This is a genomic window from Priestia sp. YIM B13551, assembly GCF_042787905.1.
GTDB lineage: Bacteria > Bacillota > Bacilli > Bacillales > Bacillaceae_H > Priestia.
Window position 1 is genome coordinate 173,015 of sequence record NZ_JBHZOX010000006.1, and the last position, 54,211, is coordinate 227,225.

A 54,211-nucleotide genomic window follows, 5' to 3' on the forward strand; every position below is an offset into this window, starting at 1 on the left:
AATTATGGAAGAGGAAAACTATATTGAAAATGATGTATCTTATCAGTCTGTATATGTTGATATTAATGAATGTTGGGCGAAAATCCAGTCTCACAAAGTAGCACAAATAAACAACTAAACCTAGTCAGCTTATAAGCGGCTTATTTTTTTTGCACAAAATCCGCACGATGTATTGACTTTTTCTTTTCATAAGGTTGTATTAACATAGGTAGCAAAACAATAAAAAATATTAAAAGAAATTTTCTCGGACTAAATATAATGTGTAATTTTTTCGTTAATTAATGCAAATTATTTTCTATTAATTTCTCTTAAGAAATCCCTACGGATGTAAAATCTTGTAGGGATTTTCTTATTTTTCTTGTTTTATTTTAAAAATTATCTATTATTAGTATATATAGGGAATTAAAGGAGACAAAAATGTGGATTAGGAATTTTATGATAACTGGATTAGCAACTATAGTATGGTTTGCTGTATCTTTTGTTTATATGTACTCTCTCTTACCTAGAAGAATTGAACCCGCAAAACGAGTATTATGGGGTCTAGGTGGAGGCGGTGCACTTGGAATTACATTGCTATTATTAGCAATCTATATAGAAACAAAAATTTAATTAATGAGGAGATTTGATCATGCAAACTATGCTCTCAACAGGCGAACCAAGTACTTTAGGTAATTGGTATAAGTTGTGTAAAGGTATATTTGGAGAGGAATCAAAGGCAACTCTATTTATTAAAGAAAAAATGGATGAAGAAGGCGAAGGTGCAAACGTGGTAGCTGAAGAAAGTCAACTATTGACGATACTAGGAAAAATGCATCTAAACGAGCAGGAATAAGATAAATATTGTCGAATACCCACTCTGATAATATAAAGGGGTGGATGTAAATGGCGCAATTAGGTTATGGTGGACGAGAAGAACAATTATATCTTCAGGCATATGATTTTGCAAAACAAGGAAAGCCTACTCTGATTTTTAGCTTTGAATCTTCTCTTATAAAGTTTACAAAAGGTTTAGCTTCTCATGTACTGAAAATCCCTGTTTCGGAATTAGACCTAGGGAATGTGGATTTACAAAAAGCACTACATGAACCATTGAAGGCACATTTTTCAGTAATAACTGAAGCCAGTATGTCTCTTTCAGAAATAGAAGAAGCAATTAATGAGAATAAAAAAACTCAAGGTATTACCCATGTGGTGTTAGATCGTGTTGAGGATAAGACTAGAATCAATGCAATTGCTAGAAGTGCCGGAGTACAAGTTTATTATTAATTATAGAAAATACCGCTACTTTATAACGCGCGATAAAGTAGCGGTATTTTTTTATTTTTTTTGCTAGAACTGTTGACAAATGCACTCCAACTGCTTACGTTATCTTCAGCTGATAGACATATCAATTAAACCAAGTGCTTTTACAACATAGAATCAACTTATTTTAATGGTATGTAGTACAATGCCTCAGCACCGAGGTAATAGAAGTGACTATGTTCATCGTGAATTAAATTCATTTCTTGCTTTTATCGATTAATTCAACATCGCGTGTTGAAGCCGGGTGAAGGGGCGCATAGACGTAAGAGGTCGGGCTGTTTATGCAAGTTAATGGGTTCGGGGACGTTAACATTCATTCCACAGTAGCTCAGTGGTAGAGCAATCGGCTGTTAACCGATAGGTCGTAGGTTCGAATCCTACCTGTGGAGCCAATATGACAGGGCTTCCTGTCGCCATACTAATTAATCATCCTTTTTATTTTATTTTATTTTATTTTATTTTATTTTATTCCTTTTTCATTATTTTCATTTTTCTATTTTCCTTTCTACGGTAGTGCGAATACCGTAGATCATGTGTCCCTGGTCTAATGGTTATGATTTCTGTTTTCCAAACAGACGATACGAGTTCGATTCTCGTGGGGTGCTTGGCATAGTTGCGTTCACGCACAACTGATTGACCTCTTGAATGGCGATTTAAGAGCACACATCCTTTCACTTACTATTGGTTGCATATGACGCTGTATAGCGAAATATGGCAGTTAAGCTTCTGTATAAAAAGCTGTCTCTATCTCGATTTAGCTCAGTTTGGTAGAGCACTTGGTTTGGGACCAAGGGGTCGTAGGTTCAAATCCTTCAGTCGAGACCATAAAACACAACACACTAACAAAACACAACACACTACATCATAGTCGGGGTGCTTACGCTTCAAGCGCCCCAACATGTTCTCTTAGTTTAATGGTAAAACAACGTAAACCTGAATGGTGCGGCAGCACATGATACAGTGGTAAACGGGGGTTCGATTCCTTCAGAGGACACCAATTTTTATCTAGCAAGGAGTAAGTTATGCCGATCTATAAATTCGATTGTACAAAATGCGGTACTTCATTTGAAACTATCGTAAAAATGGGTACAGAAGAAACTACATGTAAATGTGGTGAAGTTGCGAAGAAGGATTATGCAGGAAGTATGATGTTTTCATCTACAGGACTTCCAAACGGACATAATAGCATTCGTTCAAAGCTTAGAGGTAAGTAATATCATGGCCTGGAAGTTCAATGGGTGAACACATATCACTATGGATATGTAGGTGTAGGAGTTCGATTCTCCACGTAGGCCCAACTAATTGGCATCTCCTTTCTTGAATATGAGAACAGAGTCTTGGTAGGAATTGCGAGCTTCCTATCGAGCACTTGCCGGTGTAGCTCAATTGGTAGAGCAACTGACTTGTAATCAGTAGGTTGGGGGTTCAAGTCCTCTTGCCGGCATATAGCAGTTAGAGAGTCCTGCTATATTAAGCTCTCCCTGTGCGTCCCCCCTTAAAAGACGTATCCCTTCGGAGGCGTACAGGTAACAGGATATGCGGGCGGATAGCAAAGGGGTTATCTGGGAGATAAGCGCGTATAACGAAGGGGCGCCTCTCCATTTTTAGGGGTATAGTTTAATTGGTAGAACAACGGTCTCCAAAACCGTTGGTGTGGGTTCAAGTCCTGCTATCCCTGCCAATAAAGACAATAGGGGAAAGACATCATGAGAAAACTAGTAATAGCTATCATCCTGTCTGTACTACTAAGTCTTAATTTCTCTCTAATCAATGGACATGCTCAGGAATTAAGCAAGTACACAGTCAAAAGCGGAGATACGTTATGGAAGATTTCTTCTAATAGCGGTGTGACGTTAGCATCCTTAAAAAAGGTGAATAACAATCACAGCGACAGCATCCGTGTAGGTGAAGTTTTAAAACTTCCTTATAAAGTAACTGACGCAGACCAAACACTAATGGCAAAGTTAGTACAAGCTGAAGCCCAAGGCGAGCCATATGCCGGAAAAGTTGCGGTAGCTACAGTGGTTTTAAATCGTGTAGATTACCAAGCAGAATTTCCAAACAATGTACATGATGTGGTTTATGAAACGTATGATGGAAGTCATTACGCTTTCACACCTGTACAAAATGGAGAAATCAATAAAGCCTATGGTACTGACTCTATGAAAGCTGTAAAGGAAGCTCTCACATTTAGAGGTCAAGGTAGTGGCTCATTGTATTTCTACAATCCAAAGACTGTCACAAGTTCTTGGGTTGCATCAAGACCAGTAACAGTAGTTATTGGCAATCACACATTTGCTAAGTAAATTGTAGAGAGGTACCCAAGTGGCTGAAGTGGCTCCTTTGCTAAAGGAGTAGACCTGTAAAAAGGTACGAGGGTTCGAATCCCTTCCTCTCTGCCATCTATATTACTCTCCCTCAATCAAGTATATATATGGCTAGACGACGACACATATTGCTTTAAATCATTTTACTTTACCTTACATTGTGGAAGAGCCTTCTCTTGTAGAAAAAAACTATAGGAGAAGGCTTTTTTTGTCTTGATTTTTCATTTTTAAGTGCTTACGTTCTTTAAGTAGAATTTATTGTTTACTTTAAAAACGGCAAGAGGGAGAGAGTCGTATTGGCTAAATTGGTTTTTTATTATGGTAGCATGAACAGTTCAAAATCTGCTCAGCTTATCATGACTGCATTCAATTTTGAGCAACAAGGCAAAAACTTTTTGATTGTGAAGAGTACAAAAGACACTAGAGATAACAAAGTAAAGTCTCGTGCTCTTAATATCGAAATGGATTGTGAACCAGTTTCCCACTTTGTTGATTTACTACGTCTTGTTTACACAGTTAAGCCTGATTGGTTGTTTGTAGATGAAGTTCAATTTATGGACAAAGAATCAATTGATACATTAGCTCTTATAGCTGATGAAATAGGCATAGATGTTATTGCTTATGGCTTAATGACCGACTTTCAAGGTCAACTATTTGAAGGATCTAAAAGGTTAGTAGAGAGCGCTGATAGTATTCGAGAGATTAAAAATCAGTGTATTTATTGTGAAAACAAAGCAATTCGTAATATGCGCTTATTAGATGGTGTTCCTATCTTTGAAGGTGAAACTATCCAAACTGGTGGAAACGAATCGTATAAAAGTGTATGTCGTAGTTGTTATAGGCGTTTTCAAAAAGAATCTGCTTAAGGGAGATTGATTAGCAATGGCAATACACAAGAAATTACCTGTAGGTAGTATTCTTTTTACCTATCATGAACCGGGTTATAACTACAGCAATCACCGTTATGGACGTGGGAAATATCATATCGATTTCAAGGTGCTTTATGTACATAATCGACGTGAACGTACAACTGGTGCATCTGTACCTAGAACATTGATTCCTACACTAGAAAAGTTAGGAATTAGACATCAAGAGTATAGTTATGATCAACAACAAACTAGCGCTATCGGGTGTAGAACTTATAAATACTATTCTTTCTCTTCAAACAGTCCTTATCCAACCGCTGAAGCTATTCAAACAGCACAGCAGGAGCTGGAAAGTCTTTTTACTAGAGAAACGGTTAGTGTTGAAGGTATTCGTATCTCTTTAGTAGAGAACGATTTTATGAAAGATTTTAAAGAGAAGAAAATGAAGAATAAGGACGCAATTTTTTCTTTATCTAAACCGCTACATGATTATTTAGCGAATGAAACATACATCACAAATCAAAACACTTGGAGGTAATATTATATGTTTGCAAAAACAATTGCAGTAGGACGTTTAACAAGAGATCCGGAAACAAAAGAATTTGGTGAGAAATCAGTTTGTCGCTTTACAGTGGCCGTTGACGATGGTTTCGGTGAAAACAAAACAACTGACTTTTACCCTTGTGCTGCTTGGAATCAACAAGGTAAAAACGTACAAAACTTCACGAAAAAAGGCTCTTTAGTTTTAGTAGAAGGTCGTTTTAAATCTTCTAAAAAAGAAGACCGCACTTATTGGGAATTACGTTCTGATACTGTTAAGTTTCTTTCTTCTAACAACGCACAAGTTAGCGGAACACAAGAACAACAAGTTCAGCAGTTTAACCAGCAATACCAACAGCAACAACAAATGCAACAACAGTTCCAACAACAGCAACAATTCCAGCAACCACAGGGACAAGCTCAATTCCAACAGCAACCTCAGTTCGCACAACAAACTGCTCAATATCAGCATAATCCAAATGTTCAACAACCAGGAACAGGATTTGGTACTGAAATGAATTTCAATATAAGTGATGACAGCCTACCTTTCTAAGGTAGCTGTTTCATCCTTTTGAGGTGATTATATGTCAGATCAACGAAGAATGAGAGCTGAATTGAAGCAAGGACTTCATCAATTTTTAATGACACTCTACAAATCTTACCTACAAACTTTACCGCATGAAGTAGCGGTAGAACAAATCTCTTCATGTCTAGAAGAAGAGTATGAATACTTCTCAAAACAATCTATCCAAAAAGAAAATCCCCTTGATTTTACAACCCATATTCAACAGATCGAAACTCTTGCTAGAAAAGAAAAAGACTCCGTTAAGCAGCATGAACTTTATGAAGAACTTGAAGCATTAGTAAATGCTCAGGAGATTCTAGCAAAGTACAACATGACGGAGGTAACTACATGAGTATTGATAAATTGATGGCAACAATTAATAAGACATTAGGTAACAACACGATTAACTATTGTGCGGAAGGTGGACCAGTAGTTAAAACCTATTCAAGTGGTTCACTAACAATGGACTTAGCTTTAGGTGGCGGTGTCGCTAATGGACGTATTATTGAGTACTTCGGTAACTCTATGGCAGGGAAAACAACATTAGCATTTCTTCATATGGCACAAGTTCAACGAGCGAATGAAGGTTATGTTGCTTTCATCGATGCTGAACATGCGATGAATAAAGAATTAGCGGCTGAATATGGAGTAGACCTAGATAAATTAATCTATGTAAACCCTAAAACAGCGGAAAATGCTGTTGATATTGCCGATAGTTTAATCCGTTCTGGTGAAGTTCGCTTAATCGTAGTTGATTCAGTTTCTGCAATGGTTCCAACAAAAATTGTTGAATCATCAGCTGAACAACAAACAATGGGTTTACTTGCACGTTTCATGAGTACAACTATGCAAAAGTTAACAGGTATTGCATATGAACATGACTGTACAGTAGGTTTCATTAACCAAATTCGTGAAAAAATCGGTGGTTTTTCTCCAGCAGGTACCCCAACTACAACTTCAGGTGGACGAGCTCTTCCATTCTACGCTTCTCAACGTATCCAAGTTAAAATGGGCGAATATATCAAACAAGGTAATGATATCATTGGTCACATTGTGAAAATCAAAGTCGTTAAAAACAAACTTGCTATTCCTTTTAAAGAAGCATCATTCCCGCTTATCTATGGAAAAGGTGTAGATCGAATTGATGAAATTTCACAAGTTGCTGTATTAGGTGGCTTTGTTGTAAAAGCAGGTTCATGGTTCCGTATTATCGACTTAGAAACTGGAGAGATCCGTGTTCATAACGGAGAAGAACTAAAATTTCAGGGTCAAGCTAAGCTTGTTGATTACTTATATCAACATCCAGAAATCGCTGATGAGCTTGAAGCGTTAATTCGTGGTGTTGGTGTTGAATTGCCAGACGGTGAACGTGTAGATGAAGACGGTTATGGCGATTCAGAAGGCGAAGCTACCGCAGCAGCATAAGAAAAAGAAACAGAATTAGTCTCTACATGATCTATCTACTAGAAAAGACATTGTTCTGTGTTCTTCATCTTGGAGGATCTAAATATGACAAAAAAGACATCTAATCATCAAACTTATATGTTACGGTCAAGTTTTGGCGGTCATTTTGCAGGAACAGGTATTGTTCAAGAAGCAGATATGTTAGATGATTATGTAATCAAACGAAGCATTAAAAAAAGAAAAGGTTATATGTTCGAAACGGATAGGTTCGGCAATAGTACAGCAGGAAAAGAGCTGTTTGATGAATATTGCAAACAACAATCTGGTGAAGTTATTACCTATTCTTTAAATGATTTAGAAAGTGCTTCTAGTTTGTAAAGCATACCATTAGTTATAAAATTCAAATAAATGACAGAGTTTATGTGCTAAATGAATTGTGCATTACAACTCTGTCATTTTTAGTTTTCAGCGGTTTTTTAGCGATATAATAGCACTCGTGATTATAAAACAACAAGAATTTACGGGGGTTATTTTATTATGGTATATATCGAAAGAGTCTTTAAAGAAATAAAGTCTGAAATGATTAAAAGTTTAGAAGAGCTACAGTTAACTGATTTTGCAAAGCATTATGATTGGATGCAATCTCATTATAAAATCATCGAACAGCTTGCAGAATTAAAAGATTTAGAATACAGAACCAAAACTGAAACTGAGCATACAATAGAAAAAATTAATGTAGAAGAAACTAAAGCTCAACAAGAAACACAAGAAAAAGCAGAAGAGATTGAGGAAGAAGATAAAGAAGATGATCAGTATCCTGTTGGACATTGCGTTACTTTTGAAAAGAAAGCTTTTGGTGGAATTCTTAAAGAAATCGGTTATTTGATTCCAGAAGAATTCGTAAGAAAATATTCAATGGAAAACGGTAATAAGATCAAAATTACTAATATTAAAGGAACGTTTGCAGGTGGAAATCCTATTTATGATTTTGCTGTTGCTGACCGTGTAATTGATCCAAAGCCTAATTTAGCTGAAATTAAACATGGTATTGTCGATATGGTAGGTGGTCGCTTAGTAGTATCTGCAACAACAAGTGGTGATATCAAAATAGATGAATCACCAGTTACACTTTTTATTAGCGATAAAGATGCTAATCGTTTACGCGTACAAAAAAATGACATTATTGATGGTCGTTTCTATACAAACAACGTAACTAGTTTCCGTGTTACTTATAAATACAATACAGAGCAAGCTGAATCTACTGCTTCTGTTGAATCACGTAAGTTGCAACATCGTCAAAATACTCAAGCTGAAACAGAACCAGGTTTCTCAATGATTGAGCGTCTTGATAAAACAGCATTTGAAGGTAAGAAAATTGTGTTAGTAGGCTTAAAAAGCCGTATGAATGACTTCCGTGCTTCTTTAGACAAAGTAGAAGAGATTGATATGGTTCACCTTGATGGAGATGAGCATAAAACTCGTATCCGTTCACGTATCTTAAAAGCAGATATCGTTATTTTAAGTACGTATGAAAATAGCCATAGTACAACAAAATATGTGGCCGCTCTATGTAATGAATTTGATATTCCTTGCAAGTCAACATCCGCAGATGGATTGTTCGGTGTATTACGTGATGCAAAACAACTAATCGAACAATTAGCTGCTTAATATAGATCACAGCATATACAGGGGAAAAGGCTGCCGCCTTTTCTCTTTTTGAATGGAGAGAATGTTATGGATGCAATTACAGTTGAAGTAGATCACCACATTATTGATAAGCGATTAATTTGCGTTACTACTATATATAAAGATGGTGCTTTTCTTTATATCTCAACAACAGATGTAACAGATCAAATCGATACTATTCTTAGTGATTACATAAAAGATAAGTTAGCAGATAAACTAGCTAACCATTGACCCTTCTACATTGTAGGAGGGTTTTCTTATTGATAAAAGCGCAAATACATAAAGTCGTAATTGCGCTTTTACGTTATTTATAATTTATTTTGAAGAATCTCTACCTGTTGTGTTAAAAGTTATCTTTAAGTTCGTAGTGTATTTATCAACAGGTTTGCCTTTGATAATTTGAACATCAGTGTTGTATGTTTCCTTTTGTAGGTCCCAAGGAACTGCTACGAGGTTGTAGCCAACAATATGTTTAGAGTATCCCGATACGATTTGGCCAGTATATGGTTTGTACATTCCACCTTTTTGGGAAACTATATAAAACGGCCATGTTAAGCTAGAACTCGCATCCATCCTAATCAGTTCTACATTACCATCCGTTTTCACCCGGTAATAGACATCAGTGATAAGTGTGCCTCCACCAGTAGGAACAGTCCAATCAAAAAAATACTGATGGTTAACATGATTGACTGCACTATTTGATTTTTTCACTTTCAAGTTATAAGTGTAATTCTGTTTCGTAGTAAAAGCCGCCTCTGCTTTATGCGTAGATATATCTCCAAATACACCAAATGCTAAAGCGAAAGCCATTAAACTTCCTAAAACTTTCTTCATTCCTTCTCCCCCAATATAAGTATAATAATCAAACAAATATAATCTATGTAATAAAAGGACAAAAAAGCACCATTACCAAACAGGAATTTGTGCCCTTTGTCCTGAATTGTAGTCTTATAGACTTATATGTTATTCTACACTTTCTTCTGTTTGTCCTCTAAAAGTTATGCATCTTTAGTACTTATTATTTTAATTATTATGAGAGGAGGTGACGTAGGTGGAGCGTCAATATTTTTCAGATTGGATATCGCTAATGAATGAAGCTAAAGAATTAGGACTGAGTATTGAGCAGGTTAAAAATTTTATTTATGAGCAAATTGAAAAATAGTTTTAAATAAACTGAATAATTTTCTTAAAGGCATTGACTTTCATTAGACCAACTCCTTACGTTATACCGAGAAATTGGTATAACAGAGGAGGAAAAGTAAATGTCTTATTTTGATATGGTTACAAAACAAACTTTATCAGAAATTTTAAAACAAGAGTGGGAAGTAGATAATCGAGCTGTATGGAAAGATGGTTCTCCGATTATGACAAAACGTATTTTTGGTGTTGTGAACCGCTATAACTTAGCAAAAGAGTTTCCAGTGCCTACGTTACGTCCTCTTCCACTTAAAACAATCTTTGAAGAAATTGATTGGATTTATATTAAACAATCAAATAACGTAAATGATTTAAATTCTACGATTTGGGATGCTTGGGCTGATGAAACAGGATCAATCGGAGCCGCTTATGGCGCCCAAGTAGCTAAACCTGTTTTTGGTTATGAGAATCAAATGGATTACATCTTAGGAGAGATTCAGAAGAATCCTACTAGTCGCCGTTTAGTTATTGAACTATGGAATGTAAATGAGTTAGATGAAATGAATCTACCTCCATGTGCTCACCACCTTCAATTTGTAGTAAAAAACGGCAAAGTAAACTTGATTTTAAAACAACGTTCGCAGGATTTTTTAGTTGCCAACGCATTTAATGTTTGTGAATACTCGATATTTGTACACATGGTAGCTCGTCATTGTTGCTTGGAAGTAGGCGAACTGATTCATATTATTGGTGACTGTCACATTTACAACAAGCACATTGAGCAAGCAGAAGAATTAATGTCGAGAGAGCCGTATCCTGTAACTCCTACATTATGGATTAACCCCGAAAAAACCGACTTTTATAGTTTTACAGCTGATGATTTCAAATTGAAAAACTATTTCCGGCATCTTCAACTTAAATTTGATGTAGCTGTATAATCCTTAACCCAATCTTATAAAAGAAGAACTTAATATGGATTGACTTTCATTCAAAGAAATCCTTACGTTATATCAAACAGGTATAAGGAGAGGGTTTTGTATGCTAAAAAGTCGTACATGTCTATCTTGTGATAACACAGGAATTACACCAAGGGGTTTTTGTTATGACTGCAAGGGGAAAGGCTACGTAGAAGTTGTTCAGCACTCAGAAGCGTTGTCTCAACAAGGCAAGCCCGATATTATTATGCTCCTTATTGCTATCTCCAAAAACACCACTCATGAACAATATCACCAAATCATCCAAGATTACTTAGAAAAAACATGCTAGATCATAAGCTTCCTTATTTGTAGGGAGCTTTCCTTCACGAAGAAAGCTTTTCTAGTATCTACGATGTCAGGAGAGATGCGTCTATTCATGAGGAAAAACACTCAACTTATTAAAACAAATCAATACAAACATCAAATAATAAATGAGGAGGAATTGATGTGACTGTATCAACAATTGAAGAACTAAAAGAGATTAAAGAAGATGTAATTGAAACACCTGCTCCAATGGTTAACTATTTTGCGGAATTAGCGGACATAAATGTGAATGACCACCTTGATAAAAAGAATGGTTTTTCATACTTAAGCTGGGCTCATGCGGTGGATACTCTAAAACGAAAACATCCAGATGCTCAAATTATTGTTAAGCGTTTTCCGGAACCAGAATCTCCAGGAATCTTAGTGCCTTATTACAAAACAAAAGTTGGTTATTATGTAGAGGTTGAGGTTATTGTAAATGGTATTTCAGTATGTGAACCGTTTCCTGTAACCAATTATCAAAACAAACCAATTGCTTCACCAACTAACATGGATATTAATAATAGTATCCAGCGTGCAAAAGTAAAAATGATTGCCGGTCATGGACTAGGATTATATGTTTATGCTGGAGAAGATGTACCAAAAGAAGAATCGCAACAAATCAAGGGGCCTAATCAGGCTTCTTCTTCTGTTCAGGGGAAAACTCAACAACCACAACAGCAACAAAGAGTACCACAACCACCGCCGCCTACAGCGCAAATGACACAGGAGCAAGAGGCTCAATTACGTAATCTTGTTACTCAAATTGCAGCATTGAAAGCTGGACAAGGAGCTTCTCAAGAAGTGATTGTGGAGCAAATGAAGGCTATTTACGCTCAATATAAAGTGGTTGCAGGTATGAGCTATAATGACGCTAACACTAAAATTAACGGCTTAACAAATGAGTTAAATACTCTTCATATTAATCGTATGAAAGCAAATACTTCTCAAACAATGGGTATGTTCGCGAATGCGAGCAACCAACAAGGTGATGTACCACTGTGATCTAAGTTGGGAGAAGAAAAAGTAAGATGTGGTTCTAGTTTACATAATTAGCTTATGTTGAACCGGTACGATATCTTCTTTTTCAGGAGTGTTGCTTATGTTAAATGTATTTGGTTCAGGTAAAGGTGCTTTAGTTCGCGTTATTATTTTCTTACTTGCATGGCTTAATCAGTACCTAGTTGCTAAAAACCTACATCCGCTTCCAGTTTTTGACGAAGCGACGGTTGCTAGTGTTATTACATTTGTGGTATCTGCATGGACATTGTTAGCAGATAACAAAGTGAAAAAAGCACCAGAATCTAAGTAACATTTATCACCTCATTAAGACGGGCTTAAAATAGCTCGTCTTTTTTTTATTTGAGTTATTGACTAATTAACTTCAACTGCTTACGTTTCGGTAGGGAGTTGGCAAAATGAAAAAATTTACGTTCGCAGGTACATCTACAATCCAACGGAAATTTAAAATTGAAGTCTGGTCTAAAAGCTATGACCGTGCTGAAGAAGTAGCTCATGAACTTTTAGATGATGTAGATGACCAAGAATATTACGAGATTGGCAATGATCAAATCGACATTGAAATCGAAGAAGTTGAAGAAAATTAATGAATAGAAAGGGGAGAGATATTTGCTTTCTACAGCAATAGAGAACCCCATATTACAAGGGCTTAATCCAAATCAAATACAGGCTGTGCTATCAACAGAAGGCCGTAACCTTGTTTTAGCTGGAGCGGGTTCCGGTAAGACAAAGGTATTAACTACACGTATCGCTTATTTGTTACAGCAAGGAGTAGATCCTTGGCGTATATTAGCGATTACTTTTACAAATAAATCCGCTAAAGAAATGAAAGAACGTGTTCAGAGTATGAATACCCAAGCTTTCAAGTGTTGGGTTGGAACATTCCATGCTACTTGTCATCGGATTTTACTCTCTAATATTCATCACTTAGGTATCGAAATGTATTCGCCTATGGATGATTCAGACCAACGAGCAACGATAAAAACCGCTGCTACTGCACTTGGTCTAGAAGTAGATAAAAACATTATCAAAGATATGCTTTCACAAATATCGCTATGGAAAAGTGACGGGATTACTCCAGGTCAAGCTCAATCACTTAGCCACGGTAGAAGAGATAAGGCGGATATGGCAAACGTTTATCAGCGGTATGAAGATATAAAGGCTATCAATAATTACTTTGATTTTGATGATTTATTGCTAAAAACAGTTCTGTTGTTCCGAACAAATCCTGAAGTATTAGGAAGATACCAAAATCTTTTCCGTTATGTTCTTGTTGATGAATACCAAGATACAAATAAAATTCAGTTTGAACTAATTGAAATGTTAACAGCACAACATGGGAATTTATTTCTCGTAGGGGATGCGGATCAGTCTATTTATTCGTTCCGTTCCGCTAAAATAGAAAACATTTTAAGTTACCAAAAGCTTCATCCTGACACAAAAGTTATTTTGCTACAGGAGAATTATCGTTCCACTCATACTATTGTAAATGCTTCAAATGCTTTAGTTAGTAATAACAAGATGAGATTACCGCGTGAAGCTTTTTCAGTAGGTAATATGGGAGACGATATTCATGTATTCCGCTTCAATGATGCTTCAAGAGAAGCTGATTTTGTAGCAAGAATGATGGTAAACATGCGGAAGAAGATGAAATGTAGCTGGAAAGACTTTGCTGTACTTTTTCGCTTAAACTTTCAATCAAAACATTTAGAGTTAGCATTACGAGATGAAAACATCCCTTACAAGATAGTGGGTACCACTTCTTTCTATGACCGTAAGGAGATTAAAGACCTTGTTTATTACATTCGTGCTTCTCATAACTTAGCAGATGATTATGCAATTGAGAAAACGATTAATGTTCCTAAAAGAGCAATTGGAGAAACAACGGTTAATAAGGTACGAGAGTTCGCACAAGAGCGTAAGATTCCTATCTTCACAGCACTTTTAAATATCGATGAGGTAGCGGCTCAGAGCAAGATTAAGCCAGGAACTGTTAAAAGTATTAAGGGTTATGTAGCCATCATGCAAGAGCTTAATAAACAAGCTCTAGAAGGCGAATTTTCCGCCGCTAAGTTCATGGAAAGCTTAGTCCGAAAAACTGATTTCATGAAACAATTTGATCGAGAAAAAGAAGAAGATGAGGCTCGTATCGAAAATGTAACTCATTTGCGTAGTTATGCACGTCAATGGGATGTACAAGAAAAAGAAATCAATTCATTAGCTCAATTCGTTTCTGAAATTAGCTTAGATGGCGAAGTAGAAGAAGATGAAGATGATTTTGTTACTCTCACATCTGTACACTCTGCAAAGGGTTTAGAGTGGCCTGAAACATTCGTTATCGGTTTAGAAGATGACGTATTCCCACATAGACGTTCTAAGGGGAGTTCTGCTGATTTAGAAGAAGAACGTAGGCTTATGTATGTCGCAATGACTAGGGCAGCAAGACGCCTATATTTATCTTTCTCTGCTTTTAAGTATGACTATGGTTCCCAAAAACCAGTCAAACAACAACCTAGTCCATTTTTGGATGAAATACCAGATGAATATAAAACGGTTATGATTCAAACCGCATAATTCACTCTGTCTTCAATTAATTAAACACTCACCAGGAGGAAACACCACCATGAAATTACCAAACTTTTTAAAACGTTTTTCGAAACAACACAAGGCTGAAGAAGAAGTTACATTGACTTTACTTCCTAAACGAGGATTTGAAGTATTAGACGAATTCAAAGCTCATTTTGAAGATGGGACAGTTGTTAAACCGGGACGCAAAACAACTTCTTCTGCTGGATATGATATTGCAGCTATTGGCGATTATCATATTGCTCCAAACTCTAAAGCTATCATTAACACAGGGCTTACAGCTTATATGGGTTCAGATGAATGGTTAGCTTTATTTGTGCGTAGCGGATTAGCATATGCAGATGATTTAACTTTGCAAAATTCTGTAGGCGTTATCGATTCAGACTTCTATGGTAAACATATTCGTATCTTATTACGTAATGAAGGAACAACTCCATTTGAGGTGAAACACGGAGATCGTATTGCTCAAGCTATTTTCCTACCTTATCTAAAAGCAGATGATGATAGTGAAATGGAAAAGGCAGAACGTAATGGCGGTTTCGGCTCAACTGGAGTGAAATCTGCATGATTATCATTGAAGTTGAAGGCTTAGATAAATCGGGCAAAAATTCTCAAAGTGAATTGTTATACCAGGCTCTTCATGAGCGTGGTTATAACGTTCAAAAGAGCGAGTTTCATCGTTATGATACACCAACAGGGCAGTTGATTCGTAAGTTCCTAGATGGTGAATATCAACCAAATCAGCTTGCAATTGAATGTATTATGGCTGCTGATAAATATGCACAATTAGATTGGTTTGAAGAATTAAAAAAATCAACTGATATTCTTATCTTAGACCGCTACCTTACAAGTCAAATTGTATATAGCAGCGCAAATGGAGTAGATGTAGATTTTATTTTAAATCTGTTAGAACACATGCCTGCTCCTAATTTTCATGTTTTCTTGGATATTGAACCAGAAGAGTCTATGAAAAGAAAAGGCAAATGGGGAGAAAACGATAAGTATGAAAGCAATCAGGAGTTACTAACGAGAGTTCGTGAAAAATACCTTCGCATTATAGAGTTAGAACAAGAAGATGGTAAGGCTTTAATTTTAGATGGTACAAAATCTATTGATGAATTACATCAAGAAATTTTAGCTCGTACATTAGCTTTTGTAGAATTTGAAAAGGTGGCGTAACGTATGAACCCAATTGTTGATATGACAAAAGAGCAGTGGACCACTTATCGAGATGAACTAGCACGAGATGTACAAGCTATTCAAATTCCGACTGATGTAAACCCAGGAATGGCGATTAGTATTTTATCAAGAATTGATAACATCTATTCCAATCTTCGTCTCCATTACTCTGAATTAGAATCATCAAAAGAACGTGTAGACCTTATGGTGAGAGAAATTGAGCGAGTAGGATTGCAAGGTAAAAATGAAGACGAACGTAAACGTAATGCAGTTATGGAAGTAAGAAAAGTTTCAACAAGTAACGGTCTTACTCTTTATGATATGCAGCGTGAATCAACTGAACGCTATATGTATATACGAGGTATTTTAGATGTGTTAATCAATAAACAAAATCGCCTCATTACAATTAACGGTCTGTTAAAACTAGATAAAGACTTAATGGTCTCTCAAGAATCATTTGGCTCTCTTGGGAGGGCGTCTTAACAGCGGAGAAAGGAGAGACTACTATTGACGTATATGAGAATTATGGCACATGCAATTAGAAGGTATAAGCGTCGCATCGGGAAAAGAACAGCTTCTAGAAAACGTGTTATTACCCAAATTAATCGTGATCTTCAGCGTGATGTACGATTACGTAAAGCTTCGAAGATAAAAGACCACTACATTTTAGTTACATCAAAATATCAAGCAGTTTGTTACCGTAATCGAGTAATTACAATTATGGACTTAAATGTAGATGCTACAAGTTATCAGTATGATGCACAAAAGCATGAGGAGTTGAGCTTTGTTGCATAAGTGTAGTAAGGAAACACATGATAAGTGTGAGAATTCAGCTCTTTGTCATCTATGTGATGGCGTTCGCTTGTATAAAAATAAGCAAGAGGAACGCGCACAAAAGATGAAACAACGTGAGCAGAATAAATTAGAGCAGCGTAATGCTGCTTTTCGCACACATAAAGATGAAAAGAAAGAGGGTATGGCTTTTGAAAAAGTGGTGACTAAGAAATGGAATGCCGCTTTTCAACAGTCCACTAAAGAATCAAACCTCTTTAAACAATCAACAAAAAAGACTATGGTTCAAAAACCCCGTATTCAAGTTGATCCACCAGAAGTGAAGGAAGAAGTTTCTGAACAGAAGGTTAATCCTGTCCCTACTATCTCATTATCTACAATGGGTTCCACAACAACACGAAAAGAAAAACCAATCGTTGATGCTAAGCGCCAAGTGAACAGCGGAGCTTTGTGGTATGCAAAAGGCGATATTAAAACCCAGGACTATTTGATGGAATGTAAGGAAAGGGGGACTGTGAATGCAAGGGGAGAGAAGACCATTAGCATTCCAAAAGACTGGCTCACAAAACAAGAATTAGAAGCTTTTCAAGAAAATCGCCCTTATTGGGTACTTCCATTCCGTTATAAGAACGACGAATCGATTTATCTAGTAAAATCATTTGATCAAGAAATTGAAATGTACCAGGAGATGAGAAAGCTTCGTGAGGAAATTGCAGAATTCAAGAACCTGAACAGTATGAATGTTTAGATAAATGACAGTTTTGTCACCTAACATTCACTTAAAGTTAATTGGTGTTTTTCCGCTAGGTATGTGAAAATTAATTCATACCAGCAATGATTCAAGTAAAGATAAACAGATAAGATTTCTTGAGGAATTTAGTTGGTAGATTAAAAGTTTTTATGTTTTATCAAGGGGGATAAACATTTGAGTTCGGTTGACTTAGGATGGTTTCTAATATCTCAAACCATTTATGGTATTGGCTCCTATGCGATAATGTCCGCTTTGTTCCAACTAAGGTTCCGTTTATACTTTCCGGTAGTTTTAGTTATCACTATTCTTAATAGCATTATTAATTATTTGGTTTATTTCAATAAAGAAGCTGATCTCGGATATATAGTTCCGATTATAGCAATGGTAATAGCTTTCCTTTACCTAGCGGCAGTTGTTGAAATCCCGATAATTTGGTCTTTTGTAGTGACCATTACAGGAAGTGTAATTGTTCCGCTTGTGGTTCAGCTTGGAATCTTATCCTGCTCATTTGGGTTCTTCATGCCTTCTGCATTGAAAGAACACATTTGGCGAAATTACGCATTGGACATTACCTCTGGTTTAATTTTTGTTCTAGTGACATGGATTCTTCATACTTTAGGGTGGGGATTCAAGTTTGATTTTGAGAAAATTCGTCTCAAAAGAGAGAAATGGCTAGTAATCACAATCGCGACTTGTTCGGTATTTTGCTTTCCTGCCGCTATTGTTTTTACACACATTAATAATGTCACTTTAAGTTTAACATTTTTATCTATTAGCTCAATCTTAGTATTTTTATTCCTTCTAGGATATGCTACGAAAAAAGAACGAGATGAGATTAAATATTTAAAACCAATTATGGAGGTGGAAAAACATGATTAAACGTATAATGTTAGCTTTATTAGTAGTTATATCTTTAGTTTCTTTTGGTGCTTTTAATACTGCCGCTTCTGCTGCAACTACTTCACCAACAACTACACAAACTACAATGACTTCAAACAGTATTTCTTGGTGGTGGGAATAAGGTGAAGAATGATGGGTGAAAGTTTTGACATGCTTAATAAACTTCCAGATGAAGTACCCGAACTCCAACCCTTACAGGACAAGATATATTACATCGAATTAGACGAAGAATCTCGAAAACATGTTAAAGTATACACCTTAAACTCTGGAGTATTTCGATTCAAAAACTCTTTGTCGTATTGGGTAGATTATTTCAACCGTCGCGACTGTCAGTTTTTCAAGGTTTACCGTTCTCAAGCGATCAATCTAAAAAAGCTGGTAGGGTATGGATGGGACAATGCAACTCGTGGGCCTTGGTGGGTCAATCTCGGAGGTATGCATATGTCAATTAACAAACGGTCTTACAATTATTTAAATAAATCAGAATATAGACATCTAAATAAGTCAGTGAAATTACGAAAGCCTCCATCAAGTTGATATGGGCTTTCTTTTTTTATGTAAGCGCTTTCTTATGCGTCGCGAATAGTATATTTACTTGGTAATGAAAGCGTAATATACTATGTTTGGAAAACAAACAGTGACTGTATTTAAACATATAAAACTATGGTGTCTTGCTACACAATATGGGAATGTTTCTAAGCGCAATGACAACCAGGAAAGGAAAACTCTATGAGACTTCATGAAGATTTTACTAGGTGTCATTGCGGACATGCTTACCTTCGAAAAGAGGTATTTGTTCTAGCCAGTTACGAACCTACTGTCGCTGGTAATACAAAGCATTTTAATGAGCTCCCAAATAAAAGCGAGACACGCTATACATGTGAAAAGTGTAATACACTTGTATTCACTAAAAAGGAGTAGTTAAAAATGTCGGAAAATAAAAAAAGCAATGAAAATAATGAACTGGAAAATAATAAAGTGTTTGAAAGCACGTTTGGAAATTTACTTAACAACGATGAATTAAAAAATGATAATGCTGTAGTTCACCAACCGAAAGAGCCATTAGAAGAAGTTTTGATAAGTGAGGAACAACCACCAGTTTCAACACCAGAACAAATGGAGCAAGCAGCACAGAATTACATACCTGAATCTATTGGTGATGAAAAATGGGAAGAGTTTTTAAGTAGAGCTCCATTACCACCAATGAGTAAAGCAGATGAAAAAAGAGCCATTCATATTGGTTTTTCAGAAATCGCTAGAATTAAGCAATATATGTTGCATAGTTTTCGTCATATGGATAATGAGTTTAATCGACTATATGCTATTTATCCGCTTGCATTATCAAAAGACTTCCAAGAAAAGTACAACGATGTACACAAAGATATGGTAGCAATCATAGAGGATCTTGAGAATCTAGTGGATGGGAAGATAGATTCGGTTGAAGCTGTTCAAAAAGACTTTAGACTACATCAAACTTTTGAAGAAAGAAGATTGTCTATCTTGTATGGTTTAATCGAGTATTACAACAATAAAAAATAATTTTTTAAATTAGTACTTGCCAAGTGGTGATGCAAGTGCTTATGTTTTGTCTTGGACATTTTAATGTATGGTTTAGACAAACTTTTAAGGTGAAAACAAAACTGTTGAAAACATTACGTAGGGGATGGAGTAGTTTACATGGAAAACAAACAACAAGTAGTATCATACAACGCACAAAGCAGAGGACATAAGACAAAGGGTAATACGTATAAAGATCGTTATGTAGAGAATACGTGTCCTGAATGTGGTAATCCTCGTTCTTACAAAGATGAATGGAAGACAAGAGTTAAGTATACATGCTTAAAGCGTGCTTGCCGTCATCAATGGTTTGAGAAAAAAGATTTTCCAGAAGCTAGTGAATAACCTATAGTGAAGAGTCCATTTTTATTTTAGTGGGCTCTTTTTTCATTAAACTAAACCGTTTTGTTTCATTCGGGCTTACCTTGTCTTTATAATAACGTAATTCTATTACGCAATTATTACAGAGGAGTTAAGCTTGGATGAAACTTCCCCTCGTATTTCAACAGAAATACAACAATGAGAGGATTTGATTCAACATGAAACAAAAAATCACAAAGGGCAAAGTAATCCAAACCTGTATGATTACGATAGCAGGTCTTGCATTGGCTAGCGGCGTAGGATTTCAATTTCACGAGAACCATGATCTAAACAAAGATCTAAACACCTTAAAGGAAAACCACAACATAACTGTTCAAGAGTTACATGCTGCTAGTGAATACGCCAAAAAAATTGAGCAGCGTAACCATGATTTAATAGCCAAAACAGACAAGCTTTCCGAAGAAGTAAGTAAGCTTAAGGAAGCAAAAGAAGATTTACGTGCCAACAATGACGCATTAAACGATGAGAACGACAATCTTCGACAAAAAATCGACAAACAGAAACGTGAATTACAAGAAAGTGGGGAATATCCCAGGCCAGTAAAGGCATCCAGTAATTCAACTGCTATGTCTAAGTCTGAAAAGCAAAATTTAGAATCTAGTAGTCTTAAAAATTCTAGTTCGCAAAAAACGAAATATGGAACTAGTTTACCTCCAAAAGAGGTTACTACGCAAGAAGTAAAAAATTCCTCTTCCGACAATTCTGTTTCTCGTACTATGCATGGTGTAGCTTCTGCTTATACCTTAAATGAACCTGGAGTTACTGGTATTACCGCTTCCGGTAAAAGGGTAAGACCGGGTATGGTTGCGATGAGTAGTGCCATCCCTTTGGGTACTAAGGTAAAAATTACATGCACAGCTTATCCATCCATTAATGGAACATACGAAGTGGCTGATAGAGGTGGGGCGATTCAAGGTAATCGTGTAGATATCTACATGGAATCTACCAATCATGCTATCAACTTCGGAAAGAGAGATATAAAAATAGAAGTTCTTACTTAACAACTGAATAGGAGGAGTCACAATTGTTTTCACTCCGTTTGCAAGGGGACATGCTAGATGTTCGTATTGAATCGAAACTATCTAGTCAATCATTTAGGTCTTATACGGACTTTATGAGGTCTCTCCCCGGTGCATATTATATCGAGCAGGATTACAAGTGGATGGTTCCAAAACGTCATATAGATGCCTTTGTTGAACGCTACGAGGACATGACAGCTTGGCATACAACCATCGAAACGATTAAAGGAATACATGAGGTGTTAATTCCTGAATTTCCTATGTTAGATGATTTTAGTGACTTCACACTTCAACCCTATGAATTTCAACAGCAAGGTATTTCATTCCTAACTCATATCGGTAGCGGTATTATCGGTGACGATATGGGGTTAGGCAAAACCGTTCAAACAATGGGCGCAGCTCATATGTTATGGAAACAGGGTAAAGTAAAAAAGATACTTGTTATCTGTCCTAGCTCATTGAAGTATCAATGGGCAACCGAAATAGACAAGTTTCTCGGTCATAAAAACATCGTAATTGATGGGAAAAATACAAAAGAGAAAAAGAATGCTTTTTTAAGGTTTGTAAATGGCGATTACTTATTCGGCATAGCAAACTATGAACTAGTTAGGACAATGGTTGATATCATGAAAGAGTTCCATTATGACGTAATTATAGCGGATGAAGCCCATAGGCTTAAGAATCGCGAATCAATCACCTATAAAGCAGTTAACTCCTTATCTTCAACGTATCGGTTCGCAAGTACTGGTACACCTCTTCAAAACAATGTAGAAGAACTATACTCTTTAGTAGAGTGGGTTCAGCCTGGATTACTAGGTAAGATAACCGAGTTCCGAAAACGACACATTGTTTATGCAAGTAAGTTTGGTCGTAAATATGTACCTATTGGATACAAACGCTTAGGCGAACTTCGACGCAAAATTTCTCCATATATGTTACGTCGCTTAAAGAAAGACGTAGCAAAAGATTTACCTCCAATGATTTTCCACCGTCGAGACGTTGATATGAACAACGCTCAAGCTTCCCTATATAACAAAATTCAAGATGATTTCTTATCCTTATTAGAAGAACTATCTTCACAACAGGTTAATGGTCAATATGATCAAGATGGTAATTGGATAGAAGAAAAGCGTAAGAAAGAAGACCAAGTACTAGGTTTCCTTTATATGATGGTTGCTTCTTCTGACCATCCTTTATTATTGCAAATGGGTCAGAGTGGTATGTCTAAGTACTATCAAGACCTTATCCCCGAAAGCGTTAAATCTCCGAAACTTATTGAACTGGTTGACATATGCAAAGATCGCATTGAAGCCGGTACCCACAAAATTGTTATCTTCACACAGTTTGCTAAAATGCAAACCCTCATTTCCCAGGAATTAAGTAAGCTAGGAAAAGTAGCTATCCTAAACGGTTCGATGTCTTCTGCCCAAAGACAGGAACAACTTGAAACCTTTAGGGATGATCCTGAGTACAAGTTCTTTGTCCTTACTGATGCAGGTAACTATGGGCTAAACATTCAATTTGCTAATACGCTGATTAATTATGATTGTCCGTGGAATCCCGCTATATTCGAACAAAGAGCAGGTAGGGTACATCGTATAGGTTCTACACATACCGTTGTTGATATTATTAGTCTTGTTACGATGGGTACTATTGATGAAAAGATTCAAGAAACGCTAGAGGAAAAACGCAAACTAGGTGAAGTAGTAATTGAACGAAATGAAACAGAACGAAGTACAATGAATAGCTTAATTTCATCTATTCGTAAAAAAGGAAAAATAGCTTAAATGCAGCCTACTCTTTAAACAGGGTAGGCTTTTTATTTACAAACTAAAACATTAGCCGGATAATAATGATAGAAAAATAGAAAGTATGTGGTGTTTTATTATGGGAATTAACCCTAGAGATATTGAAGAAATATTGTACTATTATAAAAGCTACGGAAAAGATGCACCAGAATATGTAAAACACGCTGATCTTATAAGCTTAGCGGATGAATGTTTGCGATTAAGAGAAGTATTAGAAAATATAGTAGATATTGACCCAACTTCAGATAACGTAGTAGAAAAAATGATTGCAGTTGCAAAAGATGGAATTGGAATAGTGAAACAACCGAGAATATAAAATGTGAGCCTGCTCTATTAAGAGTAGGCTTTTTTATTTTAAGGAGGAATTTTTTATGATGAACAGATTAAACAATTTAAGAGAATTAAAAGGACTATCTTTAAAAGACGCCGCAACTTTATTTGGTATGCATCCAAAAAGGTTAGAAAAGGTGGAAAAAGGTAAAGTAATGCTCTCACAATCTGAATTGATTAAGTTTTGTGCTGTTTATGGCACATCAAGTGATTATATCTTTTACCTAACAGACGAGCCACGCTCAGTTGAGTATCAGTCACATGATGTGATGATTATAGTAAAGCACTTACTGGAATACAGACAAAAGCATGGCGATGCTAAATTTGAAAAATTGTTAGATGCTACTCTAAACGATGATTTAGACAGGTTTTCTAAACAATAGTTGGAATTATTTACTCCTAGAATTCTCTTTCTCCTATGGTTACGTTTCTACATGCAATAAGAAAGTTACATAAACGATAGGAGAGAGAATCATGAAAAAAACAATTATCGCATCTACATTAGCTTTATCTATCCTTGGTGGAGCTGCAGCAACAAATGCAAGCGCAATGACTATGTACAAGGAACCACCTTTTGAGGCATATAAGGTGACGGCTGGTGATACTTTTTATTTTATTGCTAAGCGTTATGGACTTGACTATAAAAAGTTGCAAGAACTAAACCCTTCTGTTAATCCGACAAACATGAAAATCGGTTCGATTATTCGCTTAAAACCTGCAACAACTTCAACAAATACGAATACTGGTACAACTACTTCTAATTCATCAGCAAATGCTGTTAGTACTTCAAGTATGACAATTAGTGCTTATGAAAAACAAGTTGGCGATTTAGTAAACCAAGAACGCGCAAAAGCTGGTCTAAAGCCTTTAACAATCAACGCTGAGTTATCTCGTGTTGCTCGTTACAAGTCAGCTGATATGCATGATAAAGGTTACTTCGATCATACATCTCCTACGTATGGTTCACCGTTTGACATGATGAAAAGCTTTGGTATTTCATATAAAAGCGCTGGAGAAAACATCGCTTATGGTCAAAAAACACCTAAAGAAGTGATGGAATCATGGATGAATAGCAGCGGCCACCGTGCTAACATCCTAAATGCTAACTATACTGATCTCGGTATTGGTTATTTGAGTGATAAGAATTACTGGACTCAACAATTCATCGGCAAATAAATTCTATATAAATAGGAAGAACTAGGTTCGTAATGGCCTAGTTCTTTATTATTGTTATTAACATTTTTTGGGCTGCCGCCCTTTCTTTTTTTTGACCTCTAAACGCTGGCGTTGTCGTATTTTGTCGTTTCCCAACATCGTCTAATTGTTGTAAATATAAGTAAAAAAGCCAGAAATTTTGACTAGAATTGAAAAACATGTAAATGGTATAGTTTATAAGGCGTTTAAAATATACCTTTAAACATGCATTTGAAATACATGTTTTATTATACAACATTTTCTTACAATACTTGTTTGTGCAAGTATCTTATTTTTCTAAAAATTCAATTTGATTAATATGTAAAATAGCTCGGCAACGTAAAATTTCCTCTCAATTGTGAAGGTTTTGAAGTGAAGTATTGCTTTCCTAATGTTGCTGTATGTTGTATATAAGCTAAACTGCACAAAACAATATGGAGGGAATCTTTTTGACGAAAGCTAATCATAGTTTATTATTGCTTGAAGATGAGCATGAAATAGGCATTGTACTTAAAATGATCCTCGAAGCAGAAGGGTACCAAGTAAATTGGACTCAAACTGGTGACGAGGCCGTTTTTCTCGCTTCAAATAATCACTTTGACTTAATGATTTTAGATATAATGCTGAAGAAATCGTCAGCGGATCTTAATCCAATTGTGACAAATGGTCTTGATGTAGCAAGAGTAGTTAGTAAAAACAAGTCAATTCCTTATATGTTTCTTACATCAAGAGGAGAAGGTATTGATATTATGCAGGGATTAGATTTAGGAGCAGAGGATTATGTTAAGAAACCATATGACGTACCTGAACTGCTTGCAAGAATACGAGCAATATTAAGACGAACTGCACAAAATCAAGGCCAGCCAATGCAAGAGCTCGCTTTTGGTGGAATTACTTTAAATTTATTTACTCATAAGGTAGTTGTAAATGGAAATAATATCCATTTAACAAATAAGCAATTAGAATTGCTTCATTATTTTATGAAACAACCCAATCAAATAATCTCAAAAGAGAACATTTATATAAATGTTTGGGGTCATGAACCTTCTGAGATAGGTACAACAAATCCGCTTGAAGTAAATATAAAAAGACTCCGCGCAGCAATTGGTATTGACTATATTAAAACTGTACGAGGTAAAGGTTATGTCCTTGAAACCATTGAAGCAGAAGTTAATTAAGTCGTATCATACTAATCGCCTACGTTTTAGAATTACACTTTTTTGTGTAGCCGCTATCATATTCGTTTCTTCTCCCATTATTGGATATTTTCTTTTTGTTGATGTAATGGAGAGAGGACAAGGCGCCTATGATAAGATGGTTTATAGGGCAGTACAAGTAGAGAATGAGGCTCGAAGGCAAGGTCGTGTAAAAAATATCGATTCCAATTTTCTCGACAACATCCTTTCTAGAGACGAACGTGTAACAGTTAGAAATCTTAGCACCAACAAAGTACGTAAGTTTAGAAGCCACGAAAAACCAGATCCTATTAGTGATGTCGAAAAACGATTTATTAGTAAAGCCCTTTTTTTTCTTTATCACCATTATGAAAAAGAAATTATAAAACAGGATCTTCATCTTACTATCTACTTAGATAAAGAGACAGGATACACTTACGCTCAGTATAAGCATATTTATTGTCATGAAAATCCTGAGCTCAGTATAGGTCACCATAAAGCAGAAATTACTATTACTAAAAACGTAACTAATGTTATAGCCAGACCTTTGGATCATCTTTCAAAAAATATAGATAACATGCTTATTTGGTACTTTATCGTGGCACCTATTATCGCTTATTTAGGAATTGGTTTAACTTTTCGTAAAATAAAAATAGCACTTGGTGAAGGTTTAAATGAAATTAAAGCAACCAATTACAAAACCCGTTTCCCTATAACCGGTAAATACGGAAAAGAAATTACAGACGTTAAGAAGCAGGTTAATGAGATTTTGGAACGTATGGAAGACATCGTTGAAGCCAATATAGAATCTTTGCAAGATGTATCTCACGAAGTAAACACTCATTTAACATCAATTAAGCAATCTGTTGATGTAATACGAATGTATGGTGAGTCAAAGCCGGAATTTGCTAAGGAGAGATTAGCTGCAGTTGATAATAATATCGAGAGGATTACAAGTATTATGAGTGCCCTCTTAGAATTAGCAAAACTAAATCAAGGCGCAGAAAGTCCTTCTTGTGAGTTAATTAACGTGAAAGAAACAGTAGAGCAGTTTGTGCAACACAAACGAAAACTTCATCCTGATTTTAACATCATTACCCACTATGATTCGGATGAACCTGAACTGTTTATGGATAGGGAGCATTTAATTTTAGCAATCAAACCTATTATTGAAAATGCAGTTAGGTATTCACTGAACATTCGCCAAATCGAGGTGCATGTTCAAGAAGATTATTGTCCTTATGACTTATATATTTCTATTACAAATTACGGAATACCTATACCTGAAGAAGAGATACCTCATTTGTTCGAGAGACATTTTAGAGGAAGCACAGGTGTAAAGCAAGGTTCTGGAATAGGTTTAACAATAGCTAAGAAAGTTATGGATTTATATGAAGGTGAAATAAAGGTAGAGAGCAAACCTCTTAAACCGACAACTTTCACTTTGATATTTCCGAAAAGTAACCCATTATGCAAACCCGCAGTTTCTAATAGATGAAGCTAGAAGGAAAAGACTTGAGATAATTCTCAGGTCTTTTTTTATTTTTGTCTTGAAATTTAAAAATTAAATGGATACATTACAACGAGTGAAAGGAGAGCGCAATTATGAGCTCTAATCGCAATCAATTACCAAATGCAATGCCTGTTGAATTTAATGAAGAGGGACGTACTTACTTAGGTACAGTTGAAGTAACAATGGACCGTATGTTTATCTTTGGAACAAAGCAGCATTTACATGAGATGGTATCGTTTTACCCAGGGATGGGAAATGGATGCTACGAAGTATACGGTGAAATCAGATATGTTCCTGGTCATGGTTATCGTATGGTAAAAGTAGAGGTGGAATTAGTAACCCAAGAGGAACTTAAACATCTCGAAAAAGAAAATTCAGATCACGTACTGGAGGTAGTATTTTAAGTTGAACGAATTTGAATTAAGAGAAAAACTTTTGAGTTATACATCTAGAAATTATGAAGCTTTAGTAAAAGCTCATACAGAATGGAATCAGCGGTTAGCTCATGGCGTACCAATTGCTACGCATTTAATGTATGACTTATTTGGTCATACACTTTCATCTGCTGTAAAAGAAGAATTATTATTGTTTGTCAACTCTGATAAATTTTTTATTAATATCAATGCTGATATTTGGGTGAATGAAGAAAACCCATTTCAAGTATTGTTTGTTTATAAGGTATGGAGCTCCACATCTGAAGGTAGTGAAGAACAGTACTTTCAATTAGGAGATGAGGCATCTCTTATTGCCTACTGTGAAGAAAGAGAGTTGGTCTTATGATATGGATCATCCTTCTAGCTTCACTTTATGTACTTGTAGGAGCTATAAACGGTCTTCAACACACGTTTAATATGCAAAAGCTTCTTGAAGATGTTGAGAAAGAAGAACAGTATTTGATGGAAATGGTTCGTATGTATGAATTGACTCCATCAGGTGCTGAATACTATGCAAAGCTTCAAGACTTACATATTTTTAAAAGTGAAGCATTAGCGGAACTAAAAGTATTTAAGAAAGGTGAAAACAAGTATTTGCTACAAACGTTTTTATTAAGCTTTATCTTTTGGCCATACTTTGTTTTTGCTTTAAATAAATCGAAAAAAAGAGAAGAGAGTGGGCGATGACCATTTTATTAATTGATGGGGTAGTAGGAGTAGGAAAAACAACTCTAGCTGATTTAGTAAGTGAACGTTTTGATATTCCGATGTTTCCGGAGTTAGGGAATAAAGATACAGAAGAATTACTCAACCGCTTTTATGCAGATAAAACGCGCTGGGCTTTTACAACTCAAATTCATTTTCTGAATGAACGTTTTCGTATGATTAAGGAAATTCATAAAAAAGGACATGGGATTTTAGACCGTTCGATTTTCGGTGACCGCATCTTTGCCCAAATGCTTGCAGAAGATCGTGCAGCAGGTGGAGAAGGTATGTTATGGGAAGAGTACAACACATACAGCACATTGCTAGACAACATGCTAGAACATGCACAACCACCTGAACTACTAATTTATTTAGAGTGCAGTCCAGAAGTTGCAAAAGAACGTATCGATAGTCGTGGTCGTGGGCTAGAAAGTACAGTAGATATGGCTTATTGGGAACGCCTTAATGACAAGTACGATACATGGTACCAAGAATATTCACATTCACCTAAGATTTTAATCAATGTAAACCATTTAGATTTTGTGAATAACAACGATGATAAAGAATCTGTACTTGCTCTAATCGGTGACGCATTACTTGATTTAGGTTATATCAAAGAAAAAGCAGGGGCTATTTAAGACCCCTGCAACTTTTTTTCTCTCATTTGTGAGTATTGCAAAACAAGAGAATCTGGTATTTTTCTATAGATTTCATCAGAAAGATGACGAGCACCAGCGGCACCCGCTGCCTTCGCTTCTTTATCCCACTGTGCAAGTTTTTCTTTGGAATCAGGTTCAATATCAGTATGCCATTGGTGCATACCGCAGTCTCTGCATTCCAACATAATGTATCCGTTTTCGCTTTCTTCAAAAATCATTAATGAACCGGCACAGCGAATACATCCTCGTCCTCCGTCTTGCCAGTTTTCAGCTTCTCTACCAGAAGTACCTTCCGTGTATTTAAGCCAATTTTTAAAGGTTTCTTGGGCGAGTTCACCAAACTCACCCCAATTCTTTTCATCTTCCTGTCGTTGGGCGTAGGAACCTTCGCTATCTTGGTAGGGATATTTTATATCTGCCATAATTAAAACTCCTTTCGAAAGAGGTGATCAAATGTCTAAAAAAATAAAAGAGATAAAAGAACGATATGGGGATCTAGATATCGTTGATATGCTTCATCAATTTCTAACTGAAGGAAATGCTGAACATCAAAAACAACGTATTGCAGAAGGAAAGATAGGTAAGTTTTATCCTTCATCAGTGGGAAAATGTAAGCGTGCAGTAGTATACCAAATGCTTGGTTATCCTGCTAAGCCCATAAAAGGACAATCTGTATTGATTTTAGATAACGGGACAAGCTTCCATAATCGTATGGAGGATATCTTTGAAAGAATGGGCATTATGATTGCGCCAGAGCTTTCTTTAAAAGATGAGGAATTGCGTATTAGCGGAAGGTCAGATGCGATAATTTGGAACTATCTTAAACAAGAGGATGAGCCGGATGAAGAAGAGATTGTCCTTTATGACCCAAACGAAGAGGATAAGGTCATCTATAAAGGTCCAAGTAATCATATCCTTATCGTCGAATTTAAGTCAATCAAGAATAAAAACTTTGAAAAGCTTAAAACGAAGCCTCAATCGAAACATATTATGCAGCTACAGCTGTACTTTTATTTAACAGGTATTCGACGAGGAATTGTGTGGTATGAAAACAAAAACACACAAGAAATTAAGACTTACATGATCGAGTATGATGAAGGTTTGATTCAGCAAGTTAAAGACGATATACAAGATATTCTAAACCACGTAGACCGACATGCATTGCCAGAGAAAGAAGGGAATGCATTAGACGTAATGTGTAGATATTGTGATTTCCGAAATCTTTGTCATGTTCCGCTTTCAGATGAAGAGTGGCTTGATATGTATTTTGAAGATGAAGCTTCCTAATGGGAGCTTTTTTATATTAAAGGAGGAATTAACGATGAGTTTCCCATTTCATTTTATTGAACAAAAAACAATGAGTGTAGAGAAAACAAAGCCCGGAGATAAATTGGTTTGTAAATATCCCGACAATGGGATGAGGAGTGATGGCATACAGGCCAAGAAGTATCTCCAGTTAGATAAGGAATACACAGTTGAACATATTCAAGTATACGGATCTCGTACAGAGGTGGCCCTGAAAGAGTTTCCTGGTGAACTTTTTAATTCCGTGCATTTTATGAACAAAGAAGATGTGGAATTTGGCTTTAATTATGCGGTGCAGGAGTACTTAGTCAAGATAGATCTAAGCAGTAACGTTAATTTAGATGTTCATATATATCATGAGGACAAGCCTGAGTTAACGAATAAGGAGATTATTGAAGAAGCGCTTGGATATGTAAAAAACCTAAAAATTGATGTAAGCGAAAAAGACGTGTACAAAATCTTTCCTAAAAGAAAACAAGTATAAGAATGAAAGGGGAAGTCAGTATGCAAACCGCTCAATATGTACGTGTAAAACAAATTGTACTTACAAGAGGTACAGGGAAAACCGAAGAGTGTGGAATCCCTCATACAGTAGATACTTGGTATGATGCAGATAATGTACTGATGAAAATGGCAATGACAGCTCCTGAAAATGGAGCTAGTGAAAAGGTTGATTATGTTGTTACCTTTGAAGATGGTGAAACATTTGAAAGTACCTATAGCTTAACCAAAGATGATACAGTTATTGCTTGCTTAAGAGGGCATGTAAGGACTGTTGCAAATATCTATGCAGGTAATGCTAGACCGCAATGGATGAAGGAAGAGGTATACGATAAATATGTCCCTGAAGAACAAAGAGACAAATTCCGTGATTTTTTAACTAAATATCTTCCTTTATAAGAAAACAATAACCTCCTTTCGTCTTGATATGGGGGTTTTTATGCTTAAAATTATATAGTATATTTTGTTGATAACTAGTAATATAGTAATAATATGTTATATATTTAGGGGGATATCTATGAAAAAATTATTGGTGTGTATTGTGCTGATATTTTCATTGACAGCGGTTACAAGTTGCTTTGCTAATGAATCGGTAGCAATTGTGGAGGCAAAAGAGAAAAAGAAACCGAAAAAATCTTACGCTCTTACATGGAAAGGTTTTAAGAAAAGGTGGAAAAAAGAAGCTAATTATTATGAGAAAACGAAAGACCTTGACACGATTAAAAACGAGGCAGTAAAAAAAACAAACATGGGTCCAACAAAAATAGGTAAAATTAATGAGAATATATATGTTGGATTAAATACCAATAGGGATGCAGACGGCGACTTCGGTTTTGTATCAGTAACTGGAAGAATAGTAAATGACGGTAGCAAAAAGAGTAAAAAAGATAATAAGGATTTAAATCTTGCTCTATCTCTTGCTGTTCTTACTGCAGATCCAAGCCTTTCTCAGAAAAAAAAGGTCTCCATTATTAATGATAAGTTAGATATCTTCGGTGAGTTTGAGGATGGTGAAGAACGCACTTATTCATATAAGGGCATCACTTATAAAGCCAAGTACGACTATAAGCGTAGCAACTATGGAACCTTTACAATCAGTGTAATTGAAGAATAACAACTTTCAAATAAAGGGAGTAATCTTGATGAGCCTGCAATATAAAAAGTTATTGACTTTCTTTTCTATTTTGGCTTTGCTGTTTACATTGGCTGGTTGCGGTAACGAAGTTAAGAAATCCAGTGGTGAGGAAGAAGAAGAAAAATCAGAAGAGGTTAGTGCTTCTGAAGATGAAGAAGCGGTGGTAGAAGAAACAACAACTGAAACTCCACGGGCTGTAAGTTCTTATATCTTTGATAGTAACTGGGAGACTTTTAAAGCAAATTTCGCAGAAAATGCTAATAAAGTAAGACCTGAAATATCCGTTATTAATGATTATGGAACTAAGGAGAGCTTAGCTGGCCTTAGACATGATGGGAAAATTAAAGAAGGTTTATTTGTAAGTGCTAATATGAAGAGAGATAACCCTAATGAGATTGGTTACGCAGTGGTACTTGGTTCAATAGATCCGAATGAAGATCCTAATTATGCAGATGTATGGCTTTGTAGTGGGACATTAATGATGACAGTTGATTCATCATTAACGCCTGAAGAGAAACAAAACATAGCAGCTCATCTTAAGATGGCAACTCACTTACAAGATAATGAAGAGCTTGTGTATCAATATGAAGGGGTCGAGTATAAAGTTACTTATGATGTAGGAAATGCGGGCAAGGATGTAGTTGAGTTTTCAGCCTTACAATTAAATTAGAATAGAACTTAAAGAACCTCCTTGTTAATCACAGGGAGGTTTCTTCATGAGCACTTCTAATGTGCTTTCCTTTATCAAACGAAAAACGCCTCTATAAAATAGAGACGCTTTTGTGTTATTTCAATGTGAATGTTAATAAGTTGATTAGTAAAAAAAGAATTATATAATAACTGATCTTTTTTCCTTTTTTCTCAACGATGCCATAAAGCATCATAACTATCAAAGCGGAAATCACTACAGGTAAAATGTAATTAATCATTTTGTCACCTCTTATATTATGCAATCGATACTAGTAGTACAAAGGGTTCTTATATTAAGTTGTAAGCTTCTAGCATTGCTGATTTACCAGTGTTACTTGCGTTATATAGGGCTACAGCAGCAGCTCCAGCTGTACCGCCTGCTCCAAGTAATCCAATAACTGTCCAAGCCGATACAGTTGCTACGGTTAATGCACCAGCAATAGTTGCTGTATAACCAACTATCTCATTTCGAGCACTCGCTACAGTACTAGCTTGATTTTTAAAATCTACGAGCACAGTACCATATTTAAGAGTTTTTTTCTTTGGTGTGCCAGATGACTCATCCATAAACATATTTCTAGGCTTCTTATAAGCTGTTACATCATAAGTTTTAGAACCTGTTTGTTTATAATATGTTAACCATTTTTTCCCACCACTAGCAAGTGACATAGTGCTCATTTGTCCCATGGCTTCTTCGGGGCTTTGGTTCATTTCATCTGCTGATAATTTCTCGCCATCTACAAATATTTCCCCTTTTTTGTTATAGGAAATCTCATTTTTTTCTGTAGAGTTTTCAACTTTACCATTTGGATATTCTTTTTTAATGTCATTTGTGATATTAATTGTAACAGTCTCTTTTTCAGTGTCTTTTTTAACTACCTTAGTTGTATCAGTATTAAGAGTATATAAGACTTCTTCTCCATCAAGGTCTTTAATTTCCTTGCTATCGCTATACTCTTTTGTTCCTGATTCTGCTTCATCATACATTTTACTTAATGTCTTTAAATCGTCGTTAGATAAAGCGGGGCTATCAGTTGTAGCAGCCTCTGTTTTATTAGCGACTGGTACTAAGCTCCACACGATACCTATTGTGGCAATCAAAGCGAAACTAATAATTTTTTTCATGTATGTATCTCCTTTTCTATGATTTAGTTAGAATATGTATTCTTTCCAACAATTAGATATTCTAGGAGTTTTTATAATTACAGTCAAGTTGACACCAATTATGGAATAATGTTTTTTGGTAAATAAAATGAAATAAAGGTATAGTTCTTTTAATGAATGTAACCGTTAACAATACCTAAACTATAGTATTTATACTATATTAACCAACAACAAAACATTATGCTTTTAAATGTAAAATAAATACATTAACCGGTTACTAATATAGCTTTTTTTAAAAATCACAATATTTTTATGGAGAGTTTTCCACTTAAATAGTAGAAAAAAAGAAATGATTCTATTACATTTTTTACTATTTTCCGGTGTAATTAAATCCATTGAAAAACTAAAAACTCAAAAAATCCCTCCATGTTTAATTACAGGGAGGGATCTTCATCAGTTCTTTTAATTTCTTTTTAATTTGTTTTCGTTTGCTCCAGATAGTATCACGATGATATCCCATGTGAGCACCTACTTGTTCATAGGTCATTCCTTTATGATCGTAAAGGGAAATAAGGGTTCTTTCGAATGTGGTTAGTTGATCGAAGGGGAATGTAGCGGTTTTACCTAAAATCCAATTAAATCCTAGTTCTTGGTTTTCTTTTTCGAAGTAAAGGTCTTGATACCATGAATCCTTGATTTGAATCTCACTGTTTTCATCGATGTGATCTTCTAATGATTCAATTCGGAATCCATATGATAAATCTTTATATAGATATTTAAAATACTCATGCACACTATGATAATAACTACCTTTTAAATAGCCACAAAAATTTATTTTATCGCTTTTCTTTTTATACCTCTTAGCCTGAGTTAGTAATAACATGCAAAGTATATTAATTAACTCTTCATCAGATAGGTGTCTTAAACGAAAATTAATCATTTGAACAACTTTACGTGCACCTTTTTTAGTGTGAGCGTATTGATAAAAAGGGACTAATTCTTCCTGTAGGTCTTTATTCGGTGTATATTTAGCAATTAATTTTCTTGTCTCTTTATCACGGAAATTAATAACACCATAGCGCAAAAGATTAAAGTATTTTTTGATAAAATTAGACAGCTTCTTAGTTTCGGGATCATACCCAAAAGACTGGATTAATTCTAACCCAGCCTTTGTAGAACCTGCTTGATATTCAAACACTAAAGAATCAATGTGCTCGTATTGAAGTTCTTTATCGGTCATATTTTTCTAAGCGTGCTAGGATTCGTTTCATTTTAATCATATCGTTATCAACGTTTTGTTTACGTTGATATTCCGCTACTTCTTCAAAAAGATCTTCTTCAAACTTCTTCAATTCATGAGAATCATAATTCATAACTTCATCCATCTCCAATTCGTAGATAAGATTTAGTAGATCATCTATTTTATCTGCATCTTCTAATAGTTCAGAGAACTCATCTAACGATAAATCTACTCCTATATTTCCACGGTATATCTTCAAGCAGCTGCACCTTCTTTGCTAAGGTCTACACATGCCCAGCAAATCCCGATAGCATCTGTAAGATCGTTATCTTTTGAGAACTTTAACCCTTCAAGCTCATAGAGTGCAACAACTTTATCAAAGGTATATTCTTTCTTTGCTTTTCCAGAACCGTGAAAAACTTTACGCCAGCTAGTAGGGTAGATAAGTTCTACATCTACATCGTACTTCTTAGCAAGATAAAGAACAGCGCCTGATACTCGTGATAATTTAATAGCTGTATCAACGTTTAATTTACTGAATTGATTTTCACAGAGGGCTTTTGTGATGGAGTACTTTTTAAAGAGGGGTTCGAGAAGTTCAAGTTGATAATAAATCTTTTCGGCTTCTGTACCTGTTTTAGGTATGTCAATCTTGCCACTCTCAATAATGTCATGCTTTTCATCCATTACACAGTAACCCGTACATTTTGTTGAGGGATCTATTCCTAAGTAATACATAATTATCCACTCCTTTATTGTAACGTTTTTTAGGGGATTGTACTAGAAAAAAGTACTATTCCCCATCTTCTACTAGAATTGCAATAGAATGTACTAAGTTTTTAGTGTATTCTTTTACATAATTTTGTGCCCATTTAGGGATTCGTTCATATTTCACATTAGGGCCAGCATAACAACCACGTAATTCTTTGCGACGCTCTTCCATAATGGAATCAATTTCATTGTCAAGGATGGAACCTAACTCACCCATTTTGTTCTTGTAAAACAAGCTATCAATCTTTGTATCAAGATCATAATGTTTTTTAAGTAGAGAACCAATTGCTTTTGAAGTGATTGTGTTCAGTAATAAATCTTGTAGTTCATTTTTGAAAGGATCTACAGGAGGTTGAGGTGTAATATCAACAGGGATAGTAGGTACCTCCTCAACATTAGGATCTAATTTCGCATGTAAAAAAGAGTCTCCAGTTCTTACAACAAGGTGCTCTTCTTTTGAATAAGCTTGATTGTTGTTGAAATCGAGTGTAATCGTTTCTTCTTCATCGTCTTCTTCCTCAACTACGTATACTGGTGCTAAGTTCTCTGTTACTTCTTCTTTACTCATTTCTTTCTACCTCACTTTTGCTTTTGAGCTTTACGACGAGCTGCACGATTTTGAAAAGGAACTACATTATTCTTTTTCATTTTCTCTACACGTTTTTTTGCTTCTTCGTAAATATTGATAGAGCCATCTAAAATATTGATTTGACGCTCCATTTCATCAATTTGCTCCTCAGTCATTTCTTCGCTAAATACTTTCTCAGTCACTTCTGTTTTTGCAACATAGAAAGCCGATACAATGATTGTTCCTTCGTCATTGATGCCGACTTCAACCATGTCAATTCCTTCACGGATATAGTCATGTAAGCGAAGATATTCAATAACCGTTTCGATGGTTAAAACAGTTTTGATTTTATTTGTTTGTTCTTCAGGCTCTAAATTAAAGAAATTAGGTGTACGATCCACCATCTTATCTACAGCTTCTTGTTGAGCTGCTGGATTTAATCGAATAGATTTTAGAATCGGATCAATTGCATATTCTGCAACATGAATGTATTCTACATTTAAATTAGAGATTTCATTTTTTGTAATAACAATTCCCAAAATCTCATTATCTTTTGGTTGATTACTCATTTTCTTTCTCCTGTTCCTCTGTTGTTTTTAAAGGTTCTTTAGAGAAAGATGTTTTAAGGTCTTCATTAAGGATGTTAAGTTCACCATTATCATGAAGTTCCATAACTTTTTTACCTTTGTTATTAATAAATTGAAGCATTAGTCTTTCCTCCTCTTAACTTGTCTTCCAAAGTATTTGAACCATTCGAGACGAGGTTGTAAAGAATTATTTTGAGGAGATTAAAATGCAATAAAAGGGACAGCCCCAAAGTAATCTGAATAAATATTAAAATAAATTAATTATAAAACTGAAATTTTTCTTAAAAACAGCAAGTGTATCTTTCAGTAAGAGGTAACCTGTGGTATAAATATAAAAAGAACTTATTTTTTCTATAAAATAAAATACTTATACTTAGAAATATAAACTTATATACGGAACCATTTGATGACGAAAAGGTACACTGTGCTAGCGGAGGGTTATTATTGAACAAGTTAGAAGCTGTAGAGATTATTAAACATGCTTTCATACACTTGATGTATGAAGAAAATGTAAAGGTCGGTTCCACTAATATACTTTTATATTTTCCAACGATAGGTATTGCGCTGGTTGAGCCTAAAAGGGATAGAGAAGACTTACAAAATGATAATGTAGAAGATCTGGACGAGCTTTACATAAAGAAAGAGTTAAAAGCTAGGCAAATCGTTGTAGACTTCGAAGACAAAGACTTTAGTGTAGGATATATAATTAATGATATCTTATTAGAAGCCAGGTTTGTGCCTGGTGAGAGATCTAAAGAAGATAAAATTTTTTAATATACATGCAACGGAGAGGTGATTAATTTCATCTCTTTTTTTTATGCCATTTTTTAATCGATAAGGAGAGATTTTGAATGCCTAATACAAATACATTAGAAATAAGAGAATTATCGTTTATGGAGTATTTAGAACGTTATTACGGCTATGTGGGAACTGAAGAAGAGGTGGAGAAAGAAATCTTGTTTAATAACAGAAGGTTAGTTAGGGAATATTTTGAAGAAGAGTGGTGTTTATCTTATAAACATGCCCAAAGAGAAGTCATAACAGATTTGCAAAAAGAATATATTAAAGATGCTAAGGAGTTTAATTTTATTAGAAGCGATAAAATTTTTTGGTGGGAAGTTTATTAATTTATTTATTATCTTTTAAATAATTAGTAATAAGAAAGAATTAGGCTAATCAAAAAATGACTACACCCTAATCAAAAAATGATTAGCGGGATTTTCCGCTAGTTAAAAAATGATTAGCGGTTTATCCACAAAATCTGGGGATAATTCGCTAGTCAAAAAATGATTAGCATAGTAGTCAAAAAATGATTAGCTGCTAACCAAAAAATGATTAGCAGAAAAAAATCAGCTAATCAAAAAATGATTAGCGGGGGAAAAGCATAAAAAAAGAGAGCTTATTTAGCTCTCTCTAACTTAATCATATACTCTTTAAAGTTGTAATAATTAATGATTTCAATCTCTTCATCGAATATTGAACTACAAATTGAAATGAGTCTGTCTGTATAGTGTGCCGTTTCTTTAACAATATCTTTTGCAGCTTCATTTAAGATAAGATCTACACCACCAATGTCTTCATTGTAGATACAAATCGAATCATTAAAAATCATTTCATAAGATGGCTTACTCCATTGATCTTGTAAGAGCTTGTGGAATTGATTGCAAGACATTTTTTCATAAGGTGTTAACGTGTTTAGTATGTAATCTGATTGCTCAGAGTTCTCAATAAGTTTATCAATAGCTGCACGATTTTTCTTAGATATAATCTTCTCACTATTGGATAATAGTTCTCCTATAGTTTCCTTTGAATCATGTAGGAAGTAATCCATTTCTAAATCTCTACCGTACTTTTGCATAAAATCATCATGCTTTTCTTTTAGGTACTTAGGTAACTGATTATATTGTTCCTTAGATAACATAGGAATGGTTTGTCTTATTTTATAAATAGGACTAGTTTCTTTGTTATTAGCCAATTTATTTAAACGATTAATGATAAGGATAAAGTTATTTTCCTGCAATAAACGAAGTTTCTTTCTCAACGTTGTCGGTGATGAAATACCAATTCTTTGAGCCAATTCAGATTCTTTTGGAAAACAAATATCTGTTTCATCATTGCAATACTCGTTAAGTAAGTAATAGAGATGAACACATTCAGGGCCAATTACATTAGTCCAAAATGTAAACATATATCGATTTACGTTAATAACGCCATTGTTTGCAAAAGGAATTGATTCACCTTGTTTGTTTAGATTGGTTAAAACAATGTCTGAAAAAGGAATCTCTCGCTTATCGTGCATTTTTCTAACTCCTTTACCATTAGAAATTTTAATCTCCATCATTTCTCCATTATCTTCCCTTAAAAAATGGATAAATTCATCTTCTTTATATTCTTTGTTTCCGTTGATAATCATGCCAAATATCCTCCCTAATGTTTGGAAAAGGCAGGATTAAATAGACCCATAACTGTTGCATTTTTAAAAAACTCATGATAGTATAAAAACATATCTAAGAATACAAACTACATTATGTAGCAAATTAAAAATGCAATTTTATATGGGGTTTAATCCTCTGGAACGCTCATTCCTTATCTTCCGCCAAGTTGACAAAGGAGTGGGCGTTTGCTCATTTTCCGGCTTGTTATTGCTTTCATTTTATCAGAATATTTACCAGTTGACAAGATAAATGAAAATCTGATAAAAAATCCTAGTAAAAATTACATATGAATATATAAAAAAGACCAGGACATTAATCCTGGTTTTTTTGTGTGACTCTTTCTTTTAAGTTCTCAATTTCACCTTCTAGATAATTAAAGTTGTGTGTAACTTTACTTTCTAAACTTGTGAAATTGAATTGAACTTCCTTTAGAGTCGTAGCTATTCCTTCTAATTGTTGCGTGTTCTTTTCTAAATTGATAAACAGTTCTTTTTCTCTGTTATCAGAACGTATACGATCTTCAGCCACCATTTTATAATGATCTATTCGTTGTTCCTTCATGTTTTCAGTCATAGCAGTCATTTGCTCTTTATGGCTGTCACTAACACTACGTACATATCCCATTACTTTAATAGACATAAAGATAACAAAAATCATGATGATACAGAATAGTGTCATGAAAGGTTTATCCCCTTGGGTAATTCCATTAATAACATCATTATAAGTGCTGAAATCTGCTGGAGTCATACAGCGACTACCTCCTTTTTGGGGCTAAAATTGCAATCTGTCGCAGTAGTTCATCATCGAGCAATTTTTACACATGAAACTTTGTCTCGGATAAAAATCTTCCTGCTTGATTCCATTACGCACTCCTTTTAATACGCTTTTTAAGCGCTTAATTTCATTCTCGTCTCTATATAAAGACAGTTGTTTGTCACTTCCGATGTAATCAAATACGAATCGATCAGGTGAGGAGTTAAATTGTTCTTGAAAGGCGTAAAACATAGCGGTAGCTCGTAGATCATGGCGAAGGAAAAATCCAGAAGAAGCGTCTGTTTTATTGTTACTGGTTTTAAAATCAACGATTTCTATCATACGTCGATTATCTGAGTCAGTGCGTTCACGAATCAGTTCAAATTCACCTGTTAGGATAAGGTCATCTTGAACAGCAATACGGAAGGGGTAGTTGACAGCAATAGGAGTGCCAGGATTATCTTTGTTCTCTGCATAGAAAGCGTATATTGCTTCCATACCTCTGTTTAGAATTTGCGATGTTCGTTGATGGTCTGTTCCGGTACGAGCATGGAGGAAGTTTTCTTTTGTTTTCTTATCTTCTTCAAATATTGAGTAATAATAGTTAGCCCACTTATCGCGCATTTGCCTAAGAGTGGGGAGTCTGCCTTGCATTACCTCATAATAAAAATACGATATAGTTTGATGAATACCCTTTGAATATAAAACTGCACTCTTATAATCGTCTTCAGATGGAATCTCATGAATTTTAGTGAGCTGATATTTCAGCGGGCATTGCATAAATGTGTATACGTCATCCATACTTATCTCAATATTTTTCGTGTTTGTCATGTTATTTCACCTCTTAAAAACTTTGCGCTTGTTTTCTAAAGCAATGAGTATGCGCTTGAACCATTCGTTCCCATTCAGGATCTACAGTTTGTCCATGCTCATTTTGTGTGGCATCTACAATTTCTCCTCCACAGAATCGACAGTAGGGTGTATACTCTCGCATCTGAAGGTTCATATGTCTTTCTAAAATATCAGTGCCTTTTACGCTCTCAAATGGAGTAGCTCCATATAATTGATATCTATTTTTTATTCCGGCCATTCGCTCACATCCTCTTCAGCTCTTTTTAGAGTTGCTTCATAATCAATCTCTCTCTCTTTTTGTTCTTCTTCAACTAGTAAGGAGATCGTCTTTTCTAATTCTCTAGCAAGTAATGTTTCACATTGTCGTAAACGGTAGAGCAAACGGACTTTGTTCTCGAATGAAAAAGTAGCCCACTCTTCATTTCCAATAAACACATGGACGTTTTGTTCTGGATACTCATTGGTGTAATTAGTCATTTTTACTCGCCCCAATCGTTATATCTAGTTGTAGAGTCCTCATGCTCGTGAGAACCACAGACCGGGCAACCCTTGGTATCTCGCTCATCAATTGCACACTCAATCACATATTCTTGAGAACAATTTAAGCATTCTACCCATTTTTCCGTGAATTCAAATCTTTTTTTTCGGTTGTTCATGTTGTTGTCACCTCTCTTACAGGTATAAAAAAACCTTTAGCGCAGCGTTATGTCAAACTCCTGTTTTACCAATTCCTAACTGTTGGCTCCAGTTTTTCATTTGTCGATTTCTTATTGTCTTGACTTTCTAAAACAAAGGGTTATGTTACAAACGCCAATTACATATGAACGATCAGAAGAATTAAGAAGGCTGCCGCCTTTTCTCTTTATGAACGATGAAAGGGGAGAATTAAATGAATAATGAAATGATCGTATTATCGTCTAGGTTTTTACATGAAATCAAAGAGTTCCAAAAGGATGCTCATGGGAAAGTCGATTGTGATCCTAACTATAAAAGAGAAGTTATTAATGACATCGGAGAGATTTTAGCGGGTAAATCTATTACAGCTGCAGAGATTCACAAGCTATTTGATAAAGAAAAAGAGAATCCGCAAAAGGTTCTTTTCTATAAACCAAGTAACGTTTTAGATCAGCATCAAATTAAGTACGTAAGAAGACCTTATATTGATCCTGAAAATTTACTTATGTTAGGCCAATTTTATTTTCATCCAAGATTGCAACTAACACCTCCACCACCAGTGCTGGAGATTGCAGATGATGGAACAATTAAAGCTTCTTATGAAGACCAGCCATTTTACCTGGAGATTGTAGAGAAATTTACAAAGCAAGATTTACTGGCTTATTTCTATACAAAAATGAACGTGACGCCACAGGAGTCAGTAAGAGCTCGTGACATAGGAGCTTTAGAACATCTGCTTAAGTTTTGGGATGTGGATTTTATTCTTTATCTAATTGATGAAGCATTTGCTGTTTCATTGGATAACGGAAAACCAATGCCGAAAAAGCAGCTTGATATTCAGCACTTTGAAGAAGAAGCTTTAGCAGTTTATGAAGCTAGAAAAAATACATGTTTTGAGGAGGGTTTAGACCGTGTTATTTCAAGGGCAACTGCCTAGTTATCATGCTTATCAAAAAGCGCCAGTTATACCAGAACCTAATTTACCAGTATCGGTAGTTGCACCTCAGCCATTCTACATAGAATTTGGGCGGAATAAACCAATGTCTGATGGTGGAAATCTGTTTATTCGTAATGAATACAGAGAAGTAAACTGGATGACTTACAGACAAATGTGTCTGGATTATATCCAGCAATACAAAGACAAAGGTTGGGGATTGTATACAACCGCTTTTCAATATAACAGCACAGATCCTTACGTAGCGGATATTCGTGGAGACTTCTTTTTAGATTTTGATGACGAAGACAATATCAGAAACGCACAAGAAGATGCACTACGTATTATTCAGCATCTGATCCATAGTCCGAATTATAAAATTCCACCTAATATGATTAAGGTGTTTTTTAGTGGAAAAAAAGGTATTCATGTAACGGTACCTTATCAATGCTTCGGTATTGAGTGGCATCCACAACTAGATAAGGTGTATAAAATCATGGCGGAAGAGTTAATGCCTTTTGCACCAAATAAAACACTAGATATGAAAGTGTATGAGCGTCGTAGACTATTCCGTTTACGCGGTAGTCAACATCCTTCAACTGGATCATTTAAGGTTCCAATGGAGTTAAAACTTTTACTAGTTCTAACAGAGCAAGATATTCAGCAGATAAGCAAGGACTCAGAGTATGGATCATGGATTAAATATGACAAGCCACGAGTTATCCTTGAAGCCGCACGCTACTTTAAAGAGGTAGAACAGAAGTTTGTTCAACGATTCAAAAAGGTATTCAGTAATTCTTCAGAAGGGCAATCGTTAGATTTTGAGCCGCCTTGTTATGAAGAAATGTTAGCGGATGGACCAGCAAAAGGTTCTAGAAACCATGTTGCTAGTATGCTGGTAGCTTTTTGGAGACAAAGAGGTATAAGCGAACAAGATGCATGGGATATGTTAGTCGATTGGAATGATGGAAGCTTACCTGAAAGGGAACTTCAAACATTGTTTCGTTCAAACTTCAAGGGTCGTTATATCTATGGCTGCAACACGATTAAACAGTATGCTACTTGTCCTGCTACGTGCAAACAAGACTGTAAATTCTACAAAGAATAAACACCACGATTAAGGAGTTGTAATGAATGTTTGAAGTCCCCGTAACAGAGCAAGATCCATTCGCTTCTGTACAAGCAGGAGATTTATTCTGGCAGACTAAGGAAGAAAAGAAGTCAGAATCCCCGTTTAATGTACTAAATAATCCTCCAGGTGTTGAAAACAATCCAAATGAAATCACACCTGAGCTTATTCGGGAAGTAGCTGGAGAACAGGAACCATTCTTCCGCACTAAGATGCGCCAAACGATTGATGAAGTAGAAGAATATTCATGGAATCGTGGGGAGCTTGGCGGTTTAGATTGGGGATATGAAAGTTTAAATAAAGCCTTTGAAGGATTGAATACCGGCGTTCATTTAGTTGCCGGTCAATCCAACATAGGTAAGTCATCGTTTATGTTGCAGCTTGCATGGCAGGTTTCACAAGCAAACCAAACTCCAACAAAAGAGCGTCCTAGAAAAGCATTTGTCTTATATTTTTCACTAGATGATAGCAATAATGAGTTACTACCACGTTTAGTAGCCATTGATCAACGTATTCCTATTAACGTTGTACGCTTTCCAAAGAAATACCAAGACAATTCAACCTACATGAAAAAACGCGCTGAAGGAGTTATCAAGTTAAAACAATCTGTTGATTTCATCAATATGCAGGACGTAAATAATGGGTCTGATATTGAGTATATTCAAGAAACAATGGAAGCCTATCATGTTGAGTTAATGAAAGTAGATCCGTCATATCAGCTTGTTGTTTTTATTGACAACTTCCATGATATTACGATTGGTGACGAAAAGCTCCGCTCAAAAACAGGTGGAGAAAAATATGATCACATTGCCGATTTATTAACAAAAATTGCAACAAAATATGATTGCCCAATTGTTTGTACAGCAGAGTTTCGTAAGTTAAATGGAAACCGTCGCCCAACAGTGGATGATATTCGCGAGTCAGTAAAAATCTTATACGAAGCAAAAGCGGTACTGCTTTGTTATAACGAAGTCTCTATCCGTGGTCAGCAAGCTACTGTTCACTGGATGAGAGCAGATAATCCAAATAAACAACCAGTCTATGAAGTTCACGTTGGTAAAAATAAATATAGTAGTTTTAAAGGACGTATGTTCTTTGAGTTTATCCCTGAAATGGCTTTCTCAAGAGAGGTAAGCGATGCCGGGGCCCAACGTTACTCACAGATGGTCAATGGGTAGGAGTAACGAATAAAGAACTTTTGCACATGTAAAAAGAGGACTAATCCAAGCCCTCTTTTGGTTTTTATAGTTTTAATTTAAGATTTATTTTTATTCTTTTGATCGCCCAGCCAATTTATTAAGGAAGTTCTTGTTAGTTTTTTTGTTAGATTATAATCATAGAATTCTTCATTACTGGATGGGGTCATAGGCATAAAAGTACCGGAATCTTCTTGAAGTATCATACTTCCATGAGTCAAATTAGAACGTAAATTGTACATTTTTTTTATTATTTTTTGAGGTTCACCTTGCAAATTATCTTCGAGGAATTTCCTTACTTGTTGTGTAGCACCAGCTTTATTTTTACATTCTTTACACTCTGTAAGTTTGGATTTATCAGAGGCCATTGTTTCAATTGCGCTGATAAAAGCTAAAAATGAAGCTGATCTTGAAATGTTTGTTACCTCTCCGGCATGTTTAAACCAATAGGCTGCTCGAAGAAAACGTTCTTGTAACTTAGAATCTAATAAATAAAACCTATTAAACATGGAATTAAACATTTCTGGTAGCTGCACAGAATGATGTGGATATTCTTCTGTACTATAGTAATCTTTTGAAGTGAATTTTACCATTGGCTCTAATCCTTCAGGACTTGTCTCCCAATCAGTTTCAACATCGGATATGTAGAAATTAACTTTTTTTAAGTACTGGTTACTTATGGGCGTATTAAGAAAAAGACTTAAGAGTAATTCTATTTCGTTTCCTTTCTTTATACATCTAGACATCCTAACTGAAGTATTTGGACTATTGTAAAATTTAAATTGTACGCGAAAAGGGTGAAAATACATAAAATGTTCATGAAGCTTTTTTTCCTCGTCACTTAAGGGAAGGATTTGAAAATAATCCCGGCATAAATAAGGATTCTTTACTGGTATACGGCTAAAAATAATCATATTACCTATATGTTTGGTATCTTTTTTTAGATCTCTTTCAATCGTTTTCTTTATTTCTTTTTGATAACCTTTAGGAAATCCAGGGCCTGTTTCAATAGAATAAAGGTTACGTCTTGCTTTTCTAAACTTACATATAAGTGCGTAAGAATCTGTTCCTCGATGACTTTCGTGACAATACATTTTTAATTCATAGGTATCTGATTGTACTGTAAAGGGGAAAGCCTCTTGTAAAACTATTAATATTTCATCCTCATTATGTAATCCAATACCCAACATATTTGTTAAATCAATAGGATTCATTAAGAACCTCCTAGATTATTTTTTTATAAACCATCTTTTTCCTTTATTATACTAGAGTTTATGATGAAATAATAAATATATAGAAGGGAATATAGGGAAATTAATCTTATCCACATTATCATTCTTGCATCATCTTTCTTCTTATCCCCCTGGTATATGGAATAGATCAATTGGCGGAGGGACATGTAGGAGGAACAAACGGTGAGGAAATTTGAACACCTAAAATTATTTATGAAACTATTCGTGAAAGAATTTAAAAATAGAAAACGTCCTTCACTTGCAGTTAAATTTGTCATATTAGCTTATCTAGCGATATATATTGGGAATGGAGCCCTTTTTTATCGAGAAAATTTGATTTCAGGATTATGTTATGGGTTATCATGTGTTCTCTCTATAGTGGCTGGTGTGCTCTTGTTTTATCCAAAAGAAAGCGATAAAGAAGAAAAATAAAAAAGGACTTTTAATAGTCCTTTTTATTTTGATAATGGTTTATTGATTGTGTACTTCATTTAAATCTTTTTTTGAGATTTTACTTATTTTTTGACCATCATATTCTAGGGAAAATAACAGCTCTTGTGGTACCGCTCCCGCTGTTATAATGCGCGCTTTAATATAGTATGTACCTTGAGATTCAGGGAACATCAATACAAGGGGACCATCTGTAACACCGTAGTTAAAACCATTAAGGATTGGTGTAGAGGTTTCACCTGGTGTTAGATGTCTATAAAACCTAGTGGCTTTAATCATCTCATCCTCAACTTTAATATCATAATTTTTATCCCTAGTTAAATTTGAGGTCTGAATAGGTTCTAAATTTAGGTCAATGAACATTTCTACAGTAGTGTATTGAGCAGGAACTAGGGAATCATTAGATAAAAGGAACCTGCAATTAAAACGATCTCCTGCTGATTCATTGTTTTCGATATCAATATCGAAAATTAATTTAGGTCTTTGGTGGCGAGTCATTACGTCCCTAACCTCATAATCTTCCATCATCAGAGTTTGGAAATTGTGTCGTTTATAGTATCTTTTATCAGCCGCCATATGAGGAGCTAAATTACTTTCCGGTACATATATTACGTACATAACATTTGTTGTATGAGATAATTGTATTTCATTAATTCTTACACCTGGTATTCTTCTTTGTATATTAGAATTAATAATTTGCTCAAGCCATTCTTTAGAAATAACTTTAGGATCAACACCACCATCTATTTGCAGTGGAAAACGCTTTTGTTTATCTTCCGGTACACCATAAACTAAAACTCCACCAGTAGCATTAGCAAATGCCGATACATCTTTAGTTAACTCTATTACCTTTTTTGAATCTTTAGAAAGAGCCCCACTTGCTTTATAATCTAGTCCTAAAGTTTCGGTCACTTTATCTTCAATCATCTTTAAAATATCAGATTCTGTCCAATTCCAAGGTTCATTCATAAATTGCACCGCCGTTTTCTGTATTTTTTAACAATTCTAATTATAACTCATGCAACTGACTTTATTAAACAAAAAATAACATTTTTATAGTTAAATATATTTAGGTTTGGGTGTTAGTTTGAACTCTCTTTTTCAGTTGAAAGAATGCTTAGATACAAAAGAGTTTGTGGGGTTATAATTTCTTTGTAACATTTAGACCTATTGACAAATCATCTTCAATAGGTTGTGTTAGCTAGGTTGAATTCTTAAATGGATTCAGCCTTTTTTATTGAGATGAAACGGGAGGGTAATATACATGTTTAAAAAACTACAATCACTACAAGATAAATTCGTTCGTCACTTTTCACATAATGATTTAGATGGATTTGCTCCACAAATTCTATCAGAACTTTCTACTTTTGATTTCGGTACATATATTCACTGTGGGTATGATAACTTTGAAGCTAAACTAGAAGAAACAATTGCTGAATTTGAAAAAGAAGATAAAAAGACATATGAAGAGAAAGCGATTCTTATCACGGATATCTCACCAAATACAGAATCGGTGAAACTACTTGAACGTCTTAATGCGTTATTTGAAGCGGGTGTTACAGTAGTATTACTTGACCACCATGATACTGCTAAACCAATTGCAGAAAAATATCCTAAATGGGCACTAATTGAAAAAGAATTAGATGGTCAATTAACATGTGCGACTGAACTGTACTACCTTTATTTAAAAGAGAAAGATGCTTTTGGATTCCCTTTTGACGAATCAAAATATCTAGCTAATTTTGTAGAGCAAGTACGATCATACGACACATGGGATTGGTCGCGAACAGGAAATGTATTTGCAAAAGAATTGAATTCTGTTTTATATGCAGTGGGTTCAACTCAATTTATTGATATTCAAATTGAAAAGATTGCAAATAAAGTCGGTGATTCAAACGCTGATACATATGGTTTCGATCATGTAGAAGCAACTCTTGTGGAAGTAGAAAATAAACGAGAAGAAAAATACATTCAATCTCGTCAAAAAAACCTTATTGAATCTACTTGGAAAGTAGCGGATAAGGATTATAAAGTAGGAGTAGTTTTTGCGGATCAGTTTCATTCAACTTTAGGTAATGAATTGAGTAAAGCAAACGCACACTTAGATTTCATCGCTATTCTTGATATGAATTCTGGAAAAGGAAGCTTACGTACAATTAGTACTAACGTTCACCTTGGTGAAATTGCGAAGGCTATGGCCGGCGGTGGAGGACATCCAATGGCTGCTGGATTCCAATTCAGTACATCGAATGTAATTACTTCAATTGAAGAGGTATTAGATGTAAGAGAATCTAATGTTGAGGCTGCAAGTAAAAACACTGTAACAATTCCTATTAAACGTCCTAGAATTAAATCAAAAAAGGCTAAATAAAATCGTTTAGCATGAGCACCGTTATTAAGTCGAGAGACAGTATTGTAGAAGATTGTGAGGAACACGAGGAATAGTTTATATATAAGATGTAGCGTTCATCATATACGATATCTATCCTCCTATGTGTTTGTTATGTTATTTCTCCTTCTTACTTCTTTCTCTCTCTTCTTGGGGGTCCCTGATAAGGGACTCCTCTTTTTTTTGAATAGGAAAGGTGGTTGTGCTAAATGAAAATCGGAGACATTGTTGTAGTAATTGGTAATAGTTCTATATCAAAACTTATCCAAAAAACTGTTGATTCAAAATGGACGCATGTTTCGCTGTATATAGGCGGCGGATATTTTTTAGAGATTGATTGGAACACAAAGGCTTCACTTGTAAAAGATCCGTATACGTTCGGTGAATTAGATTATGTTGTGTTAAGAAGCAAAGAACGCTTAACAAAAAATCAACAGCTTAGTATCACTTCTGTTGCATGTCGATACAACAAGACCGGCAATAAGTACGATTGGCTTTTACTACTAGCTCTATACCTTAAGACAAAATGGCCTCGTTGGAAGTTCTTAAAGCGATTAAACGAAAAAAATTCTTATGTATGCACTGAATTAGTCAGTAAAGTAATGGAGGAAGTTGGAGTAGATTTATTCCCTGGTCATGATGGTATTATTTATCCTCATGATTTTCTCACATGTGACAAGCTGCAACCTGTTTTGTTTGCAAAGAACAAGGTGAGCTAATTAAATATTTTTGCTGGAGCGGTTGACAAGGTATTGTTAACTGCTTATTTTATGTCAGAAATAACAAATAAACAGCAAAAGGAGTTTCACCCATGACAGGTATTTTAATCGGTATTTTAGGTATCGTTCTTACGTTTGCAGTGGCAATCTTACTTTCAAACGATAAGAAGAATATCAACTATCGTGCAGTAGTGATCCTATTTGTACTACAGTTGATTATTACAGCTTTCATGCTGAACACTAAAATTGGAGGAATCATTTTAACCGCTATTTCTAAAGGTTTCTCTAAACTAATGACTTTCGGAACGGATGGTATCAACTTTGTAGTTGGTGGTTTAGTTCCAGAAGGTAAATCTGTTTTTGTGATTAGTGTATTACTACTAATCGTCTTCACTTCAACTATTCTTAGTATCTTAAACTATATTCGAATCCTACCATTATTAATTAAATATGTAGGCGGATTTGTTTCTAAGATTACAGGAGTTCCACGCGTATTATCTTTTAGCACAGTAGCTTCTTCAGTGTTCGGAGATACAGGTGCTTTATTAGCAATCAAAAATCATATCCCTTCATTCAATAGAAATCAGTTATTTGTAGCTACAACAGCGTCTATGACAAGCGTAAGTGCTTCAATCGTAGCTTCTTATATGCAAATGGTTCCGGCTGAGTATGTATTAATCGCTTTACCTTTAAACGTATTAAGTGGATTAATCCTTTCTACAATCGTGGCACCAGTCCAAGAAGACCATGCCGAAATTGACATCAATGACATGGTGAAAGAAAAAACATTCTTCGAAGCAGTTGGAAACGGCGCTATCGATGGATTAAAAGTAGCAGCTATTGTTTCTGCTATGTTAATCGCTTATGTTGGTTTACTTTCTATGGTTAACTGGGGCGTTGCAGGTCTTACAGGTATGAAGATCGAAACAATCTTAGGTTACATCTTATCTCCAGTTGCATGGGTAATGGGTGTTCCTTGGGATGAAGCAGTTAAAGCAGGAAGTGTAATGGCTACAAAAATCGTGGCTAATGAATTCGTTGCTATGCTTGGTTTCGGTACAATCATGGGAACATTATCTGCTAAAACAGTAGGTATCGTATCTACATTCTTAATTAGCTTTGCTAACTTTTCTTCTATTGGAATTATCCAAGGAACAGTACAAAGCTTTTCACAAGAACAAGGCGCAAGTGTTGCAAAGTTTGGCCTTAAAATGCTTCTAGTAGCAACATTAGCTTCTGTATTATCAGCAACTATCGTAGGCTTGTTCCTATGACAAACCTTCTGATACACCTTCTTTATTTTGTTGGTGGAGTAGTAATAGGTGGTTCAATCGGGACCGTTATCATGTCGATACTTGTTGCTTCTAAGTCGTAAATAGTAAATAATAAGTATTATTCATTTATGAAATATAAAGGTGACTGAAATGGAAGATGAACAAGAAAAAGAAGAAAAGGTTCATCCTATATTAAGAATTATAGATATAATCATGGACTATATTTTCTTTTGGATGTAAGACGAGATTAAAATCTCGTCTTTTTTATTTGCCACTTTTCAAAGCCTTGTCCATTCCATCTTTACAGCCCAGACCGTAGCCCGTATCATAAGCTAACTTCATTACCTCAAGTTCTTCTGCTGTTAACTCTCTGTCTAATCGATCTTCAACATAGTTTGTTGTAGTAACAACCATATCACCTGTGGGTCTCATATCAAAGTAATTGTGAAATAAATACTCTAAGAATAAGATTCTCTCTCCATTTTCCATATTGTTCATTAAGTCAGCCATCTGTTCCGCATTTATTTTAGCCAAAGCAACATACCTCCTAAAAGTTCTTAAAAACCAACGTAAAATTATTTTCACGGTATTGACTATTCTATTCTACCAAAAACACTAACTATCCTTCACCCATAGTGGCGCATGGCGAAGTTAAGTATTCCTAAGTGTAGTTCTTGTTTTTTATTTAGCTAGTACTTGATAAACGTTAAAATAAACCAATTATGCTACTATATACTTATAATTCTACTTTGTAATTAGGATGGAGATCTATTATGGATAAAAAAACATTAGCATTATCTTTAACTGAACAACAAATGAAGGAAAAACAAAAAAGATATATAGAGATTCACCAGGAAGCAAGACGTGTTCCCGAATTTGAAGAGGAAAGATTCTTCTTAGACGATGATCCGGATGTTGTAATTCCAGAATTCGAAAGCATGAGGGATGGTAGCCTAGAAGAACTGGTTATTAAAACACGACTAGAGCAACGTCCTTGCACTACATATTACGAATTGATGAATAGACATTTAGAGGATTTAAAAAAGATACGTAAAGAAGAGCATTTATTATCGGATGCTCTTATGCAAGATTGGCATTCCATTCAAGTGACAGTATCTACAGCTAAAAAAGGAAGACAGTTTGACTACAATGACTTTAAAAATAAATTCGATAAAATCAAATCAAAATTATAAGTCTCCATTATTTTAAAATGAAAGAGGAATCTGAAATTGAGCAATAAAATGGAATATGTTTTTATAACATGCCCTCATAACATAGAATTACCAGAGGGTGTAAATGAGGAAATTACATTATTTGAAGATGTGAAAATCTCTAAAGATAACCTGCCTTTAGAGGACTTGCTACATGACCCAGAAGTGATGAATTATATTGGAAGTCATACCGTTCAAACCTTCGAAAAAAATATATGTGCATATGCAGTGAATGAAATAGTAATTGACGAGCTTCCTGCAATAGAAAGAGGTGTAGCGCGATTACTTACTCTTCATTATTTAAGACAAATCCAATATTTCACCCATGAACTATGGAAGGTTAAAGATCACAATATATATGTACGAGATGGTTTTCTTCTTTATAGTCTCGATGGTTTTCATAAGTTTAAATTTTATAAGAGCTCTTTAGCGGAAGTATATAGCTATGCTGATAATCGAAAAGAAACGTCTTTAATGACTTTAGATGATATGAATAGGGTATCACTCGGTTTTAAACCGGGAGAAATATCTGAAGACAATAATATTGAAGTTTCGTATGGTACTTCAGCTAAGTCTCATTATTTCTTTAAAGCGACAGGAAGTACAAGAATGACGAGAGCAGCCTACTTTGTTAATCAGGCCAGGTCGTGTGACATTATGCTAACGAAAATCTTACACTACTCAAATGCGTTAGAATGTCTATTTACGATTGGCCACGCAGAGATAAGTCATAAAATCTCGGAAAGAGTGGCATTAATGCTTGGTTCAACTGAGCAAGCTAGGATAGATCTTTATAATCTCGTCAAAAACACGTATAAGCACAGATCTACTTTAGTTCATGGTCAACACTTTAAAGGCACAGAGGAGACTTTGAACTTAGCTGCTATTTCTGTACAATTGGATAGCCTTTTAAGACATTTAATTCAAATAGATGATCCAATCTTTCATGCTTCAGATAAAGAAATGGAAGAGTACTTTACTAACTTATTGCTTAAGGATCGAGTACCGATAGCTTAAAAGTGTATAGTAGTTGGGAGACATGAGAACATAACATTGAGACCCCTTTAATCAAATGGTTACGTTTGCGAACGAACATGCTTAAAGGGGGTTTTTTGATGGAATTTAAGATTCAATCTGAAGTGCTAGAGGTTCAATCCACTTCACCGAAACAAGTCATTGACTGGGGTGTAAGTGTTGTACAAGCTCCTCAAATCTGGTCACTAACAAAAGGTGAAGGGATTAAAGTAGCTGTATTAGATACAGGTATTGATCCTAAGCATCCAGATTTAGCGCCAAACATCAAAAAAGGTATTAACTTCACTACTACAAATTCCTCTGACTTTACAGATCGTCAAGGACACGGAAGCCATTGTGCAGGTATTATTGCTGCTTGTGACAATCTGGTGGGTGTCGTTGGTGTGGCTCCTCGCGCAGAACTATACATCGCTAAAGTATTAGGTGATGATGGTACAGGTTCAATCGATGCTATTATCAAAGGTATTGATTGGGCTATTGCACAAGATGTAGATGTTATTTCTATGAGTCTAGGTTGTGCTGCTGATCCTGGTCGTGCTTTCCACGATGCATTTAAACGTGCTCATGCTGCAGGTATTGTTATCGTTGCCGCTACTGGTAATGAGAACACTCATGTTGGATGGCCAGCGGTTTATGAAGAGACAATTGCTGTAGGTGCAGTAGACCAAACATTTGGGCGCGCTGATTTTTCAAACTTCGGTAATGAAGTTGATATTGCCGCTCCTGGTGTGGATATTTATAGCACATACAAAAATGGCGGTTATGCAAAGCTTAGCGGAACTAGTATGGCTACTCCAATGGTAGCGGGTGTTATCACTCTTGTTTTATCTTACGCTCGTAAAACTGGACAAGAAGTAACTCCTGAACAAATCATGCAATTGATTGAGCAACGTTCTGTAGACCTTGGAATAGTTGG

76 protein-coding genes and 7 tRNA genes (2 of these 83 cut by a window edge) are annotated in these 54,211 nt (G+C 35.3%); 65 read left to right on the forward strand and 18 right to left on the reverse strand.

What is annotated here, in order from left to right:
- The 21 genes from ACFX4N_RS24280 to ACFX4N_RS24380 all read left to right on the forward strand — a co-directional run.
- Positions 1–118: the 3' end of a hypothetical protein gene (locus tag ACFX4N_RS24280; RefSeq protein ID WP_377263016.1), read on the forward strand. 413 nt of this gene lie to the left of the window's left edge; 118 of the gene's 531 nt are visible here — the last part of the coding sequence; its start codon lies off the left edge, out of view; it ends in the stop codon at positions 116–118.
- 299 nt (positions 119–417) lie between these two features.
- On the forward strand, positions 418–609 hold the full coding sequence (locus tag ACFX4N_RS24285; protein ID WP_377263018.1) for a hypothetical protein: 192 nt from the start codon (positions 418–420) through the stop codon (positions 607–609).
- Positions 610–628: 19 nt separating this feature from the next.
- The gene (locus ACFX4N_RS24290; protein ID WP_377263019.1) at positions 629–832 is read left to right on the forward strand and encodes a hypothetical protein; all 204 of its coding nucleotides are present in this window, start codon (positions 629–631) and stop codon (positions 830–832) included.
- A gap of 50 nt (positions 833–882) precedes the next feature.
- Positions 883–1,266 (forward strand): hypothetical protein, encoded by a 384-nt coding sequence (locus ACFX4N_RS24295; RefSeq protein ID WP_377263021.1) that lies wholly within the window; start codon positions 883–885, stop codon positions 1,264–1,266.
- A 353-nt stretch (positions 1,267–1,619) separates the two neighbouring features.
- Positions 1,620–1,694: transfer RNA gene (locus ACFX4N_RS24300), tRNA-Asn, on the forward strand.
- A 141-nt stretch (positions 1,695–1,835) separates the two neighbouring features.
- Positions 1,836–1,907: transfer RNA gene (locus ACFX4N_RS24305), tRNA-Gly, on the forward strand.
- Positions 1,908–2,050: 143 nt separating this feature from the next.
- Positions 2,051–2,127 (forward strand) — tRNA-Pro (locus tag ACFX4N_RS24310).
- 75 nt (positions 2,128–2,202) lie between these two features.
- A tRNA-OTHER gene (locus ACFX4N_RS24315) sits at positions 2,203–2,299 on the forward strand.
- A 25-nt stretch (positions 2,300–2,324) separates the two neighbouring features.
- Positions 2,325–2,516 carry a zinc ribbon domain-containing protein gene (locus ACFX4N_RS24320; protein ID WP_377263023.1) on the forward strand — a complete coding sequence of 64 codons (192 nt, stop codon included), beginning with the start codon at positions 2,325–2,327 and terminating at the stop codon, positions 2,514–2,516.
- Positions 2,517–2,673: 157 nt separating this feature from the next.
- Positions 2,674–2,746: transfer RNA gene (locus ACFX4N_RS24325), tRNA-Thr, on the forward strand.
- Positions 2,747–2,908: 162 nt separating this feature from the next.
- Positions 2,909–2,983 (forward strand) — tRNA-Trp (locus ACFX4N_RS24330).
- A 25-nt stretch (positions 2,984–3,008) separates the two neighbouring features.
- Positions 3,009–3,608 (forward strand): cell wall hydrolase, encoded by a 600-nt coding sequence (locus tag ACFX4N_RS24335; RefSeq protein WP_377263025.1) that lies wholly within the window; start codon positions 3,009–3,011, stop codon positions 3,606–3,608.
- Between the two features lie 5 nt (positions 3,609–3,613).
- Positions 3,614–3,704: transfer RNA gene (locus ACFX4N_RS24340), tRNA-Ser, on the forward strand.
- Between the two features lie 221 nt (positions 3,705–3,925).
- On the forward strand, positions 3,926–4,495 hold the full coding sequence (locus ACFX4N_RS24345; RefSeq protein WP_377263027.1) for a thymidine kinase: 570 nt from the start codon (positions 3,926–3,928) through the stop codon (positions 4,493–4,495).
- A gap of 16 nt (positions 4,496–4,511) precedes the next feature.
- Entirely contained in the window at positions 4,512–5,033 is a 522-nt protein-coding gene (locus ACFX4N_RS24350) for a hypothetical protein (RefSeq protein ID WP_377263028.1), read from the forward strand.
- A gap of 6 nt (positions 5,034–5,039) precedes the next feature.
- Positions 5,040–5,588, forward strand: coding sequence for a single-stranded DNA-binding protein (locus ACFX4N_RS24355; RefSeq protein WP_377263030.1), 549 nt, complete (start codon positions 5,040–5,042; stop codon positions 5,586–5,588).
- Positions 5,589–5,619: 31 nt separating this feature from the next.
- Positions 5,620–5,952, forward strand: coding sequence for a hypothetical protein (locus tag ACFX4N_RS24360; protein WP_377263032.1), 333 nt, complete (start codon positions 5,620–5,622; stop codon positions 5,950–5,952).
- The gene (locus ACFX4N_RS24365) at positions 5,949–7,025 is read left to right on the forward strand and encodes a recombinase RecA (RefSeq protein WP_377263034.1); all 1,077 of its coding nucleotides are present in this window, start codon (positions 5,949–5,951) and stop codon (positions 7,023–7,025) included. Before ACFX4N_RS24360 ends, ACFX4N_RS24365 begins: the two co-directional genes overlap by 4 nt.
- An 84-nt stretch (positions 7,026–7,109) precedes the next feature.
- Entirely contained in the window at positions 7,110–7,382 is a 273-nt protein-coding gene (locus tag ACFX4N_RS24370) for a hypothetical protein (RefSeq protein ID WP_377263036.1), read from the forward strand.
- Positions 7,383–7,541: 159 nt separating this feature from the next.
- Positions 7,542–8,672, forward strand: a complete 1,131-nt coding sequence (locus tag ACFX4N_RS24375; RefSeq protein ID WP_377263038.1) for a hypothetical protein — start codon at positions 7,542–7,544, stop codon at positions 8,670–8,672.
- 66 nt (positions 8,673–8,738) lie between these two features.
- Entirely contained in the window at positions 8,739–8,921 is a 183-nt protein-coding gene (locus tag ACFX4N_RS24380) for a hypothetical protein (protein ID WP_377263040.1), read from the forward strand.
- Positions 8,922–9,005: 84 nt separating this feature from the next.
- On the opposite strand, the gene ACFX4N_RS24385 is transcribed toward ACFX4N_RS24380, so the two are convergent.
- Positions 9,006–9,524, reverse strand: a complete 519-nt coding sequence (locus ACFX4N_RS24385) for a hypothetical protein (protein WP_377263042.1) — start codon at positions 9,522–9,524, stop codon at positions 9,006–9,008.
- 217 nt (positions 9,525–9,741) lie between these two features.
- On the opposite strand from ACFX4N_RS24385, the gene sinI reads away from it, so the two are divergent.
- The 27 genes from sinI (at position 9,742) to ACFX4N_RS24520 (ending at position 29,089) form a co-directional block, all read left to right on the forward strand.
- Positions 9,742–9,852, forward strand: a complete 111-nt coding sequence (gene sinI, locus ACFX4N_RS24390) for a DNA-binding anti-repressor SinI (RefSeq protein WP_377263044.1) — start codon at positions 9,742–9,744, stop codon at positions 9,850–9,852.
- A 100-nt stretch (positions 9,853–9,952) separates the two neighbouring features.
- The gene (gene thyA, locus ACFX4N_RS24395; RefSeq protein ID WP_377263046.1) at positions 9,953–10,765 is read left to right on the forward strand and encodes a thymidylate synthase; all 813 of its coding nucleotides are present in this window, start codon (positions 9,953–9,955) and stop codon (positions 10,763–10,765) included.
- A gap of 100 nt (positions 10,766–10,865) precedes the next feature.
- Positions 10,866–11,093: a hypothetical protein gene (locus ACFX4N_RS24400; protein ID WP_377263048.1), complete on the forward strand. Its 228-nt coding sequence runs from the start codon at positions 10,866–10,868 to the stop codon at positions 11,091–11,093.
- 158 nt (positions 11,094–11,251) lie between these two features.
- Positions 11,252–12,112 carry a Sak single strand annealing protein gene (locus ACFX4N_RS24405; RefSeq protein ID WP_377263050.1) on the forward strand — a complete coding sequence of 287 codons (861 nt, stop codon included), beginning with the start codon at positions 11,252–11,254 and terminating at the stop codon, positions 12,110–12,112.
- Positions 12,113–12,209: 97 nt separating this feature from the next.
- The gene (locus ACFX4N_RS24410; protein ID WP_377263052.1) at positions 12,210–12,419 is read left to right on the forward strand and encodes a phage holin; all 210 of its coding nucleotides are present in this window, start codon (positions 12,210–12,212) and stop codon (positions 12,417–12,419) included.
- Positions 12,420–12,525: 106 nt separating this feature from the next.
- Positions 12,526–12,714, forward strand: a complete 189-nt coding sequence (locus ACFX4N_RS24415) for a hypothetical protein (RefSeq protein ID WP_377263053.1) — start codon at positions 12,526–12,528, stop codon at positions 12,712–12,714.
- Between the two features lie 22 nt (positions 12,715–12,736).
- Entirely contained in the window at positions 12,737–14,701 is a 1,965-nt protein-coding gene (locus tag ACFX4N_RS24420) for an ATP-dependent helicase (RefSeq protein WP_377263055.1), read from the forward strand.
- A gap of 49 nt (positions 14,702–14,750) precedes the next feature.
- Entirely contained in the window at positions 14,751–15,281 is a 531-nt protein-coding gene (dut, locus tag ACFX4N_RS24425) for a dUTP diphosphatase (RefSeq protein WP_377263057.1), read from the forward strand.
- Entirely contained in the window at positions 15,278–15,892 is a 615-nt protein-coding gene (gene tmk, locus ACFX4N_RS24430) for a dTMP kinase (protein ID WP_377263059.1), read from the forward strand. The genes dut and tmk overlap by 4 nt, the downstream gene beginning before the upstream one ends.
- Before the next feature lie 3 nt (positions 15,893–15,895).
- Positions 15,896–16,375: a hypothetical protein gene (locus ACFX4N_RS24435; RefSeq protein ID WP_377263061.1), complete on the forward strand. Its 480-nt coding sequence runs from the start codon at positions 15,896–15,898 to the stop codon at positions 16,373–16,375.
- A 33-nt stretch (positions 16,376–16,408) separates the two neighbouring features.
- Complete coding sequence (locus ACFX4N_RS24440) at positions 16,409–16,687, forward strand: hypothetical protein (protein ID WP_377263209.1); 279 nt, start codon at positions 16,409–16,411, stop codon at positions 16,685–16,687.
- Positions 16,680–17,432 carry a hypothetical protein gene (locus tag ACFX4N_RS24445; RefSeq protein WP_377263063.1) on the forward strand — a complete coding sequence of 251 codons (753 nt, stop codon included), beginning with the start codon at positions 16,680–16,682 and terminating at the stop codon, positions 17,430–17,432. The genes ACFX4N_RS24440 and ACFX4N_RS24445 overlap by 8 nt, the downstream gene beginning before the upstream one ends.
- A 177-nt stretch (positions 17,433–17,609) precedes the next feature.
- On the forward strand, positions 17,610–18,314 hold the full coding sequence (locus ACFX4N_RS24450; protein ID WP_377263064.1) for a hypothetical protein: 705 nt from the start codon (positions 17,610–17,612) through the stop codon (positions 18,312–18,314).
- Positions 18,307–18,456, forward strand: a complete 150-nt coding sequence (locus ACFX4N_RS24455; RefSeq protein WP_377263066.1) for a hypothetical protein — start codon at positions 18,307–18,309, stop codon at positions 18,454–18,456. The genes ACFX4N_RS24450 and ACFX4N_RS24455 overlap by 8 nt, the downstream gene beginning before the upstream one ends.
- An 806-nt stretch (positions 18,457–19,262) precedes the next feature.
- Positions 19,263–19,874 carry a hypothetical protein gene (locus tag ACFX4N_RS24460; RefSeq protein WP_377263068.1) on the forward strand — a complete coding sequence of 204 codons (612 nt, stop codon included), beginning with the start codon at positions 19,263–19,265 and terminating at the stop codon, positions 19,872–19,874.
- Between the two features lie 138 nt (positions 19,875–20,012).
- Positions 20,013–20,237 (forward strand): zinc ribbon domain-containing protein, encoded by a 225-nt coding sequence (locus tag ACFX4N_RS24465; protein ID WP_377263070.1) that lies wholly within the window; start codon positions 20,013–20,015, stop codon positions 20,235–20,237.
- A gap of 194 nt (positions 20,238–20,431) precedes the next feature.
- The gene (locus ACFX4N_RS24470) at positions 20,432–21,274 is read left to right on the forward strand and encodes a 3D domain-containing protein (RefSeq protein WP_377263072.1); all 843 of its coding nucleotides are present in this window, start codon (positions 20,432–20,434) and stop codon (positions 21,272–21,274) included.
- Positions 21,275–21,297: 23 nt separating this feature from the next.
- The gene (locus tag ACFX4N_RS24475; protein ID WP_377263074.1) at positions 21,298–23,079 is read left to right on the forward strand and encodes a DEAD/DEAH box helicase; all 1,782 of its coding nucleotides are present in this window, start codon (positions 21,298–21,300) and stop codon (positions 23,077–23,079) included.
- Between the two features lie 100 nt (positions 23,080–23,179).
- Positions 23,180–23,416, forward strand: coding sequence for a hypothetical protein (locus tag ACFX4N_RS24480; protein WP_377263076.1), 237 nt, complete (start codon positions 23,180–23,182; stop codon positions 23,414–23,416).
- A 55-nt stretch (positions 23,417–23,471) separates the two neighbouring features.
- Complete coding sequence (locus ACFX4N_RS24485; RefSeq protein WP_377263078.1) at positions 23,472–23,813, forward strand: helix-turn-helix domain-containing protein; 342 nt, start codon at positions 23,472–23,474, stop codon at positions 23,811–23,813.
- A gap of 91 nt (positions 23,814–23,904) precedes the next feature.
- Positions 23,905–24,606, forward strand: a complete 702-nt coding sequence (locus tag ACFX4N_RS24490) for a CAP domain-containing protein (protein ID WP_377263080.1) — start codon at positions 23,905–23,907, stop codon at positions 24,604–24,606.
- A gap of 467 nt (positions 24,607–25,073) precedes the next feature.
- A complete protein-coding gene (locus tag ACFX4N_RS24495) occupies positions 25,074–25,802 on the forward strand; it encodes a response regulator transcription factor (RefSeq protein ID WP_377263082.1) in 729 nt (242 codons plus the stop codon).
- Positions 25,803–25,908: 106 nt separating this feature from the next.
- Positions 25,909–27,297 carry a sensor histidine kinase gene (locus ACFX4N_RS24500; RefSeq protein ID WP_377263084.1) on the forward strand — a complete coding sequence of 463 codons (1,389 nt, stop codon included), beginning with the start codon at positions 25,909–25,911 and terminating at the stop codon, positions 27,295–27,297.
- Positions 27,298–27,404: 107 nt separating this feature from the next.
- Entirely contained in the window at positions 27,405–27,716 is a 312-nt protein-coding gene (locus ACFX4N_RS24505) for a hypothetical protein (RefSeq protein ID WP_377263086.1), read from the forward strand.
- A gap of 1 nt (position 27,717) precedes the next feature.
- Positions 27,718–28,092, forward strand: coding sequence for a hypothetical protein (locus tag ACFX4N_RS24510; RefSeq protein ID WP_377263088.1), 375 nt, complete (start codon positions 27,718–27,720; stop codon positions 28,090–28,092).
- Positions 28,089–28,433, forward strand: coding sequence for a hypothetical protein (locus tag ACFX4N_RS24515; RefSeq protein ID WP_377263090.1), 345 nt, complete (start codon positions 28,089–28,091; stop codon positions 28,431–28,433). Before ACFX4N_RS24510 ends, ACFX4N_RS24515 begins: the two co-directional genes overlap by 4 nt.
- Positions 28,430–29,089, forward strand: a complete 660-nt coding sequence (locus tag ACFX4N_RS24520) for a deoxynucleoside kinase (protein ID WP_377263092.1) — start codon at positions 28,430–28,432, stop codon at positions 29,087–29,089. Before ACFX4N_RS24515 ends, ACFX4N_RS24520 begins: the two co-directional genes overlap by 4 nt.
- Here the strand turns inward: ACFX4N_RS24520 and ACFX4N_RS24525 are convergent.
- A complete protein-coding gene (locus ACFX4N_RS24525; protein WP_377263094.1) occupies positions 29,086–29,532 on the reverse strand; it encodes a hypothetical protein in 447 nt (148 codons plus the stop codon). The genes ACFX4N_RS24520 and ACFX4N_RS24525 overlap by 4 nt on opposite strands.
- A 31-nt stretch (positions 29,533–29,563) precedes the next feature.
- Between ACFX4N_RS24525 and ACFX4N_RS24530 the strand changes: the two genes are divergently transcribed.
- The 5 genes from ACFX4N_RS24530 to ACFX4N_RS24550 all read left to right on the forward strand — a co-directional run bounded on the left by ACFX4N_RS24530 (position 29,564) and on the right by ACFX4N_RS24550 (position 32,721).
- A complete protein-coding gene (locus ACFX4N_RS24530) occupies positions 29,564–30,397 on the forward strand; it encodes a CRISPR-associated protein Cas4 (protein ID WP_377263096.1) in 834 nt (277 codons plus the stop codon).
- Positions 30,398–30,431: 34 nt separating this feature from the next.
- Positions 30,432–30,899, forward strand: coding sequence for a hypothetical protein (locus ACFX4N_RS24535; protein WP_377263098.1), 468 nt, complete (start codon positions 30,432–30,434; stop codon positions 30,897–30,899).
- Between the two features lie 20 nt (positions 30,900–30,919).
- Entirely contained in the window at positions 30,920–31,315 is a 396-nt protein-coding gene (locus tag ACFX4N_RS24540; protein WP_377263100.1) for a hypothetical protein, read from the forward strand.
- Positions 31,316–31,433: 118 nt separating this feature from the next.
- Positions 31,434–32,030 (forward strand): hypothetical protein, encoded by a 597-nt coding sequence (locus ACFX4N_RS24545; protein WP_377263102.1) that lies wholly within the window; start codon positions 31,434–31,436, stop codon positions 32,028–32,030.
- Between the two features lie 28 nt (positions 32,031–32,058).
- Positions 32,059–32,721: a hypothetical protein gene (locus ACFX4N_RS24550; RefSeq protein WP_377263104.1), complete on the forward strand. Its 663-nt coding sequence runs from the start codon at positions 32,059–32,061 to the stop codon at positions 32,719–32,721.
- 308 nt (positions 32,722–33,029) lie between these two features.
- Here the strand turns inward: ACFX4N_RS24550 and ACFX4N_RS24555 are convergent, their stop codons facing one another.
- The 7 genes from ACFX4N_RS24555 to ACFX4N_RS24585 all read right to left on the reverse strand — a co-directional run bounded on the left by ACFX4N_RS24555 (position 33,030) and on the right by ACFX4N_RS24585 (position 37,132).
- Positions 33,030–33,866, reverse strand: coding sequence for a hypothetical protein (locus ACFX4N_RS24555; RefSeq protein ID WP_377263106.1), 837 nt, complete (start codon positions 33,864–33,866; stop codon positions 33,030–33,032).
- 409 nt (positions 33,867–34,275) lie between these two features.
- Positions 34,276–35,043: a sigma-70 RNA polymerase sigma factor region 4 domain-containing protein gene (locus ACFX4N_RS24560; RefSeq protein WP_377263108.1), complete on the reverse strand. Its 768-nt coding sequence runs from the start codon at positions 35,041–35,043 to the stop codon at positions 34,276–34,278.
- Between the two features lie 31 nt (positions 35,044–35,074).
- A complete protein-coding gene (locus ACFX4N_RS24565) occupies positions 35,075–35,344 on the reverse strand; it encodes a hypothetical protein (protein ID WP_377263110.1) in 270 nt (89 codons plus the stop codon).
- Positions 35,341–35,823 (reverse strand): crossover junction endodeoxyribonuclease RuvC, encoded by a 483-nt coding sequence (locus tag ACFX4N_RS24570; RefSeq protein WP_377263111.1) that lies wholly within the window; start codon positions 35,821–35,823, stop codon positions 35,341–35,343. Before ACFX4N_RS24570 ends, ACFX4N_RS24565 begins: the two co-directional genes overlap by 4 nt.
- A 55-nt stretch (positions 35,824–35,878) precedes the next feature.
- Entirely contained in the window at positions 35,879–36,424 is a 546-nt protein-coding gene (locus ACFX4N_RS24575; protein ID WP_377263113.1) for a hypothetical protein, read from the reverse strand.
- 11 nt (positions 36,425–36,435) lie between these two features.
- A complete protein-coding gene (locus ACFX4N_RS24580; RefSeq protein WP_377263115.1) occupies positions 36,436–36,993 on the reverse strand; it encodes a hypothetical protein in 558 nt (185 codons plus the stop codon).
- Complete coding sequence (locus ACFX4N_RS24585; protein ID WP_377263117.1) at positions 36,986–37,132, reverse strand: hypothetical protein; 147 nt, start codon at positions 37,130–37,132, stop codon at positions 36,986–36,988. The genes ACFX4N_RS24580 and ACFX4N_RS24585 overlap by 8 nt, the downstream gene beginning before the upstream one ends.
- A gap of 323 nt (positions 37,133–37,455) precedes the next feature.
- Between ACFX4N_RS24585 and ACFX4N_RS24590 the strand changes: the two genes are divergently transcribed.
- Positions 37,456–37,785: a hypothetical protein gene (locus ACFX4N_RS24590; RefSeq protein ID WP_377263119.1), complete on the forward strand. Its 330-nt coding sequence runs from the start codon at positions 37,456–37,458 to the stop codon at positions 37,783–37,785.
- A 77-nt stretch (positions 37,786–37,862) separates the two neighbouring features.
- A complete protein-coding gene (locus tag ACFX4N_RS24595; RefSeq protein ID WP_377263121.1) occupies positions 37,863–38,138 on the forward strand; it encodes a hypothetical protein in 276 nt (91 codons plus the stop codon).
- A gap of 272 nt (positions 38,139–38,410) precedes the next feature.
- Here ACFX4N_RS24595 and ACFX4N_RS24600 read toward each other — a convergent pair whose 3' ends face one another.
- The 6 genes from ACFX4N_RS24600 to ACFX4N_RS24625 form a co-directional block, all read right to left on the reverse strand.
- On the reverse strand, positions 38,411–39,424 hold the full coding sequence (locus tag ACFX4N_RS24600) for a hypothetical protein (RefSeq protein ID WP_377263123.1): 1,014 nt from the start codon (positions 39,422–39,424) through the stop codon (positions 38,411–38,413).
- A 334-nt stretch (positions 39,425–39,758) separates the two neighbouring features.
- Complete coding sequence (locus tag ACFX4N_RS24605; RefSeq protein ID WP_377263125.1) at positions 39,759–40,193, reverse strand: hypothetical protein; 435 nt, start codon at positions 40,191–40,193, stop codon at positions 39,759–39,761.
- A gap of 24 nt (positions 40,194–40,217) precedes the next feature.
- Entirely contained in the window at positions 40,218–41,030 is an 813-nt protein-coding gene (locus ACFX4N_RS24610; protein ID WP_377263127.1) for a PD-(D/E)XK nuclease family protein, read from the reverse strand.
- A 13-nt stretch (positions 41,031–41,043) separates the two neighbouring features.
- Positions 41,044–41,289, reverse strand: coding sequence for a hypothetical protein (locus tag ACFX4N_RS24615; protein WP_377263129.1), 246 nt, complete (start codon positions 41,287–41,289; stop codon positions 41,044–41,046).
- Positions 41,277–41,528 carry a hypothetical protein gene (locus ACFX4N_RS24620; protein ID WP_377263131.1) on the reverse strand — a complete coding sequence of 84 codons (252 nt, stop codon included), beginning with the start codon at positions 41,526–41,528 and terminating at the stop codon, positions 41,277–41,279. The genes ACFX4N_RS24615 and ACFX4N_RS24620 overlap by 13 nt, the downstream gene beginning before the upstream one ends.
- Positions 41,529–41,530: 2 nt before the next feature.
- On the reverse strand, positions 41,531–41,707 hold the full coding sequence (locus ACFX4N_RS24625) for a hypothetical protein (RefSeq protein WP_377263133.1): 177 nt from the start codon (positions 41,705–41,707) through the stop codon (positions 41,531–41,533).
- Between the two features lie 233 nt (positions 41,708–41,940).
- Here ACFX4N_RS24625 and ACFX4N_RS24630 point away from each other — a divergent pair, with 233 nt between their 5' ends.
- From ACFX4N_RS24630 to ACFX4N_RS24640, 3 genes are all read left to right on the forward strand, one after another.
- Positions 41,941–42,663 (forward strand): hypothetical protein, encoded by a 723-nt coding sequence (locus ACFX4N_RS24630; RefSeq protein ID WP_377263135.1) that lies wholly within the window; start codon positions 41,941–41,943, stop codon positions 42,661–42,663.
- Between the two features lie 103 nt (positions 42,664–42,766).
- Complete coding sequence (locus ACFX4N_RS24635) at positions 42,767–43,768, forward strand: hypothetical protein (protein WP_377263137.1); 1,002 nt, start codon at positions 42,767–42,769, stop codon at positions 43,766–43,768.
- Between the two features lie 26 nt (positions 43,769–43,794).
- Positions 43,795–44,967: a DnaB-like helicase C-terminal domain-containing protein gene (locus tag ACFX4N_RS24640; RefSeq protein ID WP_377263139.1), complete on the forward strand. Its 1,173-nt coding sequence runs from the start codon at positions 43,795–43,797 to the stop codon at positions 44,965–44,967.
- 77 nt (positions 44,968–45,044) lie between these two features.
- On the opposite strand, the gene ACFX4N_RS24645 is transcribed toward ACFX4N_RS24640, so the two are convergent.
- Positions 45,045–46,199, reverse strand: a complete 1,155-nt coding sequence (locus ACFX4N_RS24645; protein ID WP_377263141.1) for a hypothetical protein — start codon at positions 46,197–46,199, stop codon at positions 45,045–45,047.
- A 201-nt stretch (positions 46,200–46,400) separates the two neighbouring features.
- Here ACFX4N_RS24645 and ACFX4N_RS24650 point away from each other — a divergent pair, with 201 nt between their 5' ends.
- The gene (locus tag ACFX4N_RS24650; protein ID WP_377263143.1) at positions 46,401–46,649 is read left to right on the forward strand and encodes a hypothetical protein; all 249 of its coding nucleotides are present in this window, start codon (positions 46,401–46,403) and stop codon (positions 46,647–46,649) included.
- A 39-nt stretch (positions 46,650–46,688) separates the two neighbouring features.
- Here the strand turns inward: ACFX4N_RS24650 and ACFX4N_RS24655 are convergent, their stop codons facing one another.
- The gene (locus tag ACFX4N_RS24655; protein WP_377263145.1) at positions 46,689–47,636 is read right to left on the reverse strand and encodes an AlbA family DNA-binding domain-containing protein; all 948 of its coding nucleotides are present in this window, start codon (positions 47,634–47,636) and stop codon (positions 46,689–46,691) included.
- 295 nt (positions 47,637–47,931) lie between these two features.
- Here ACFX4N_RS24655 and ACFX4N_RS24660 point away from each other — a divergent pair, with 295 nt between their 5' ends.
- The 3 genes from ACFX4N_RS24660 (at position 47,932) to ACFX4N_RS24670 (ending at position 51,049) form a co-directional block, all read left to right on the forward strand.
- Complete coding sequence (locus tag ACFX4N_RS24660; protein WP_377263147.1) at positions 47,932–49,038, forward strand: DHH family phosphoesterase; 1,107 nt, start codon at positions 47,932–47,934, stop codon at positions 49,036–49,038.
- 227 nt (positions 49,039–49,265) lie between these two features.
- Entirely contained in the window at positions 49,266–49,775 is a 510-nt protein-coding gene (locus ACFX4N_RS24665) for a hypothetical protein (RefSeq protein ID WP_377263149.1), read from the forward strand.
- 92 nt (positions 49,776–49,867) lie between these two features.
- Entirely contained in the window at positions 49,868–51,049 is a 1,182-nt protein-coding gene (locus ACFX4N_RS24670; RefSeq protein ID WP_377263151.1) for a NupC/NupG family nucleoside CNT transporter, read from the forward strand.
- Positions 51,050–51,313: 264 nt separating this feature from the next.
- On the opposite strand, the gene ACFX4N_RS24675 is transcribed toward ACFX4N_RS24670, so the two are convergent.
- The gene (locus ACFX4N_RS24675) at positions 51,314–51,583 is read right to left on the reverse strand and encodes a hypothetical protein (RefSeq protein WP_377263153.1); all 270 of its coding nucleotides are present in this window, start codon (positions 51,581–51,583) and stop codon (positions 51,314–51,316) included.
- A gap of 239 nt (positions 51,584–51,822) precedes the next feature.
- Between ACFX4N_RS24675 and ACFX4N_RS24680 the strand changes: the two genes are divergently transcribed.
- The 3 genes from ACFX4N_RS24680 to ACFX4N_RS24690 all read left to right on the forward strand — a co-directional run.
- A complete protein-coding gene (locus tag ACFX4N_RS24680) occupies positions 51,823–52,242 on the forward strand; it encodes a hypothetical protein (RefSeq protein WP_377263155.1) in 420 nt (139 codons plus the stop codon).
- Between the two features lie 36 nt (positions 52,243–52,278).
- Positions 52,279–53,277 (forward strand): hypothetical protein, encoded by a 999-nt coding sequence (locus ACFX4N_RS24685; RefSeq protein ID WP_377263157.1) that lies wholly within the window; start codon positions 52,279–52,281, stop codon positions 53,275–53,277.
- A 98-nt stretch (positions 53,278–53,375) separates the two neighbouring features.
- On the forward strand, positions 53,376–54,211 hold the 5' portion of the coding sequence (locus ACFX4N_RS24690; protein WP_377263159.1) for a S8 family peptidase. The gene runs 58 nt beyond the window's last position; only the first 836 of its 894 coding nucleotides appear in the window; the start codon lies at positions 53,376–53,378; its stop codon lies off the right edge, out of view.

Excerpts from the sequence above, each read along its gene's own strand:
- ACFX4N_RS24550 (WP_377263104.1), top strand. The coding sequence starts at position 32,059 with ATGAGCCTGCAATATAAAAAGTTATTGACTTTCTTTTCTATTTTGGCT.
- ACFX4N_RS24435 (WP_377263061.1), top strand. The coding sequence starts at position 15,896 with ATGAACCCAATTGTTGATATGACAAAAGAGCAGTGGACCACTTATCGA.
- ACFX4N_RS24515 (WP_377263090.1), top strand. The coding sequence starts at position 28,089 with ATGATATGGATCATCCTTCTAGCTTCACTTTATGTACTTGTAGGAGCT.
- ACFX4N_RS24415 (WP_377263053.1), top strand. The coding sequence starts at position 12,526 with ATGAAAAAATTTACGTTCGCAGGTACATCTACAATCCAACGGAAATTT.
- ACFX4N_RS24410 (WP_377263052.1), top strand. The coding sequence starts at position 12,210 with ATGTTAAATGTATTTGGTTCAGGTAAAGGTGCTTTAGTTCGCGTTATT.
- ACFX4N_RS24595 (WP_377263121.1), top strand. The coding sequence starts at position 37,863 with ATGCCTAATACAAATACATTAGAAATAAGAGAATTATCGTTTATGGAG.
- ACFX4N_RS24465 (WP_377263070.1), top strand. The coding sequence starts at position 20,013 with ATGGAAAACAAACAACAAGTAGTATCATACAACGCACAAAGCAGAGGA.
- ACFX4N_RS24350 (WP_377263028.1), top strand. The coding sequence starts at position 4,512 with ATGGCAATACACAAGAAATTACCTGTAGGTAGTATTCTTTTTACCTAT.
- ACFX4N_RS24490 (WP_377263080.1), top strand. The coding sequence starts at position 23,905 with ATGAAAAAAACAATTATCGCATCTACATTAGCTTTATCTATCCTTGGT.
- ACFX4N_RS24520 (WP_377263092.1), top strand. The coding sequence starts at position 28,430 with ATGACCATTTTATTAATTGATGGGGTAGTAGGAGTAGGAAAAACAACT.
- ACFX4N_RS24455 (WP_377263066.1), top strand. The coding sequence starts at position 18,307 with ATGATTAAACGTATAATGTTAGCTTTATTAGTAGTTATATCTTTAGTT.
- ACFX4N_RS24670 (WP_377263151.1), top strand. The coding sequence starts at position 49,868 with ATGACAGGTATTTTAATCGGTATTTTAGGTATCGTTCTTACGTTTGCA.
- ACFX4N_RS24600 (WP_377263123.1), bottom strand. The coding sequence starts at position 39,424 with ATGATTATCAACGGAAACAAAGAATATAAAGAAGATGAATTTATCCAT.
- ACFX4N_RS24530 (WP_377263096.1), top strand. The coding sequence starts at position 29,564 with ATGTCTAAAAAAATAAAAGAGATAAAAGAACGATATGGGGATCTAGAT.
- ACFX4N_RS24610 (WP_377263127.1), bottom strand. The coding sequence starts at position 41,030 with ATGACAAACACGAAAAATATTGAGATAAGTATGGATGACGTATACACA.
- ACFX4N_RS24630 (WP_377263135.1), top strand. The coding sequence starts at position 41,941 with ATGAATAATGAAATGATCGTATTATCGTCTAGGTTTTTACATGAAATC.
- ACFX4N_RS24285 (WP_377263018.1), top strand. The coding sequence starts at position 418 with ATGTGGATTAGGAATTTTATGATAACTGGATTAGCAACTATAGTATGG.
- ACFX4N_RS24485 (WP_377263078.1), top strand. The coding sequence starts at position 23,472 with ATGATGAACAGATTAAACAATTTAAGAGAATTAAAAGGACTATCTTTA.
- ACFX4N_RS24635 (WP_377263137.1), top strand. The coding sequence starts at position 42,767 with ATGTCTGATGGTGGAAATCTGTTTATTCGTAATGAATACAGAGAAGTA.
- ACFX4N_RS24480 (WP_377263076.1), top strand. The coding sequence starts at position 23,180 with ATGGGAATTAACCCTAGAGATATTGAAGAAATATTGTACTATTATAAA.
- ACFX4N_RS24535 (WP_377263098.1), top strand. The coding sequence starts at position 30,432 with ATGAGTTTCCCATTTCATTTTATTGAACAAAAAACAATGAGTGTAGAG.
- ACFX4N_RS24380 (WP_377263040.1), top strand. The coding sequence starts at position 8,739 with ATGGATGCAATTACAGTTGAAGTAGATCACCACATTATTGATAAGCGA.
- ACFX4N_RS24680 (WP_377263155.1), top strand. The coding sequence starts at position 51,823 with ATGGATAAAAAAACATTAGCATTATCTTTAACTGAACAACAAATGAAG.
- ACFX4N_RS24615 (WP_377263129.1), bottom strand. The coding sequence starts at position 41,289 with ATGGCCGGAATAAAAAATAGATATCAATTATATGGAGCTACTCCATTT.
- ACFX4N_RS24620 (WP_377263131.1), bottom strand. The coding sequence starts at position 41,528 with ATGACTAATTACACCAATGAGTATCCAGAACAAAACGTCCATGTGTTT.
- ACFX4N_RS24585 (WP_377263117.1), bottom strand. The coding sequence starts at position 37,132 with ATGCTTCAATTTATTAATAACAAAGGTAAAAAAGTTATGGAACTTCAT.
- ACFX4N_RS24370 (WP_377263036.1), top strand. The coding sequence starts at position 7,110 with ATGACAAAAAAGACATCTAATCATCAAACTTATATGTTACGGTCAAGT.
- ACFX4N_RS24540 (WP_377263100.1), top strand. The coding sequence starts at position 30,920 with ATGCAAACCGCTCAATATGTACGTGTAAAACAAATTGTACTTACAAGA.
- thyA (WP_377263046.1), top strand. The coding sequence starts at position 9,953 with ATGTCTTATTTTGATATGGTTACAAAACAAACTTTATCAGAAATTTTA.
- dut (WP_377263057.1), top strand. The coding sequence starts at position 14,751 with ATGAAATTACCAAACTTTTTAAAACGTTTTTCGAAACAACACAAGGCT.
- ACFX4N_RS24575 (WP_377263113.1), bottom strand. The coding sequence starts at position 36,424 with ATGAGTAAAGAAGAAGTAACAGAGAACTTAGCACCAGTATACGTAGTT.
- ACFX4N_RS24320 (WP_377263023.1), top strand. The coding sequence starts at position 2,325 with ATGCCGATCTATAAATTCGATTGTACAAAATGCGGTACTTCATTTGAA.
- ACFX4N_RS24400 (WP_377263048.1), top strand. The coding sequence starts at position 10,866 with ATGCTAAAAAGTCGTACATGTCTATCTTGTGATAACACAGGAATTACA.
- ACFX4N_RS24505 (WP_377263086.1), top strand. The coding sequence starts at position 27,405 with ATGAGCTCTAATCGCAATCAATTACCAAATGCAATGCCTGTTGAATTT.
- ACFX4N_RS24500 (WP_377263084.1), top strand. The coding sequence starts at position 25,909 with ATGGAGAGAGGACAAGGCGCCTATGATAAGATGGTTTATAGGGCAGTA.
- ACFX4N_RS24645 (WP_377263141.1), bottom strand. The coding sequence starts at position 46,199 with ATGAATCCTATTGATTTAACAAATATGTTGGGTATTGGATTACATAAT.
- ACFX4N_RS24295 (WP_377263021.1), top strand. The coding sequence starts at position 883 with ATGGCGCAATTAGGTTATGGTGGACGAGAAGAACAATTATATCTTCAG.
- ACFX4N_RS24290 (WP_377263019.1), top strand. The coding sequence starts at position 629 with ATGCAAACTATGCTCTCAACAGGCGAACCAAGTACTTTAGGTAATTGG.
- ACFX4N_RS24385 (WP_377263042.1), bottom strand. The coding sequence starts at position 9,524 with ATGAAGAAAGTTTTAGGAAGTTTAATGGCTTTCGCTTTAGCATTTGGT.
- ACFX4N_RS24625 (WP_377263133.1), bottom strand. The coding sequence starts at position 41,707 with ATGAACAACCGAAAAAAAAGATTTGAATTCACGGAAAAATGGGTAGAA.
- ACFX4N_RS24470 (WP_377263072.1), top strand. The coding sequence starts at position 20,432 with ATGAAACAAAAAATCACAAAGGGCAAAGTAATCCAAACCTGTATGATT.
- ACFX4N_RS24640 (WP_377263139.1), top strand. The coding sequence starts at position 43,795 with ATGTTTGAAGTCCCCGTAACAGAGCAAGATCCATTCGCTTCTGTACAA.
- ACFX4N_RS24570 (WP_377263111.1), bottom strand. The coding sequence starts at position 35,823 with ATGTATTACTTAGGAATAGATCCCTCAACAAAATGTACGGGTTACTGT.
- ACFX4N_RS24355 (WP_377263030.1), top strand. The coding sequence starts at position 5,040 with ATGTTTGCAAAAACAATTGCAGTAGGACGTTTAACAAGAGATCCGGAA.
- ACFX4N_RS24660 (WP_377263147.1), top strand. The coding sequence starts at position 47,932 with ATGTTTAAAAAACTACAATCACTACAAGATAAATTCGTTCGTCACTTT.
- ACFX4N_RS24605 (WP_377263125.1), bottom strand. The coding sequence starts at position 40,193 with ATGACTCCAGCAGATTTCAGCACTTATAATGATGTTATTAATGGAATT.
- ACFX4N_RS24665 (WP_377263149.1), top strand. The coding sequence starts at position 49,266 with ATGAAAATCGGAGACATTGTTGTAGTAATTGGTAATAGTTCTATATCA.
- ACFX4N_RS24365 (WP_377263034.1), top strand. The coding sequence starts at position 5,949 with ATGAGTATTGATAAATTGATGGCAACAATTAATAAGACATTAGGTAAC.
- ACFX4N_RS24525 (WP_377263094.1), bottom strand. The coding sequence starts at position 29,532 with ATGGCAGATATAAAATATCCCTACCAAGATAGCGAAGGTTCCTACGCC.
- tmk (WP_377263059.1), top strand. The coding sequence starts at position 15,278 with ATGATTATCATTGAAGTTGAAGGCTTAGATAAATCGGGCAAAAATTCT.
- ACFX4N_RS24580 (WP_377263115.1), bottom strand. The coding sequence starts at position 36,993 with ATGAGTAATCAACCAAAAGATAATGAGATTTTGGGAATTGTTATTACA.
- ACFX4N_RS24335 (WP_377263025.1), top strand. The coding sequence starts at position 3,009 with ATGAGAAAACTAGTAATAGCTATCATCCTGTCTGTACTACTAAGTCTT.
- ACFX4N_RS24360 (WP_377263032.1), top strand. The coding sequence starts at position 5,620 with ATGTCAGATCAACGAAGAATGAGAGCTGAATTGAAGCAAGGACTTCAT.
- ACFX4N_RS24545 (WP_377263102.1), top strand. The coding sequence starts at position 31,434 with ATGAAAAAATTATTGGTGTGTATTGTGCTGATATTTTCATTGACAGCG.
- ACFX4N_RS24655 (WP_377263145.1), bottom strand. The coding sequence starts at position 47,636 with ATGAATGAACCTTGGAATTGGACAGAATCTGATATTTTAAAGATGATT.
- ACFX4N_RS24375 (WP_377263038.1), top strand. The coding sequence starts at position 7,542 with ATGGTATATATCGAAAGAGTCTTTAAAGAAATAAAGTCTGAAATGATT.
- ACFX4N_RS24440 (WP_377263209.1), top strand. The coding sequence starts at position 16,409 with ATGAGAATTATGGCACATGCAATTAGAAGGTATAAGCGTCGCATCGGG.
- ACFX4N_RS24555 (WP_377263106.1), bottom strand. The coding sequence starts at position 33,866 with ATGAAAAAAATTATTAGTTTCGCTTTGATTGCCACAATAGGTATCGTG.
- ACFX4N_RS24460 (WP_377263068.1), top strand. The coding sequence starts at position 19,263 with ATGTCGGAAAATAAAAAAAGCAATGAAAATAATGAACTGGAAAATAAT.